At 41.1% G+C, this 57671-nt stretch carries 61 protein-coding genes, 1 other RNA gene and 1 riboswitch (1 of these 63 cut by a window edge); of the genes, 18 read left to right on the top strand and 44 right to left on the bottom strand.

The annotated features are described in order from the left end of the window. Positions 1-56: 56 nt before the first annotated feature. The 7 genes from KFQ09_RS13350 to KFQ09_RS13320 form a co-directional block, all read right to left on the bottom strand. Positions 57-1067, bottom strand: coding sequence for a LacI family DNA-binding transcriptional regulator (locus KFQ09_RS13350; protein WP_255835749.1), 1011 nt, complete (start codon positions 1065-1067; stop codon positions 57-59). 67 nt (positions 1068-1134) lie between these two features. Next, a complete protein-coding gene (gene uxaC / locus KFQ09_RS13345) occupies positions 1135-2571 on the bottom strand; it encodes a glucuronate isomerase (protein WP_099496744.1) in 1437 nt (478 codons plus the stop codon). A 136-nt stretch (positions 2572-2707) separates the two neighbouring features. Beyond that, positions 2708-4462 (bottom strand): HAMP domain-containing sensor histidine kinase, encoded by a 1755-nt coding sequence (locus KFQ09_RS13340; RefSeq protein ID WP_017359251.1) that lies wholly within the window; start codon positions 4460-4462, stop codon positions 2708-2710. 3 nt (positions 4463-4465) lie between these two features. Next, positions 4466-5188 carry a response regulator transcription factor gene (locus KFQ09_RS13335; RefSeq protein WP_072367948.1) on the bottom strand — a complete coding sequence of 241 codons (723 nt, stop codon included), beginning with the start codon at positions 5186-5188 and terminating at the stop codon, positions 4466-4468. Between the two features lie 178 nt (positions 5189-5366). Further along, positions 5367-6182, bottom strand: a complete 816-nt coding sequence (locus tag KFQ09_RS13330; protein ID WP_017359249.1) for an ABC transporter ATP-binding protein — start codon at positions 6180-6182, stop codon at positions 5367-5369. A gap of 21 nt (positions 6183-6203) precedes the next feature. After that, entirely contained in the window at positions 6204-7226 is a 1023-nt protein-coding gene (locus tag KFQ09_RS13325) for a FecCD family ABC transporter permease (RefSeq protein ID WP_255835748.1), read from the bottom strand. Then, positions 7227-8279 (bottom strand): FecCD family ABC transporter permease, encoded by a 1053-nt coding sequence (locus tag KFQ09_RS13320; protein WP_008347113.1) that lies wholly within the window; start codon positions 8277-8279, stop codon positions 7227-7229. It abuts the gene before it with no gap. Positions 8280-8538: 259 nt separating this feature from the next. On the opposite strand from KFQ09_RS13320, the gene KFQ09_RS13315 reads away from it, so the two are divergent. Beyond that, positions 8539-9477: an ABC transporter substrate-binding protein gene (locus KFQ09_RS13315; RefSeq protein ID WP_255835747.1), complete on the top strand. Its 939-nt coding sequence runs from the start codon at positions 8539-8541 to the stop codon at positions 9475-9477. 37 nt (positions 9478-9514) lie between these two features. Here KFQ09_RS13315 and KFQ09_RS13310 read toward each other — a convergent pair whose 3' ends face one another. The 3 genes from KFQ09_RS13310 to KFQ09_RS13300 all read right to left on the bottom strand — a co-directional run bounded on the left by KFQ09_RS13310 (position 9515) and on the right by KFQ09_RS13300 (position 12072). Beyond that, positions 9515-10924, bottom strand: a complete 1410-nt coding sequence (locus KFQ09_RS13310; protein ID WP_058213611.1) for an amino acid permease — start codon at positions 10922-10924, stop codon at positions 9515-9517. Positions 10925-11116: 192 nt separating this feature from the next. Then, positions 11117-11295, bottom strand: a riboswitch (Lysine riboswitch). A 122-nt stretch (positions 11296-11417) separates the two neighbouring features. Beyond that, positions 11418-11561 carry a small acid-soluble spore protein SspJ gene (sspJ, locus tag KFQ09_RS13305; protein WP_008347117.1) on the bottom strand — a complete coding sequence of 48 codons (144 nt, stop codon included), beginning with the start codon at positions 11559-11561 and terminating at the stop codon, positions 11418-11420. Between the two features lie 82 nt (positions 11562-11643). After that, on the bottom strand, positions 11644-12072 hold the full coding sequence (locus KFQ09_RS13300) for a MarR family winged helix-turn-helix transcriptional regulator (RefSeq protein ID WP_007500254.1): 429 nt from the start codon (positions 12070-12072) through the stop codon (positions 11644-11646). A gap of 171 nt (positions 12073-12243) precedes the next feature. Between KFQ09_RS13300 and KFQ09_RS13295 the strand changes: the two genes are divergently transcribed. From KFQ09_RS13295 to modB, 4 genes are all read left to right on the top strand, one after another. Further along, positions 12244-12735, top strand: a complete 492-nt coding sequence (locus KFQ09_RS13295; protein WP_007500253.1) for a metal-dependent hydrolase — start codon at positions 12244-12246, stop codon at positions 12733-12735. A gap of 123 nt (positions 12736-12858) precedes the next feature. Next, complete coding sequence (locus tag KFQ09_RS13290; protein WP_255835746.1) at positions 12859-14709, top strand: LTA synthase family protein; 1851 nt, start codon at positions 12859-12861, stop codon at positions 14707-14709. A gap of 115 nt (positions 14710-14824) precedes the next feature. After that, the gene (gene modA, locus KFQ09_RS13285; protein ID WP_255835745.1) at positions 14825-15601 is read left to right on the top strand and encodes a molybdate ABC transporter substrate-binding protein; all 777 of its coding nucleotides are present in this window, start codon (positions 14825-14827) and stop codon (positions 15599-15601) included. Next, positions 15601-16266 carry a molybdate ABC transporter permease subunit gene (gene modB / locus KFQ09_RS13280; protein ID WP_058213607.1) on the top strand — a complete coding sequence of 222 codons (666 nt, stop codon included), beginning with the start codon at positions 15601-15603 and terminating at the stop codon, positions 16264-16266. The genes modA and modB overlap by 1 nt, the downstream gene beginning before the upstream one ends. A 224-nt stretch (positions 16267-16490) precedes the next feature. Here modB and KFQ09_RS13275 read toward each other — a convergent pair whose 3' ends face one another. The 7 genes from KFQ09_RS13275 to KFQ09_RS13245 form a co-directional block, all read right to left on the bottom strand. Next, positions 16491-17336: an aldo/keto reductase gene (locus KFQ09_RS13275; protein ID WP_008347122.1), complete on the bottom strand. Its 846-nt coding sequence runs from the start codon at positions 17334-17336 to the stop codon at positions 16491-16493. A gap of 68 nt (positions 17337-17404) precedes the next feature. Further along, a complete protein-coding gene (locus KFQ09_RS13270; protein WP_035389396.1) occupies positions 17405-18274 on the bottom strand; it encodes an ROK family protein in 870 nt (289 codons plus the stop codon). A gap of 63 nt (positions 18275-18337) precedes the next feature. Beyond that, positions 18338-20353: a Na+/H+ antiporter gene (locus tag KFQ09_RS13265; protein ID WP_017359242.1), complete on the bottom strand. Its 2016-nt coding sequence runs from the start codon at positions 20351-20353 to the stop codon at positions 18338-18340. 320 nt (positions 20354-20673) lie between these two features. Continuing rightward, on the bottom strand, positions 20674-21285 hold the full coding sequence (locus tag KFQ09_RS13260; protein ID WP_007500242.1) for a trimeric intracellular cation channel family protein: 612 nt from the start codon (positions 21283-21285) through the stop codon (positions 20674-20676). Positions 21286-21626: 341 nt separating this feature from the next. Further along, complete coding sequence (locus KFQ09_RS13255) at positions 21627-22040, bottom strand: disulfide oxidoreductase (RefSeq protein WP_007500241.1); 414 nt, start codon at positions 22038-22040, stop codon at positions 21627-21629. Then, a complete protein-coding gene (locus KFQ09_RS13250) occupies positions 22037-22753 on the bottom strand; it encodes a DsbA family protein (protein ID WP_008347618.1) in 717 nt (238 codons plus the stop codon). The genes KFQ09_RS13255 and KFQ09_RS13250 overlap by 4 nt, the downstream gene beginning before the upstream one ends. Positions 22754-22869: 116 nt before the next feature. Next, positions 22870-24969, bottom strand: coding sequence for a heavy metal translocating P-type ATPase (locus tag KFQ09_RS13245; protein ID WP_050827632.1), 2100 nt, complete (start codon positions 24967-24969; stop codon positions 22870-22872). 422 nt (positions 24970-25391) lie between these two features. Between KFQ09_RS13245 and KFQ09_RS13240 the strand changes: the two genes are divergently transcribed. From KFQ09_RS13240 to KFQ09_RS13230, 3 genes are read left to right on the top strand one after another with little or no spacing between them, the layout of a single operon-like run. After that, on the top strand, positions 25392-26135 hold the full coding sequence (locus KFQ09_RS13240) for a metal ABC transporter ATP-binding protein (protein ID WP_008347622.1): 744 nt from the start codon (positions 25392-25394) through the stop codon (positions 26133-26135). Next, positions 26135-27007 (top strand): metal ABC transporter permease, encoded by an 873-nt coding sequence (locus tag KFQ09_RS13235; RefSeq protein WP_007500236.1) that lies wholly within the window; start codon positions 26135-26137, stop codon positions 27005-27007. Before KFQ09_RS13240 ends, KFQ09_RS13235 begins: the two co-directional genes overlap by 1 nt. Positions 27008-27020: 13 nt before the next feature. Beyond that, positions 27021-27959 (top strand): metal ABC transporter substrate-binding protein, encoded by a 939-nt coding sequence (locus KFQ09_RS13230; protein ID WP_025207974.1) that lies wholly within the window; start codon positions 27021-27023, stop codon positions 27957-27959. A 38-nt stretch (positions 27960-27997) separates the two neighbouring features. On the opposite strand, the gene KFQ09_RS13225 is transcribed toward KFQ09_RS13230, so the two are convergent. Further along, the gene (locus KFQ09_RS13225) at positions 27998-28546 is read right to left on the bottom strand and encodes a hypothetical protein (protein WP_047945414.1); all 549 of its coding nucleotides are present in this window, start codon (positions 28544-28546) and stop codon (positions 27998-28000) included. 88 nt (positions 28547-28634) lie between these two features. Here KFQ09_RS13225 and KFQ09_RS13220 point away from each other — a divergent pair, with 88 nt between their 5' ends. Beyond that, complete coding sequence (locus tag KFQ09_RS13220) at positions 28635-29243, top strand: TetR/AcrR family transcriptional regulator (protein ID WP_050826611.1); 609 nt, start codon at positions 28635-28637, stop codon at positions 29241-29243. A 14-nt stretch (positions 29244-29257) separates the two neighbouring features. Here the strand turns inward: KFQ09_RS13220 and KFQ09_RS13215 are convergent, their stop codons facing one another. The 10 genes from KFQ09_RS13215 to KFQ09_RS13170 all read right to left on the bottom strand — a co-directional run bounded on the left by KFQ09_RS13215 (position 29258) and on the right by KFQ09_RS13170 (position 40336). Continuing rightward, positions 29258-30193, bottom strand: coding sequence for a response regulator (locus tag KFQ09_RS13215; protein WP_050826612.1), 936 nt, complete (start codon positions 30191-30193; stop codon positions 29258-29260). Beyond that, the gene (locus KFQ09_RS13210; RefSeq protein ID WP_017368058.1) at positions 30190-31506 is read right to left on the bottom strand and encodes an ATP-binding protein; all 1317 of its coding nucleotides are present in this window, start codon (positions 31504-31506) and stop codon (positions 30190-30192) included. Before KFQ09_RS13210 ends, KFQ09_RS13215 begins: the two co-directional genes overlap by 4 nt. 117 nt (positions 31507-31623) lie before the next feature. Then, positions 31624-33069 carry an aspartate ammonia-lyase gene (gene aspA, locus KFQ09_RS13205; RefSeq protein WP_007500224.1) on the bottom strand — a complete coding sequence of 482 codons (1446 nt, stop codon included), beginning with the start codon at positions 33067-33069 and terminating at the stop codon, positions 31624-31626. 16 nt (positions 33070-33085) lie between these two features. After that, positions 33086-34363 carry a cation:dicarboxylate symporter family transporter gene (locus KFQ09_RS13200; protein ID WP_007500222.1) on the bottom strand — a complete coding sequence of 426 codons (1278 nt, stop codon included), beginning with the start codon at positions 34361-34363 and terminating at the stop codon, positions 33086-33088. A gap of 256 nt (positions 34364-34619) precedes the next feature. Further along, positions 34620-34817, bottom strand: a complete 198-nt coding sequence (locus KFQ09_RS13195) for a hypothetical protein (protein WP_017359236.1) — start codon at positions 34815-34817, stop codon at positions 34620-34622. Further along, positions 34814-37249 carry a heavy metal translocating P-type ATPase gene (locus KFQ09_RS13190; RefSeq protein ID WP_255835744.1) on the bottom strand — a complete coding sequence of 812 codons (2436 nt, stop codon included), beginning with the start codon at positions 37247-37249 and terminating at the stop codon, positions 34814-34816. Before KFQ09_RS13190 ends, KFQ09_RS13195 begins: the two co-directional genes overlap by 4 nt. A gap of 84 nt (positions 37250-37333) precedes the next feature. Continuing rightward, positions 37334-37540, bottom strand: coding sequence for a copper chaperone CopZ (gene copZ, locus KFQ09_RS13185; RefSeq protein WP_017368060.1), 207 nt, complete (start codon positions 37538-37540; stop codon positions 37334-37336). 83 nt (positions 37541-37623) lie between these two features. After that, entirely contained in the window at positions 37624-37929 is a 306-nt protein-coding gene (locus tag KFQ09_RS13180) for a metal-sensing transcriptional repressor (RefSeq protein WP_255835743.1), read from the bottom strand. Positions 37930-38026: 97 nt separating this feature from the next. Beyond that, a complete protein-coding gene (locus KFQ09_RS13175) occupies positions 38027-38482 on the bottom strand; it encodes a DUF6376 family protein (RefSeq protein ID WP_024719824.1) in 456 nt (151 codons plus the stop codon). A 255-nt stretch (positions 38483-38737) separates the two neighbouring features. Beyond that, complete coding sequence (locus KFQ09_RS13170; protein WP_255835742.1) at positions 38738-40336, bottom strand: histidine kinase N-terminal 7TM domain-containing diguanylate cyclase; 1599 nt, start codon at positions 40334-40336, stop codon at positions 38738-38740. A 64-nt stretch (positions 40337-40400) separates the two neighbouring features. Between KFQ09_RS13170 and KFQ09_RS13165 the strand changes: the two genes are divergently transcribed. Both KFQ09_RS13165 and KFQ09_RS13160 read left to right on the top strand, forming a co-directional pair. After that, positions 40401-40556, top strand: a complete 156-nt coding sequence (locus KFQ09_RS13165; RefSeq protein WP_017359231.1) for a hypothetical protein — start codon at positions 40401-40403, stop codon at positions 40554-40556. A 19-nt stretch (positions 40557-40575) separates the two neighbouring features. After that, on the top strand, positions 40576-40821 hold the full coding sequence (locus KFQ09_RS13160; RefSeq protein WP_017359230.1) for a hypothetical protein: 246 nt from the start codon (positions 40576-40578) through the stop codon (positions 40819-40821). Positions 40822-40923: 102 nt separating this feature from the next. On the opposite strand, the gene KFQ09_RS13155 is transcribed toward KFQ09_RS13160, so the two are convergent. Further along, complete coding sequence (locus tag KFQ09_RS13155; RefSeq protein ID WP_017359229.1) at positions 40924-41490, bottom strand: hypothetical protein; 567 nt, start codon at positions 41488-41490, stop codon at positions 40924-40926. A 427-nt stretch (positions 41491-41917) separates the two neighbouring features. On the opposite strand from KFQ09_RS13155, the gene KFQ09_RS13150 reads away from it, so the two are divergent. After that, positions 41918-42754 (top strand): hypothetical protein, encoded by an 837-nt coding sequence (locus KFQ09_RS13150; protein ID WP_017359228.1) that lies wholly within the window; start codon positions 41918-41920, stop codon positions 42752-42754. A 110-nt stretch (positions 42755-42864) separates the two neighbouring features. On the opposite strand, the gene ssrA is transcribed toward KFQ09_RS13150, so the two are convergent. The 7 genes from ssrA to KFQ09_RS13115 all read right to left on the bottom strand — a co-directional run bounded on the left by ssrA (position 42865) and on the right by KFQ09_RS13115 (position 48230). Further along, positions 42865-43228, bottom strand: a transfer-messenger RNA (tmRNA) gene (gene ssrA / locus KFQ09_RS13145). Between the two features lie 180 nt (positions 43229-43408). Beyond that, entirely contained in the window at positions 43409-43879 is a 471-nt protein-coding gene (smpB, locus tag KFQ09_RS13140) for an SsrA-binding protein SmpB (RefSeq protein ID WP_008347658.1), read from the bottom strand. Between the two features lie 139 nt (positions 43880-44018). Next, on the bottom strand, positions 44019-46358 hold the full coding sequence (gene rnr / locus KFQ09_RS13135) for a ribonuclease R (protein ID WP_017359227.1): 2340 nt from the start codon (positions 46356-46358) through the stop codon (positions 44019-44021). 19 nt (positions 46359-46377) lie between these two features. Beyond that, positions 46378-47124: an alpha/beta hydrolase gene (locus KFQ09_RS13130; protein WP_008347663.1), complete on the bottom strand. Its 747-nt coding sequence runs from the start codon at positions 47122-47124 to the stop codon at positions 46378-46380. A gap of 123 nt (positions 47125-47247) precedes the next feature. Next, positions 47248-47481 (bottom strand): preprotein translocase subunit SecG, encoded by a 234-nt coding sequence (secG, locus tag KFQ09_RS13125; RefSeq protein WP_003212746.1) that lies wholly within the window; start codon positions 47479-47481, stop codon positions 47248-47250. A 187-nt stretch (positions 47482-47668) separates the two neighbouring features. Beyond that, entirely contained in the window at positions 47669-47959 is a 291-nt protein-coding gene (locus tag KFQ09_RS13120) for an AbrB/MazE/SpoVT family DNA-binding domain-containing protein (protein ID WP_008347666.1), read from the bottom strand. 37 nt (positions 47960-47996) lie between these two features. Continuing rightward, on the bottom strand, positions 47997-48230 hold the full coding sequence (locus KFQ09_RS13115) for a helix-turn-helix domain-containing protein (RefSeq protein WP_008347669.1): 234 nt from the start codon (positions 48228-48230) through the stop codon (positions 47997-47999). 154 nt (positions 48231-48384) lie between these two features. Here KFQ09_RS13115 and KFQ09_RS13110 point away from each other — a divergent pair, with 154 nt between their 5' ends. The 3 genes from KFQ09_RS13110 (at position 48385) to KFQ09_RS13100 (ending at position 49724) form a co-directional block, all read left to right on the top strand. Then, positions 48385-48789 carry a helix-turn-helix domain-containing protein gene (locus KFQ09_RS13110; protein ID WP_007500204.1) on the top strand — a complete coding sequence of 135 codons (405 nt, stop codon included), beginning with the start codon at positions 48385-48387 and terminating at the stop codon, positions 48787-48789. 130 nt (positions 48790-48919) lie between these two features. After that, a complete protein-coding gene (locus KFQ09_RS13105; protein WP_008347673.1) occupies positions 48920-49321 on the top strand; it encodes a helix-turn-helix domain-containing protein in 402 nt (133 codons plus the stop codon). Between the two features lie 82 nt (positions 49322-49403). After that, positions 49404-49724 carry a catDE operon transcriptional regulator CatR gene (locus KFQ09_RS13100; protein WP_255835741.1) on the top strand — a complete coding sequence of 107 codons (321 nt, stop codon included), beginning with the start codon at positions 49404-49406 and terminating at the stop codon, positions 49722-49724. An 81-nt stretch (positions 49725-49805) separates the two neighbouring features. Here KFQ09_RS13100 and KFQ09_RS13095 read toward each other — a convergent pair whose 3' ends face one another. Genes KFQ09_RS13095 through KFQ09_RS13080 form a run of 4 tightly spaced genes read right to left on the bottom strand, consistent with a single transcriptional unit; the run spans position 49806 to position 53263 of the window. Next, entirely contained in the window at positions 49806-50495 is a 690-nt protein-coding gene (locus KFQ09_RS13095; protein WP_008347676.1) for an ABC transporter permease, read from the bottom strand. A 21-nt stretch (positions 50496-50516) separates the two neighbouring features. After that, a complete protein-coding gene (locus KFQ09_RS13090; protein ID WP_008347678.1) occupies positions 50517-51434 on the bottom strand; it encodes an osmoprotectant ABC transporter substrate-binding protein in 918 nt (305 codons plus the stop codon). Positions 51435-51447: 13 nt separating this feature from the next. Then, positions 51448-52101: an ABC transporter permease gene (locus KFQ09_RS13085; RefSeq protein ID WP_008347681.1), complete on the bottom strand. Its 654-nt coding sequence runs from the start codon at positions 52099-52101 to the stop codon at positions 51448-51450. Positions 52102-52114: 13 nt separating this feature from the next. Next, positions 52115-53263, bottom strand: a complete 1149-nt coding sequence (locus tag KFQ09_RS13080) for a betaine/proline/choline family ABC transporter ATP-binding protein (RefSeq protein ID WP_017359222.1) — start codon at positions 53261-53263, stop codon at positions 52115-52117. A gap of 269 nt (positions 53264-53532) precedes the next feature. On the opposite strand from KFQ09_RS13080, the gene KFQ09_RS13075 reads away from it, so the two are divergent. Then, positions 53533-54069: a GbsR/MarR family transcriptional regulator gene (locus tag KFQ09_RS13075; RefSeq protein ID WP_017359221.1), complete on the top strand. Its 537-nt coding sequence runs from the start codon at positions 53533-53535 to the stop codon at positions 54067-54069. 54 nt (positions 54070-54123) lie between these two features. Here KFQ09_RS13075 and KFQ09_RS13070 read toward each other — a convergent pair whose 3' ends face one another. Continuing rightward, positions 54124-54759, bottom strand: a complete 636-nt coding sequence (locus KFQ09_RS13070; protein ID WP_206114045.1) for a MarC family protein — start codon at positions 54757-54759, stop codon at positions 54124-54126. 118 nt (positions 54760-54877) lie between these two features. Between KFQ09_RS13070 and KFQ09_RS13065 the strand changes: the two genes are divergently transcribed. Further along, positions 54878-55342 carry a hypothetical protein gene (locus KFQ09_RS13065; RefSeq protein WP_035389416.1) on the top strand — a complete coding sequence of 155 codons (465 nt, stop codon included), beginning with the start codon at positions 54878-54880 and terminating at the stop codon, positions 55340-55342. A 15-nt stretch (positions 55343-55357) separates the two neighbouring features. Next, positions 55358-55822: a GNAT family N-acetyltransferase gene (locus KFQ09_RS13060; RefSeq protein WP_035389418.1), complete on the top strand. Its 465-nt coding sequence runs from the start codon at positions 55358-55360 to the stop codon at positions 55820-55822. 20 nt (positions 55823-55842) lie between these two features. On the opposite strand, the gene KFQ09_RS13055 is transcribed toward KFQ09_RS13060, so the two are convergent. The 3 genes in view from KFQ09_RS13055 to KFQ09_RS13045 are tightly spaced (each overlapping or abutting the next) and all read right to left on the bottom strand, a layout consistent with a single transcriptional unit that may run on beyond the window. Beyond that, positions 55843-56124, bottom strand: a complete 282-nt coding sequence (locus KFQ09_RS13055; RefSeq protein WP_074041889.1) for a hypothetical protein — start codon at positions 56122-56124, stop codon at positions 55843-55845. After that, positions 56125-56490, bottom strand: coding sequence for a hypothetical protein (locus KFQ09_RS13050; protein WP_255835739.1), 366 nt, complete (start codon positions 56488-56490; stop codon positions 56125-56127). Beyond that, positions 56487-57671 carry the 3' portion of a hypothetical protein gene (locus KFQ09_RS13045; RefSeq protein ID WP_255835738.1) on the bottom strand. The gene runs 213 nt beyond the window's last position, so 1185 of the gene's 1398 nt are visible here — the last part of the coding sequence; its start codon lies beyond the right edge, outside the window — the gene reads right to left on this strand; its stop codon occupies positions 56487-56489. The genes KFQ09_RS13050 and KFQ09_RS13045 overlap by 4 nt, the downstream gene beginning before the upstream one ends.

Genomic DNA, 57671 nt, shown 5'->3' with positions numbered 1-57671 from the left:
GCTTTTCCTCCCCGCATTTTTTGCACACGTGAACATTTTCATTTAAAAGATGCTGATTACTGCACCTTTTTGACTGAATCTCTAATCATCAGCTCTGTGTGGACATACACTTTTTCCAGATGATCGTCTTCTTGCGTTTCACTGTTGATGACTGAAAGGATAGCTTCTGCTCCAAGCGCACACATTTTTTCAATTGGCTTTTTGACTGTTGTGAGGGCAGGCGTTGTATAAGATGAAAATGAAATATCATCAAAACCGATAATAGAGAGATCATCAGGACACCTTTTACCTTTTGCAAACAATGCATTCATCGCACCAATCGCCATGTCATCGTTTGAGCAAAAAAGGGCAGTTGGCGGATCATCAAGAGTGAGTAAGGCTTCCATTGATTCATAGCCGCTCTTCATATGATAGTCGCCTGTGATCATGTATTCTTTCTTCATGGGTACATGATGGTCAATGAGTGCTTGCAGAAAACCAGCTTTTCTTTCTTGTGTGGATTTAAATCCCTGTTTCCCTTCAATAATGGCAATTTGTTTATGCCCCTGCTGAATGAAAAAGTGTGCAGCTTGGTATGCCCCTTCACCATCATCCGCTAATATATTCATCACTTGATTACTTTCTACACGGCGATTCAGTACAATAATGGGAATGCCCTGTTTTTTCACATGATGGATAAACGCTTCATCATGCTCGCTTTGGCTCATGAGCAAAATACCATCATACCGCTGTTTATGAATGGTTGTGTAATCATGAAAATCGTCAATTCCTCTTACAACCAAATGATAGTTTTCTGTTATCACACTGTTGACGCCTTTTAAGGCATCAACAAAGAAGCTTGAGGATGTGCCTTCTGTTAAACTCGTAAAAAACAGACCAATTGTAAATGATTTTTGCGAGACAAGGCCTCTGGCATGGACATTCGGTGAGTAATTCAGCTGTTTTGCAATCGACAAGATGTTTTGTTTTGTTTTCTCTTTAATAAAAGGACTGTTATTCAAAGCCCTTGATACTGTGGTATGAGAAACGTTTGCCAATTTTGCTATATCTTTGATTGTGACTGTCATGCTATTCCGCCTTTTATGATTTTTTATCATCTTATCATAAAAACGCTTTCATATTCTTGCTTTTTGTTCATATCATCTTGCTTTTATGCGAAAGCTCATTTGCCCGTTCAAATTGAAAATACTGCTTTGCATTTTCATAGCTGATTCCTTTTACCATTCCCCCTAGCAAATTGAGATCATTAGGCGCTTCACCTTTTTCCACCCAATCTCCAATGATGTCACATAACAGTCTACGAAAATATTCATGTCTTGTGTAAGACAGGAAGCTTCGTGAATCTGTCAGCATCCCAATAAATCGGCTGATCAGTCCGATACTGGAAAGTGCCATCATCTGCTCTGTCATTCCCTGCTTTGTATCATTAAACCACCAAGCTGTTCCATGCTGCATTTTCCCAGGAGTCTTTCCATCTTGAAAACTTCCAGCTATTGTTGAAATCACCACATTGTCCCTTGGATTCAAGGAATAGAGGATGGTTTTTGGCAATGCATGTGCTTGTTCTAACCGATCTAATACGCGGCAAAGAGGCTTTGCAATGTCTTCATCATTCATTGCATCATATCCGGTATCTGGTCCAAGTCGCTTAAACATTTTCGAGTTGTTGTTTCTGAGCGCATTGATATGAAGCTGCATCGCCCATCCCCGCTGAGCATATGCCTGACCTAGTTCAATGAATGTGTGTGTTTTAAATTGAACCTTCTCCTTTTCCGTCAATGGATGTCCAGACATTCTTTTATGAAAAATGATCGTAGCTTCTTCTTCCGTCGTGTCTTCGTAAGTCATTTCATTGATGGCATGATCTGAAATCAAACAGCCCTGTTCATGAAAGAAATCGATTCGCATATGAAGTGCTTTTATGAAGTCTTGATAGGATTCGATCTTGATAGATGAAACCTCCGCCAGCTGATGAACATACTCGATAAACAAGTCATTTGTGATATCTAATGCCTTATCTGGCCGAAACCCTGGCAGTACTTGCACAGAAAAGCCTTCTTCCCGCAGTTGTTGGTGATAAATCAACGAATCAACTGGATCGTCTGTCGTCACAACCGTTTCAACATTTGATTTCACAATGAAATCTCTCGCACCAAATCCATCTCCTTGCAACTTTTCATTTACTTTTTTCCAGATGATGTCTGCGCTTTCTTCATTCAAAAGTTCTTCAACATCAAAATATCGTCTTAGCTCTAGATGGGTCCAGTGATAGAGAGGATTTCCAATCGTCATCGGAACAGTTTTCGCCCAAGCTAAAAACTTCTCATAATCTGAGGCATCTCCTGTGATATGTGTTTCAGGTATCCCATTTGCTCTCATGGCGCGCCATTTGTAATGATCTCCGTAAAGCCATGCTTCGGTTATATTTTGGAACGTTTTATTTTCATAGATTTCTTTTGGACTTAAATGACAATGGTAATCAATAATCGGAAGGTTCTTTGCAAACTCATGGTATAGCTTTTCCGCCGTTTGACTGTTTAATAAAAACTGCTCATCTAAAAAAGCTTTCATCAAACTCCCCCATCTCTTATAATGATGAAAATCAATTTGTTCACGTTAACAATTTTATTGTAATCGTTTACAAAATTGATTTCAATCCTAAAACAAGAAAAAACGATCTCCTTTAGAAAAGAAAATCGTTTTTTGGCTATTTTACAGATGGTGTTTTCTTTAGGATAATCGCAATAGTTGTTCCTTGACCTAATTCACTTTCTACTTGAATATCGCCATCGTGCAGTAAGACAAGCTCTTTTGCAATCGCCAGTCCTAGTCCTGTTCCATTTGTTGGATCATTCGTATTTGTCCCTCTATAGTAACGATTAAATAAATGATCCACTGTTTCTTGCGCCATTCCGCGTCCGTTATCTTTCATTTCGATCCGAACTTCATCATTTGTTTCAGATAGAACAGCTTGAATAAGAGTACCTTTCTGGTTATGCTTCACTGCGTTCGCCAGCAGGTTCTCAATGACTCGTCTAAACCAGGCTTTATCGATCTCAAACATGACACCCTCTGTTTGATCTTCAAAGGATGATAAATAATCTTCTGAAAGCGTGCTTCTTGAAAACTCGTCCATAATGGAGGCTAAAAATTCACCAAGCTCAACAGGTTTTCGATTAATAGGCAATGCACCATTTTTCAATCGATACGTGAGGTTTAAATCCTCAATCAAGGTCGACATGTATTCTGATTTCTCACGAATGACTTGTCCCATTTCCATGACTTCTTCCTTGGACCATTGGTATTGATCTGATTCTAGCATTAATCCATAGCCGTAAATCGTGCTAAGAGGCGTTTTTAGATCATGAGACAGCCCTGCGATCCATTCTTCCCTTGTGGTTTGAATTTTTCTTCGGTTTGCTTCATTCTCTTTTAACGTATTGGTGAGCTGATCCATTGTTTTGAGGATATCCTCAAACAGCCGGTACTCCCGCTTAATACGGCCCTTTTTATTTTTACTTACTGGAATACCTTTTCTATTTGTTGGCTCCTGCAATTTATTTCTTGATAAGAAAATCAGCCAGCGGATAATGTGATAGATCGGTAGCCCATAGCGATACGAGTACCATAATGTCATAACGATAATAATCGTAAGCGCAAGACCTGCAATCAAAAGCGTTGTATATTGGTTTAAAGCCTCTGTCTCTTTATCATAAAGCTCGTCTGGGCTGTATACTTTGTTTGGCACCGAAACAATCATATACAAATCCTTATTCACTTTGATATACGACAGGTCACTTCTAAACTCCCAAGGCTTTGATTGATACTTGAGCAGTTCAACATCCGTTACGTTATTTTTCAAATTATTTTTGGCTCGGATACCTTTTAAGTATTTTCCTTCTTCATTAAACAGATGCACCGATCCATTCATTCTTTTCAAAAATTCTTTTGTTTCAACTGAATATTGAGACAATGCAGCCAGGTTTTTTTCATGCTGCTTGAGATAATTGGCTACCTTTGTGCTGTTCGTTTTAAATCCATATAAGACGATAAAGCTTTCTTGATCAATCTCAATTGGCCAGAAGTACATCTTGTAATCTTTAAATTGTCTTTTTTCAAAGATCTTGATCATTTCATCCTTTTGATAGGATGTTGGAATGTTTTTAGGGAGTTGATAGCTATAGACGTTGCGTTTTTTGGAATCAATCACTTGTAGCCAGCCATCACGTTTTTCCACTGCTTGTTTGAGCTGATCATCGGCTTCCATTTTTCCATCCTCGTTAAAATAAAGCCAGCTCATGAGTGTATCTCCATCTGCCTTCGTTAAACCAGTTTCAGTCATATTCTCATAGCGTTTTTGAAAATAAAGATTTTCAGAGAATGTTTGCCCGATCGTTAGAATAACGATGACAATAAACATTTGTCCGACAAAGTGAAAGAAAAGTTTTGTTCGTAAATTCATAAACTATTGAAGAACCTTCACAGGTTGCGGAATGAACTTATAGCCCATACCACGGATCGTCACAATATATTCAGGCTGACTTGGATCTAACTCTATCTTTTCTCTCAGCTTTCGGATATGAACCATGACGGTGTTGTTGTCACCATATGACGGAACACCCCATACTTTCTCATAGATTTGATCTTTAGAAAGTACCACATTCGGATGATCACAAAAATACTTCAGCAAGGACAAAAGCTGCGCTGAGCAAGCCGTCACTTCTCCCCTTACTTTCAACTCGGCTGCATGAGGATGGTACGAGAAATGAGCATATTCATATTGACTGTGCGCTTCTTCCTGCTCCTCCTGTAAGGAGACATAAGTTCGGTTTAAGTGCGCCTTAATTCTAGCTACTAGCTCTAACGGATTAAATGGCTTTGTGATGTAATCGTCTGCACCTTGTGCAAATCCAGTCAATTTGTCTACATCAGACGTTCTTGCTGTTAAATAGAAAATCGGTGCCTTCGTCATTTTCCTGATGTCAGGCAGAACATCAAAGCCTGACTTACCGGGCATCATCACATCTAGAAGTAAGAGGTGGATGTCCTCGTTTTTGACAATATCTAATGCTTCATCTGCATGATAGGCTTTATAAATATGTTGAAACCCTTCTTTTTTTAATACGCGTTCAACCATTTTTACAATTGCTTCTTCGTCATCTGCAATCAATATTTTTGCTGTTTCCACGCATCTCTTTCCTTTCTAGCTATGATCTCTAACCGTATATTACCATTGTCCAAAGTAAAAAAGTACCTCTTTTCTGCATAAAAGCGAAAAAAGATTAACTGGAGAAAATGGCATAACAAGGTAATACCAGAAGATGCAAAAAAACTCGGTCATACATACCGAGTTTTTTGTCCATCTATTATCCGTTCACAGCTTCAAGCTTTCTTTCATGATTCATTAAGTCATATGTTAAACAGATCGGCTTATTCGTTCTCGGATCAAGCACAATTTCTGCATCGATGTGGAACACCTGACTGAGCACCTCTTTTGTCATGACCTCATGGGGCGTACCCTCTTTAATGACTTTCCCTTGATTGAGGGCAATCATGTAATGTGAAAAGCGTGCAGCATGATTGAGGTCATGAATCACCATCAGCACCGTTCTGCCCTGTTCTCTGTTTAAGCGTTCTAATAGCTGAAGGATCTCCAGCTGATGAGCAAGATCTAAATACGTCGTTGGTTCGTCTAATAAAAGCAGCTCTGTTTCCTGAGCGAGTGCCATCGCAATCCATACCCGCTGACGCTGTCCACCGGAGAGTGCTTCAATTGGCCGGTCATGAAATGCAATCATTCCCGTCTCCTCAAGTGCCCATCTGATGATTCGTTTGTCCTCATTTGATAAACGGCCAAATCCATTTTGATGCGGGAAACGTCCATATGACACAAGCTCATAAACGGTCAGACCACTTGGTGCTTCAGGCGTCTGCGGTAAAATGGCCATTTGTTTTGAAATTTCTTTTGTTGGTGTTTGATGGATCGCCTGGCCATTTAAATAAACAGCACCTTGATGGGACTTCATAATACGAGACATTGTTTTTAAAATCGTTGACTTCCCGCACCCATTCGGCCCAATTAATGTGGTCACCTTGCCTTTTGGGATGCTGATATTTAAATCGTCTACAATCAAACGGTCATGATAGCCAATACAAAGCTTTTCTGTTTCTAGTGATTTCATCTGTTATACTCTCCTTCCTCATTAGTTCGTTTTCATCAATAAGTAAATGAAGTAAGGTGCGCCTAAGGCCGAAACGACAAGTCCAACGGGCACCTCTGATGGAGCAAGTATGACACGCCCAAGTGTATCTGCAAGTAATAACAGCAGTGCACCAATCATAGCGGACGCCGGTATCATTCCTTGATGTTTCGGTCCAACTAGCTTTCTTGCGAGGTGTGGTGCCGCTAACCCTAGGAACGATATACTCCCTGCAACAGCGACACTCGCACCGGCTAATGCAACTGCAATCAGCATGAGAAAACTTCTTTCTTTATGAACTGAAATCCCTAAGCCATAAGATATCTGATCACCCAAATTCATGATATTTAAGTAGCGTGCCCTCACCATCGCTAATACAAGAAAAATCAGCATCCACGGCACGACTGATAAGACATATGTCCAACTTGAGCCCCAAATACTTCCTGACAGCCACACAATGGCTTGGTTAAAATCATTTGGGCTCATCTTTAATTGAATAACCACAATCGCTGCCGAAAATGCAGCATTGATCCCAATACCAGTTAAAATCAATCGAACAGGCGTAATGCCCTTTTTCCACGCTAGCACATAGATGAGGAATGCAGCAAAGGCGGCACCTACGAAAGCGAAAAGCGGCAGTACAAATATTGAAAAATCACCTAAGTTCGACATCGAACCCTGAAAGGCAAAGATAAACAAAACCACCGCAAAGCCTGCACCCGCATTTACACCTAGAATGCCGGGATCAGCTAAACCATTTTGAGAAACACCTTGCCAAATGGCTCCTGATACAGCGATAGAAGCGCCAACAAGTAAAGCGATGACCATCCTTGGAAGTCTGAACTCGAATAATACAAGCTCATCCATTTCACTTCCGAGTCCAAAAAATGTTTTGAATGTTTCCATCGGAGAAATCCGTATCTCTCCGGTATTTAAACTAATCAGGAACACAGCCACGATCGCTAAAAAGATCATGACCATCGTTCGTTTGTATTTCTTTTTCTTTGCCTGCTGCACCATTTCCATTTAAATTCCGCTCCTTTCACGTCTCGCTAAATATAAGAAGAAAGGAACGCCTATAATGGCTGTAATGGCACCCACTGGCGTTTCAAACGGCGCATTGACAAGCCTTGCCGCAATGTCTGCATAAATGAGCAAAATAGCCCCTAAAATAGCTGAGCAAGGGATAATCCAGCGATAGTCAACGCCGACCAAGAAACGCGTAACATGAGGAATCACAAGCCCGATAAAGCCAATAGAACCTGCAACTGACACGGCTGCACCTGTTAAAAGGATCACGACCAATATGCCAAGTACCTTGACTGTTCGTGTATATTGTCCAAGCCCTTTTGCTAATTCATCACCTAAGCTTAAAACCGTGATGGAGCGGGCAAGAATCATTGCGATGATCAGTCCTACAGCCGCAACTGGAATGATGATCTTAATATTGCTCCAATTCACACCAGCCACACCGCCTGCGTACCAAAAACTCATATCTTGCGCGACGTCAAATCGAATGGCAATCGCTGAGGAAATTGAGCTTAAAAGTGCGCCAACAGCCGTACCGGCTAATGCGAGCTTCACAGGAGTAAGTCCCCCTTTTGAAAGGGTTCCAACCCCAAATACAATAGAGGCGCCAAGTGCTGCACCCAAAAATGACCAAAGAATTAATGTAAAAGAAGATTGGCCTGGGAAAAAAGCAAACGCAATGGCAATCGCAAATGCAGAGCCATTTGTCACACCCATGATTTCAGGAGACGCAAGCGCATTTCTTGTCATGCCTTGCATGATGGCACCCGATACTGCTAAAAAGGCACCGACAAGTGCGGCACCAACTGTACGCGGCAGCCTTAGTTCCCTAATGATTTGATGTGAGGTTTGTTGTGAATCAAAATGAAAGACGGCTTCCCATACCGTGTGTAAATGAATGTTTGCCGCTCCTAGCGATACTGATAAAAAAAGACCGAATGCTAAAGCAATGATTCCTATGATGACAACAGCTGCTGTACCAAAAGGCTTTGTCACAATATCTATCGCATCATCTTTAGCTGACAGCTGTTTATTCGATTGTGAGCCCAAAACCAGTCTCTTCCTTTCCGTTCATATCTATTCGTTATTAGTGATAATGATTATCAATCTCGGAGTCTAGTATATCACTTTCTTCACGTTTTGAAATCCTTGTTCTAATAAATTTCTTTATTTTCATCAAAAAACCGGGAGAATTTCACCATTTTCATTTTGGTCATAAAATAGCCGATGCATTTTTTCTTCTATCATGTTAAGATATAATCGCGAATGAGAATCATTATCATAAACAATTGAATAGGAGCGAACTTTAGTGAAAAAACGAACTGGACTTCTTTTGATTTCCTTCATGACCCTTATGATTTTTACTGCTGCTTGCGGCAGCACTTCCAATAAAGAATCGGGAGCCAAAAAAAATGACACGATCACCTATCAAGATGTAAAGGGTGAAGTGAAACTGCCTCAAAACCCACAACGTATTGTGCTTCTGGCGGAAAGCTATTACGGGGATCTCGTCACACTCGGCAAAACCCCAATTGCTGCCACGGCGCCCATCTTTAAAAACCCTTTCTATAAAGGAAAAACAGATGGAGTGAAAAATATTGGAAAATCTCCCTCTGTTGAGAAAGTAGCCTCTTTGAAGCCGGATATGATCATTGCTTGGGGAGAAGATGAGAAATTTGATCAATACAAAAAAATTGCCCCTACAGTTGCCATTCAATACAATCAATATTCGTTTAAAGACCAGCTAAAAGAATTCGGTAAAATGACAGGCACATCAAAAAAAGCAACGGATTGGATCACACAATGGGATGCCAAAATTGCTGAAGTGAAACCAAAAGTAACAAAAGCTGTAGGAAACAAAACCGTTTCGATCGTATCACCATTCGATAAGGGCATTTACATTTTCGGTAACACTTTTGCACGCGGTGGTGAAATCATTTATGACGAGCTGAAATTAAAAGCTCCGAAGGCCGCCCAAAAAGAAGCCATCGACAGTGGTGTCGGTTATGCAAACATTTCTCTTGAAAAGCTTCCAGAATTTGCAGGTGATTATATTTTCACAAGCCCATGGAGCGGTTCAAAAAGTAATGGCGATCAAGTGTATAAAAGCAGCATCTGGGCATCACTTCCTGCTGTCCAAAACAAACGCGTATTTGAAACAGATACAGTCGGTTACTTCTTTAATGACCCTGTGTCACTAGAAGGTCAGCTCGAATTTATTGTGGATCGATTAACACCTGCCTCATAAAAAAATACGTTTCTCCAGCATTGGAGAAACGTATTTTTTAAACTGTACCTTTGGCAAATTTTTTGGACATGAATGGGTAGAGTAAAATGCCAACTAAGAACAATCCAATACCAAGACCAAATGTTTTGAAATCAGCTGTGCCTGAAATAATGACCCAAGCGGAATACCCTATGGCCACAAGCGCAATGATCCCGTCTCTTGTCCGGTTTCCTTTTTGGAGCTCATATGTGTCACCTTGCATGATGACCTTAAAGCTGTAGATCGACGACACGATATACGGAATGAGATACGCAAGTGTCGCTGATGTTGTTAAGAAAGTAAAGGCTTCATTAATCGTACGTGACATGACTGAGAAAATAAACAGCTGTGACATGATATTTGTGACAGTCAAAGCAATAACAGGACTGCCTTTTTTGTTTGTTTTTGCAAACACTGCTGGAAAATCGCCAGCTTTTGCTGCTTGATAAGGGACTTCAGAACCAAGCAAAATCCAGCCAAGCATCGAACCAAATAAACAAACGATCGCAAGAAGTGCCATGACAATGCCGCCAGCCGGTCCGATAATGAGCTGAAGCACGTCTACGAATGGTTTATCAGAACCTTGCAATTGATCATGCGGCAGAACGCCCATTGTAATCAAGGTAATAATCATATAAATAGACAGTGCAATTAAAAGTCCTGTAATCGTCGCACGTTTGACATCACGCTGCGAGGAAGCTCTTCCTGATAAAATGACAGCAGATTCGATGCCGATAAATGCCCATAGTGTGGAAATGGCCGCATGATGAATTTGGCCTCCAAGTCCGAGCACTCCTTCACCACTTGCTGCTTCAACAGGGAAGTAATAATGTTCAAATAATGCGGTTTGGAATGCAAATAAGCCTGCGACAATAAAAAGGACGAATCCAAGCACCTTTGAAAAGGTCGTAATAAAGTTCAGCTTACTTGCTGCGCTTAAGCTTGTAATTAAAATCGTATGAGTCCCCCATAGAAGGATTGTACATACGATAAACGTTGTGAGCTGACCAAGTGTGATCGCTTCTTTTCCAAAAGTAAAGACCTCCGTTTTCACGGTTAAAATTGGGAAAAAGGTTGTTAAATAACCAGCTAGGCTTGTGATAATGGCGACATTACTAATCCAGCTTGCCACCCAATATCCCCAAACCATTGTAAAACCGGCTGCTTTTCCTTTTTTCGGATCTTTAAAAAGCGCTCTTGCATAGCTTTGTGGTCCAGCTGTTAGCTGCGGTTTATGAATGGACAAATGTCCAAACACAAAGGCAATCATCAGTACGCCGCCACCTGTGACAAGCCATGCCATCGTCACACCTAAAGGACTTGCATGCTGGGCAAGTGTACTAGGCAGCATAAAGATGCCTGAACCTACCATATTTCCGACGACAAAAGCCGTCAATAACCAAAAACCCCATTTTTTTGTCTGTTCCATTTTCGTACCTCCGTTATATTCACTTTGGACCAGACCCGGCAGTATCTTCATTGATATATTTGTGAAGCAATGACTTGCATTCTTTATGTTCATGTTGGGTCACTTTCTTACCAGCATACCCTTTTCTTAGGCAATCAGAACATAAAAAAAAGCCTGAACAAAAGTCCATGCTTTTCAAAACATACACCTTGATCTCCGGATAGCCCTCCACGCTTCAAAGACGTGGCAGTCCTGCATTTGTTCAATGCAGACCCAGCATAAAGAAAGTTGGAGCTCTCTCTACACTTCGGCGCTGATGCCTTTTTTCTCATGATCAACGATTCCATCTCTCCCATGAGTGACTCATCATCCGCGCAACCTCTACCTCACTGAGACATAGCGTGAGGATTTCTATTCATTTTTACTACACGAAGGTTATCAAACATTCTCATATCTGTCAAAGGGAAAAACATAGAAAAAAGGCAGAGAAATGATTCTCCGCCTTTTTGTCAGCTTATTGATGGTTGTTTTTCTTCTTTTGGACAGCTTCTTGAAGCGGATCGCCTGCTAGTTCTTTACTTGCTTCTTCTAACAGCTGATCGACCTGCTGATGGTCTTTCTCGCTTTTCGCCTTTTTATCCTTTTGGAAAAATGACATCGCTATTTCCCCCCTTTTCTTAAAATGCCTTTGCCTGTTTAATTTGTGCTACAGCGCTCAGCATTATACAAAGAGGAGCGGTTCATTCATCGTGAAAGGTCTGTCTCATTTTTTGCAAATACGTTAGAAAGGTCTTTAAGTCTTCCTCTGTGAAGTCTGACATCATATGCTGAATCACCTTTCCAAAAAGACGTGTATGCTTTTCGTAAATAGCCAGCCCTTTTTCCGTAGCTTCTAGCCGGACAAGGGAATGATCGTCCTTGTCCCTTTCTCTCTGAATATAGCCTTGCTCACATAATTTATTGAGGGCAATGGAAGCGGCACCTGGGTTGAGCGAGAGTCTTTGTTTAAGCTCTTCAGCATGTGATACTTTTCCTTGTATCAATATAGAAAGAGCATATATCTGTGGAGGCGTGATGTCTTTTTCTAACTCAAGTAACTTGCGGTTTAATTTACGGCTGACTTCATAATGTACAAGAACAATTTCTTTTAAAATGTCTGCATTACTCATCCGAATCGCATCCTTATCGTTAGTGTCAACATGACTTCCTTCTTATTATAGAATGTTTTTCCAAACAGCCAACTATTTTATCCCATTTTTCTTTAGAAATAAGCCTTGCTGAATGGATTCACCCTTGATATAGTGAGTACTTGAACAAAAAACAGAACAGGAGTACGCATCATGACAGGAAAAACACATATTATGGGCGGAATTGCCGCCTCCACAGCCGTCGCCTATTATTACGGATTCGAACCAGTGACGATGGCTGCTGCAGGATCAGTAGGTGCCCTCATCCCAGATCTATGTCATACGAAAAGCAAAATCGGCAGGAAATTCCCGCTCCTTTCCACACTGATCAGTAGTGTGTTCGGGCACCGCACCTTTACACATAGTTTATTATTTCTGCTGATCATTTATTTTATTGCGACAACATACATTCCAAATGACAGCCTCAGTACCGGGTTACTAGTTGGGATGGCAAGCCACCTCATCCTTGATGCAGGCACAGTGAACGGTATTAAATTTTTGTTCCCCGCGACCATAAAAGTACGTCTCCCCTTTTATGTCAAAACAGGCAGCACAGGAGAACAAGTCGTACTAGCTGCTCTGACCATTGTCACCTGCTATTACATGGCTGTCATTTGCGGAATATCCATCCCATTGCCGTTTTAGAAAAAGAAAAAAGAGTTTTGCAAAAAAGCAGGATATGAATTGATCATTCCTCATTTTTTTAGTAGTTTTAAGATAAGTGTTTTTGCCTTGCAGCTGAATACAGAATGGTGAGGAGCTACATAAATGAAAGCGTTTTTCAAAAATCACTGGTTTTTAGTGTACTCCATCCTCTTTATGTGGATGAAAACATACATCATTTATCAATTCGGATTTCATATACGAACGGCCAATCTGTTTCTCGAGTGGCTGCTTTTGATCAATCCACTTAGCTTTTTGCTCCCTTTGTTTGGGATTGCTCTTTTCTTAAATGAAACGAAACAAAAGGTCTTTTTATTGACCACAAATTTTATTTTGACAGCCATTTTGATATCGAATACGATCTTTTACGGTTTTTATATTGATTTCATTACCATTCCTGTCTTATTTCAAGCAAAGAACATGGGAGATATGGGCAGCAGTATGACTGAATTGTTTCATCCGCTATTTATACTCATGCTGATTGATTTTGTGGTGCTGGCATGGCTCTTAAAACGGAAACCGTTATCACCAAAAGCGTCTTTTAAGACGATCAAAACATACTATGTGGTTTGCTGCAGTTTTCTATTGTTCCATGTCAGCTCAGCCATGATGGATCACCCTCGATTTTTGACAAGCTCATATGATCGAGAAGTCATTGTACGCAACCTTGGGCTGTTTCAATTCCATTTGTATGACGGTGCCGCTCAAACAGCACGTATTGGACAAAAAGCCTTTGCTGACGAAGATACACTTTCAACAGTGGCAAACTACACAAAAGCTGATTACAGTGCACCGAATGAAGACTATTTTGGACTTGCTAAAGGCAAAAATGTCGTGTTCATTTCACTTGAATCAACACAGCAATTTGTCATGAATCAAAAGGTGAATGGACAATACATCACCCCATTTTTAAATCAACTTGCCAAAAAAAGCTTCTATTTCGATGAATTTTATCAGCAGACAGAGCAAGGCAAAACGTCGGACTCAGAGTTTATCGTCGCAAACTCCCTCTATCCATCTAGCAGTGGCGCTGTCTTTTTCACAGCGAGTGACAACGAATATGACACACTGTACAAGCAATTGAAAAAAGAGAATTATCAATCCGTCCAATTTCATGCGAATAATAAAACGTTCTGGAATCGTGATGTGATGTATGAATCTCTTGGGATTGACCGCTTTTATGATGTCGATTCATTTGATGTCAATGAACAGAATTCGACTGGCTGGGGCTTAAAAGATATCGACTTTTTTGACCAATCCATTGATTATTTAAAAAAGCTGAAGGCGCCTTATTACAGCACGTTTATTACCTTAACCAATCACTTCCCATTTGAAATTGATCCAAAGGATCAGTTCATTGATGAATATGATTCGACTAGCACCATTTTAAACCGCTATGTGACCACCGTCCGCTATCAAGATGAAGCCATCAAAAGGTTCTTTGAACGAATGAAAGAAGAAGGACTATATGAAAATACAATGTTTGTCCTGATGGGAGACCACTATGGCATTTCAGAAGCACATCATGAGGCAATGGCAGAGCTGCTGAAGCAGGATGAAATCACACCGTTTGATGCGGTTAAACTGCAGCGGGTCCCTTTTTTGATTTACATTCCTGGGGTGACAGACGAGGCCCCTCAAACCATTTCTGAAACAGCCGGTCAAATGGATGTCAAACCGACACTTCTTCATTTACTCGGCATTGAATCAAAAGATGCCATTCAATTTGGAAATGACCTTTTCTCCAATGAGCGTACACCGTTTGCTGTGCTAAGAAATGGAAACTTTATTACGGATGATTATCTTTATACAAAGAACACGTGCTATGATCAAAAAACAAAACAACCTGTTGAACAAGACGAAGTATGCCAGCCTTATATAGAAAAAGCCAATAAAGAGCTGTCTCTATCAGATAAAGTGATCAACGGGAACTTACTACGTTTTTATCAGCATTAAAAGCTGCCCTCTGGCGGCTTTTTCTTTTCTCTTTTCCTGAAAACCTATGAATGGTCAAATAAGTTTGATTATAATAAAGGATACACATGATGTTGAATGATAAAGAGGTGTGATCATGAAATATTTATTCTTAACCTACGTCACCATCTGTTTGCTCCTGAATGGGTGTCAAACGGAGTCGACGTCATCAGATCAAAGCAAAAAGACAGAACTTGTGATTTCAGCGGCGGCAAGCCTGCAGGATGCTTTGAAAGAGATTGAATCTGCCTATGAAGATGATCATCCAAACGTGACACTCACGAATAATTTCGGGTCATCAGGTGCATTGAAGCAGCAAATCGCTCAAGGAGCAAAAGCGGATCTCTTCTTCTCAGCAGCTGAAGAGCCTTTTGATAACCTTGTTCAATCTGGCGACATCGATCAGGATCATACAAAGGATGCCATACAAAATGAGCTTGTTCTCATCGTGCCAAAAGAAGGTTCCTCTTCTATCAAAACCTTCCGCGATGTTCAGCACATAAAAGGAAAGATAGCGCTTGGCACACCTGAATCTGTTCCTGCTGGTACATATGCAAAAGAGATTTTCACAAAACTGAATATATGGGACCAAGTGAAACAGAACGCTGTCTATGGCAAGGATGTTCGTCAAGTATTAAACTATGTCGAAACAGGAAATGTGGAAGCTGGTGTCGTGTATAAGACGGACGCGCTCGTTTCTCGCAAAGTAAAGATAGTAGATGAGGCAAATCAGGACATGCATTCCCCCATCATTTATCCAGTTGGCATTGTCAAACAGACCGAACATATGAAGGAAGCGAAAGCATTTTTTCAATATCTCCAATCAGATCCAGCCGCAGCGATTTTTAAAAAGTACGGCTTTCAAGTGAAATAATGCCGATGCTGACCGAAGATTTTCTTTCACCTATCTGGCTGTCCGTACAAGTGGCTGCTTTCAGCGGGTTATTGGCTGTCGTTTTAGGAACGTCCATTGGTTTTTGGATGGCGCGTACATCTTTCAAAGGAAAAATGATCGTGGAAACGCTCCTCATGATGCCGCTTGTCCTGCCGCCAACGGTCGTAGGATTTCTGCTGCTCGTCGTGTTCGGGAAGCACAGTGTGATTGGACAAGCCATTGAATGGATCTTCCATCAGCCTGTCATCTTCACTTATTGGGCAGCGGTCATTGCATCGACGGTTGTCGCATTCCCACTCATGTATCAATCAGCGAAAGCTGGTTTTTCTACGATTGAGTCAGACATTGAAGGTGCTGCAAAAGTTGATGGTGCGCATTCTTTCCAGGTCTTTGCCTATATTACCGTCCCACTCGCACTGCCATCTCTTCTCTCTGGTGCAGTTTTAAGTTTCGCAAGAGCCTTAGGAGAATTTGGAGCGACTTTAATGTTCGCTGGCAACATTCCTGGGAAAACGCAAACCCTCCCAACAGCCATCTATGTGGCGATTGATTCTGGACGAATGGAACTTGCGTGGGCTTGGACGATTTGTATTGTGATCCTGTCTTTCCTCATGCTGTTGGCTGTGCGCCGAAGCAGGAATTAAAAAATCCCCTTCTCAAAAAGAGAAAGGGGATTCAGATTGTTGACAAAGGGCTAAAATGAACTTGATTTTAGCCCAGCCCTTTGTCTTCTTTTCAGCGTGATAGAAAACCTTTGCAGTCTAGGCATGACGAGTACTGACGCGGAGCGAATTTGACATTCGTGAGCAACAGCACGCACTGACAAAATATGCGAGGGTTTGTCTACACGCTGAGGGGATAATTTTATTTATTCAAACCCAACCGTCATCGTTTCTGGATTAGACCCGACACGTTCGTTATTATTAAGTGCATTGATTTTTTCCATGTCTTCTTGTGAAAGCTCGAAGTCAAAAATGTCGGCATTTTGTTTAATGCGATCTTCATTGATTGATTTTGGAATGGTGACAACGCCGCTTTGCAGATCCCAACGCAAGATCACTTGAGCCACAGATTTGTTGTATTGTGCTGCAATTTCCTTTAATACGTCATGATCCAAAAGCTTTCCTTGCATCAGCGGAGACCATGCTTCAATTTGAATGCCTTTTTCTTTCGCATATTGTCGTAATTCGACAAGTGTCAGTTTTGGATGAAACTCCACTTGGTTCACCGCTGGAACAACCTCCGCATCTTTTAACAGCTCTTCTAAATGCTGCACGTAGAAGTTGCTGACACCAATCGCTCTTACTTTTCCATCTTTATAAAGCTTCTCAAGCGCACGCCATGTCTCTTTAAATGTATCTGCATTTGGTCCAGGCCAATGAATCAAATAGAGGTCTAAGTAATCAAGACCGAGCCGGTTTAAGCTTGCATCGAATGCAGCGAGTGCTTTGTCATATCCTTGATCTGTGTTCCATACTTTTGACGTAATGAACAATTCTTCTCTTTTTACGCCAGATTCTTTAATGGCTTTCCCTACGCCTGTCTCGTTTTTATAAACGGCAGCCGTATCAATGCTGCGATAACCGTTTCGTATGGCTGCTTTGACGGCATCAACCACTTGGTTGCCGTCCTCCACTTTGAATACACCTAAACCAAACCATGGCATTTCTACTCCGTTATTTAGTGTTACGGTATCATTCAAGCTTTTGACCATGTTAACAACCACCTTTTCATAGATTCCATCTTTTTCATTATCTCATGTTGCGTTTGAAAACTCTATTATCAGGCGTTTCTCTTCGCTTCAATCGCTAGCAGCAAAGCACCTGTCATACCTGCCTTGTCCTCAAGTCCAGGAGAGACAATGTATGTATCAAGCGGCGGCATGTCGACATAATCATTGACATACGCAGCCAGCTTCTCTCGAATGAGCGGAAATAGCTGTTTTTGCTTCATGACGCCTCCACCCATTATAATGCGTTCTGGGCTTAATATCAGCGTGTATTGCATTAATGCCTGTGCTAAATAATCTGCTTCAAGAGACCAAACTTCTTCTTCTTCGGTAAGCTCTTTAGCCGGCTTTCCCCACCTTGCCTCAATAGCTGGACCTGCCGCCAGTCCTTCTAAGCAAGTACCATGCGCTGGGCAGACACCTGCAAACTGATCTGATTCATGCTGCCTGACCAGGATGTGCCCCATTTCTGGATGTGAGTGACCGTGGAGAAGTTCATTTTTCACAACAGCCCCGGCACCAATCCCCGTACCGACCGTGATATACAGACAGCTGCTTAGCCCTTTGGCGGCCCCTTTTGTCAGTTCACCTAATGCTGCGGCATTGACATCTGTCGTAAAGGACACCGGTACGCCTAATTGTTTCTCCAGCTCAGGTATCAACGGGTAATGCTTCCATTCAACTTTCGGCGTATTCATGATGTAACCGTAAGAAGGATCGTCTTTCTGGACACAAATCGGTCCAAAGGAACCGACCCCTAATGCTGCAATTTCATGTTGCTGAAAAAATGGAATAAGTGATTGGATGGTTTTTTCCGGGTGCTCTGTTGGAATGGTTAATTCCTCTATGATATCCCCATGCTCATTACCAATGGCACAGCAGAACTTTGTTCCCCCAGCTTCAATCGCTCCGTAATATGTCATCCTGCCTCTCCCCCTGCTCGTCTCTTTTTTTCATCATAAAACATAGGGGAGAAGATGACAACATCATGTATTGGTCAGTAAGACTGCTTCCATGTCGTTGATATACTCCCTTAAATGATGGGCAATATCACGATTGATTTCGCCATTTTCATATAAGGTTTGGATTTCATTACGAATCGTCTGTACGGCTTGGAAGTTAAGCTCTTTCTTCTTCCGGTCAAACGTACGATCCTTTTGCTGAAAGAAAGAAGGACCATGTTCACAGCGGAATATCACTTGATTGTAAAACCCAATGACTTGATGACACGTTTGTTGATTGTCTTCGGTCATATGGTGCTTAATAGAATCCACCGCAGCTTCAGCCGTTTTCTTACGGATTTGTTTATACGATTCCTCGTTTTCTAATATGCCGCTTGAAATACGCTGATTCGGACGCCATAGTTGAAGCCATTGTAGTAAGCGCAGAAACTTCACTTTTGAGAAACGAATTTTAAAGGAGTTGGAATAGAGCATTTCCAACTCATGAAATCTCTCTTGCAGCTCATACGCTTCTTCTTTGTCGATTTTCTCTTCCTCGATCAACTGCTGAAGTTTCATCTGTTCTGCTTTAATGCCGTGCAGTCTGATTTTTCTCTCTTGTTTTCTCATACCAAACTGGTACGGTTCCCGCTGAATATTTCTCAGCTTCATTCGGTAATCATTGATGAGTGCAAGGGAGACTTCTCGATTGTCTTCATTCATTCCTTCTTTTAGAGTTTTAATGGCACTTCTCAGCAGCTTCCGTTTCGCGTGCTGAATCTTTGTATCTAAGTCCACATCCACTTGCTTATCTTTTTTCTCCGATAAAATAGGCAGCAGCACACTCGCTAAAATGAGTGTACATAAAATGACGCCTGCTGCGAGGAAAATAATTAAATGACGCTCAGGAAATGGTGATCCGTCTGCAAGCGTAAATGGGATGGAGAAAGCACCTGCTAATGTAACAGCACCACGAACACCAGAGAATGTCATCAGCATGGAAGCACGCAGCTTCGGTTTTTTCGCGTTCTTCTTTTTCGATACACTCCAGTTTCCTGCCCAGAACAGCCATACCCATAGGAATCTGAGAATCATCAGACAGAATGTAATGATTAAAATGTAACTGATGACCTGCATATTATTAAAGGCTTCATCTTGGAAAATGACGGTCGATACATCAGGAATTTGTAACCCAAGTAAAACGAAAACAAGGCCATTTAAAATAAATAAAATAATATTCCACGTGTTTGAAGAAGCAATTTGCAGTTTTGCTAAATTCGCTTCCATTCGGTCTTGCTCGATGGCATGTGTCACACCACCGGCAACAACGGCTAAAATGCCGGATACGCCAATTTCTTCCGCTGCTAAATAAATCACAAACGGCGTGAGGATTTGCAGGATGATGTGCATTGTGACATCGTCCATGCCTAAACGGCGGAGAAAGTAGCGAAAACGAATGATAAAAAACGACAGAATAAATCCAGTCAATAATCCGCCAGCAGCAATAAGAACAAAGCTAAAGGATGCCTCTGCAATGGAAAATGCCCCTGTAACCGTTGCTGCAATAGCAAATTTAAAGGCAACAAGTCCTGACGCATCGTTCATCAGCCCTTCGCCTTCCAGCAGTCTCATGATCCCCTTTGGCATATTCACACGGCTGGAAAGTGCACTTACAGCAACCACATCTGTCGGTGATAAAATCGCTGCAAGCGCAAATGCAGCTGGAAGTGGTATGCTTGGAATCATCCAATGGATGGTATATCCCGCGACAATGACTGTCGCAAATACGAGCCCTAAAGCTAATAGAAGAATGGGCGCTCTTAATTTCCACAGCTCGTCCCTTGGGGTACGCTTCCCATCATTAAATAACAGTGGTGCAATGAATAAAACGAAGAATAGCTCAGGATTTAAAGAAATATGTAAACCTGAAGGAAAAGCTGCGACCAATATCCCTAAACCCACTTGGATTAATGGAACTGGAATAAAGGGCAGAAAACGATTGATAATATTAGATGATGCAATGAGTGCTAGTAGTACGAGCACTGCCAAAAAAATCTCCACTAGTACATGTCCCTCCCATTTCATTTTTTCCGTCATGTTTTGCTTACATGCAAAGATGTGTTCATTTCTTTCTGATCCATCCGTTCGATCACGAGCGTTTTTTTAGTATCCCGCAAAAAGTGAAACCAACACATAACAATCCATCTAGGCAAAAAAAGACTGAATCTACATATTCAGTCAAATGACAACATTTTCATCTCGTGTATTGTTCCAATGATGAATAAAGAACCTACTTTTATTTTACACGAAAACAGCTTGACCTGCTGACATCAAGCTCGAATAACAAATAAAAAAAAGAGCGACATCGCCCTTTTTTCGTTTTACCCTTTATTTAAAAAATAAGACCTTGCGGGAAGCCGCCATTTGAATAAGTAGGAACAAACCCTGCATATGACAAGGATGACAAACAGCAGATATAAAGCAAGCTCTCCTTGCGCTAAGCCGAGTCCGACGAGTAAGCCGCCTAGGGCTGCCCATACTGCGTAAATCTCTGCTTTTAGCACAAGTGGCTTTCGTCCTGCTAATAAATCACGCACAATGCCGCCGCCGCTTCCAGTCAAAATGGCTGCCACAATGACCGCACTGAGCGGGAGCTCTCTTTGTACAGCAAATAATGCACCTTGAATCGCAAACGCTGCTAAACCGATCGCATCTGAGAAATTCCCCCACGTGCTCCAGTGCTTGAGCAAAAGCTTTGGAAATAGAAACACGATCGTAATGGATACAAGGGCAATGGTAAACATTTTGCCCTGCGACCATAAAGCAGACACCGGAAGACCAATTAATAGATTCCGAATCGCTCCACCGCCAAATGCTGTGACAATCCCTAAAATGTACACACCAAGAATATCGTACTCTTCCTCCATTGCGACAATCGCACCACTAATGGCGAATGCCACAATGCCTATAATACTTAAGACTTCCCATGCCATTTTCCGCTTATCTCCTTACCATTGTCTGATCATCTAACACTCTCCCTTAATGTATATCTGACACAAATGAAAAGCAATACAAATTTTCTTTAAATTTTATCTTTTTGCAAAAATAAAAAATAGCCTGCTTAAAAGCAGGCTCAGATTGTTGACAAAGGGCTAAAATGAACTTGATTTTAGCCCTTTGTTTTTTTCAGCGTGATAGAAAACCTTTGCAGTCTAGGAAGGACGAGTACTGGCGCGGAGCGAATTTGACATTCGTGAGCACCAGCACGCAGGACTGACAAAGAATGCGAGGGTTTGTCTACACGCTGCAGCCTGCTTAAAAGCAGGCTATCTCCTCAATCTTCTTTTGCATTTAAAAGTAGCATACTAATGATGATCAGAATAAATGCAATGAGAGCTAAGAGTGGAATGGTGATAAAACCAAACCAGTTCAGATAATCAACGGAACAAGGAATACCGCTTAGACAAGGGCGAATCGATGCAAAGCCTGGAATCTTTTGTTCCATATAATGATAGATGGAAAAGCAAGCACCAATCCCGGCCAAAGGGAGAACGTAGTACTTCACTTTGACATCGCCACGGAATGTAGCAATTCCAAGTAAAAGCACAAGCGGATACATGAAAATGCGCTGAAACCAGCACATATCACATGGAATAAACTTCTTTACTTCACTTAAATACAGGCTGCTCATCGTCGCCACAATCGAGACGATCCAAGCGCTGTATAAGTAAATCAGTTTATTCTTCATGATTTTTTCCCTTTCAGCTCTTGATCAATTAATTCTTTGATTTCATCATAGTCATAAAAGTTTTGGACTTGTTTATTGTTAATGAAAATAGTTGGTGTTGCATTTACTTTGTATTGATTCACCAGCTGATCATCTGTGTTCAACTGTGGCTGATATGTTTTCTTTGATAGGTTATCTTTCAGCTTGTCCGTATCAATTTTCGTTGTCTTCTTCGCCAATTCGGTGAGCTTTGCTGGCGTTACCCATTCTGCTTCACTATCTGGTTGTGCGTTGTAGACCGCTTCATGAAATGCCCAGAAGTTTTTCGGATCTTCTTTCCACACTTCTTCAGAAGCCAGTGCTGCTAATACCGCACCGTCCCCATGAACAGGCAGTGGTAAATTAATAAATGAGAAGGATACATCGCCATTATCTATGTAGTCTGCTTTCAATTTTGGGAAAATGTCTGTCTCAAATGATTTACATGATGGACATTTGTAGTCCCCAAACTCGACAACTTGCACTTTTGCCTTTTGATCTCCCATGACAGGCTGTCCTTTAATAGACGGCTTACTGTCGACTGTTTGTGCTTCTTGGCTGTTGTTGTTACCGATCACAACGAAAATACCGATGAGAAGAGCTGCAATGATGGTTAATATAACTGCAAACTTGATGGATGAAGATTGATTATTTTTTTTACTCACAAAAGCACCTACCTTATCTTTTTCATTCATTCCTTCACAAAGAAAAAGGATAACAGCTCAGGAAAATGCCATTATCCAACTTCTTCTATTTTAACAAGAGGGGGTCTATTATGAAAGACGCTATTCATGAATTTTTCCTTACAATTTTATTTCATGACCCTCATCGCATTTAAAACAGCCAGTACAGTGACACCAACATCCGAGAAGACGGCTTCCCACATCGTTGCAATACCGAATGCACCAAGTATGAGAAAGACGGCCTTCACCCCAAGAGCAAACGCAATATTCTGCCATACGATGGCTCTCGTTCTTTTAGCGACAGCAATGGCTTCCGCTACCTTTGATGGCTGATCTGTCATAATCACAATATCAGCCGCTTCAACTGCTGCATCCGAACCAAGCCCACCCATGGCAATACCTATATCCGCTCTTGCCAAAACCGGCGTATCGTTTATGCCATCACCAACAAACAATAATTTGTCTTGAGATGCTTTTTTCTGATACATGTCTTCGATTTTGGCGACTTTATCCTGTGGCAATAATTCAGTGTGAACTTCGTCAATGCCGATCTGCTGTGCGACTGCATTTCCTACTTGCGCAGCATCCCCTGTAAGCATCACGGTTTGAATGCCCGCAGCTTTTAGAGAAGATATCGCTTCAACTGCATCGTCTTTTACTTCATCTGCAATCAAGATAGATCCCGCAAACTCACCGTCTATTGCTAAATACACAACCGTTCCGCTTCGTTTTTCTTTTTCAAAAGAAATGCCTTCTCGTTCCATCAGGCGATGGTTACCTGCCAATACATGGGCTCCGCGAATTGTCGCTTTGATCCCATGACCCGCAATATCCTCGTAAGATTCGATCTGGCTCTCATCAAGAGACGCTCCGTAAGCCGCTTTAATCGATTCTGCAATCGGATGCGAAGAATGTGCTTCTGCCAGTGCCGCAAAAGAAAGCAATTCCTCTTCTGACCATTTCTCATTCGCTGCTTCGATATGAGTGACTGTAAAGTTTCCTTTTGTCAAAGTACCTGTTTTATCAAACACCGCATAGCGCACAGAGTTTAAGGCTTCCAAGTAGTTACTGCCTTTCACTAAAATGCCTCGTTTTGATGCGGCACCAATCCCGCCAAAGAAACCTAATGGAATGGATACAACGAGAGCACATGGACACGAAATGACAAGGAAGACAAGTGCCCGGTACACCCAATCAGACAATTGAGCTGATGGGATGAGAAGCGGTGGTACAAAGGCAAGCAATAAAGCTAGCACGACCACAGCAGGTGTATAATATTTAGCGAACTTTGTGATAAAGTTTTCTGTCTGCGCTTTACGGCTGCTTGCATTTTCGACTAAATCTAAAATCTTCGTAACCGCTGACTCACTGAGCTCTTTTTGCACTTCAATTTCAAGAATGCCGTTTTGGTTCACAAATCCAGCAAGCACTTCTTTTCCTGCTTCCACATCTCTTGGAACAGACTCCCCAGTTAGTGCAGAGGTATCCACAAGAGAATAACCGTCTATCACGCGTCCATCCAAAGGAATTTTTTCACCTGGTTTGACAACAATACGGTCACCCGCTTTGACTTCTTCCGGCTTTACCTTTTTTGTTTCTTGCCCCACTTTGAGGTTTGCGTATTCTGGACGGATATTCATTAATTCGCTAATTGATTTTCTAGAGCGGTTCACAGCTGCCCCTTGGAACAGTTCTCCAATTTGGTAAAACAGCATGACTGCCAATGCCTCAGGATACTGCTGAATCACAAAAGCACCAACTGTAGCTATGGTCATTAAGAAGTTCTCATCAAATACTTGACCGCGCACAATATTTTTCAGCGCTTTCAGGACAACATCTCCGCCAACGAGTAAATACGCGGCGAAAAACATGATGAACTTCAGTAAGCCATTGTCAGGTATAAAATAAGCCGCCGTTCCAATGACTGCACCACCAATTAATTTCAGTACAATCGTTTTTAAATTCTTTGTTCCATGATCGTGATCGTGGTGATGTCCTTCTTCTTTTGGTGATACACTCACATGAGGTTCAATGGACTGAACGGTTTTTTCAATACGCTTTGACATCGTTTCTTGTGCATCAGCATGTGTCACAGTTAATGTACCCGTCGCAAAATTAATTGAGCAGGCTTCAACCCCTTCGAGTTTGCTGACACCTGTTTCAATTTTACGTGCACAGTTTCCACAATCGAGACCGCTTAATACGTATTCATCCTTCATCTTTTTCATGTTCTCACCTTTTTCTATATAAGTAGCCTTCCCTGATTCAATCAAACCTATCAGCTGCTGTAGATATTATATATGAGCACATATTCATATATTGAATTACCCTTATTATATGAAGAGTTCTTACAAACTGTCAATCATTTATAAGCAAATGTTTGAGATTTTTCGTATTCAAGGATGTCACGTGAATTTTCAATAATCCATGCTCATGTCCCCTCTTCGTTGCATAACATAAAAACGATCGCTTGATGGGAATATTCAGCATTTCTCTTTACAAAAGAAGGACATACGATTAGAATAAGATAAAAGTTTCCTTAAGGAAACAAATTAGCGTTAGAGAATCATTTCATCCTTTAGTCAAAATTATTAAATGTATGCATATATTTTTAGGAAACGCAATTGATGATCGAAAGGGGCCGCAAGAGATGTCAAACGCTTTAACAATCGACCGCCTGTATGTCTCATACCACGGACAGGATGCACTAGAAAACGTCTCTCTTTCCATACAGGAAGGAACGATGACTGGAATCATTGGTCCAAATGGTGCTGGTAAATCGACTTTATTGAAAGCATGTTTAGATTTAATTGAAAAGGATCAAGGGGATATTCGTTTTTTTGAACAACCCTTTAAACAAGTGAGAAAACAGATCGCCTATGTACCGCAAAGAAATGATCTAGACTGGACGTTTCCTATCCATGTGCTGGATACCGTACTGCTTGGCACATACCCAAAGCTCGGATTGATCAAACGACCGAAAAAAGAAGACCGTGCCTATGCGTACCATTGCTTAGAAAAGGTCGGGATGCAGGACTTTGCCAAAAGACAGATTGGGGAATTATCTGGCGGTCAGCAGCAGCGTGTCTTCCTTGCGCGAGCACTCGCTCAAAACGCACAGCTCTTTTGTTTAGATGAACCATTTGTCGGAATTGATATGGCAAGTGAAGAAACGATGATCGGCATTTTGAAGGAATTACGAGATGAAGGAAAAACCATTCTGGTCGTCCACCATGACTTAAGTAAAGCCGATGATTACTTCAGCCATCTCGTTCTTCTAAATAAAAAGCTGGTCAAAGCAGGGCCTGTACATGATATTCTTCGTCCTGAGGTCATGCTCCAAGCATACGAAACACAACTGCCATTTTTAAAATCAGCAGGAGGAGACGCGTAATGGAATTCTTAACCGGACTTTTTGAATATGCGTTTTTACAAAAAGCGTTATTTACATCCGTTATGGTAGGGATCATCTGCGGCGTCATTGGCTGCTTTATCATTTTACGGGGAATGGCTTTGATGGGAGATGCGATTTCACACGCTGTACTTCCAGGTGTCGCCATCTCTTATATGCTCGGCATTAACTTTTTCTTTGGTGCGGTTCTAACTGGTGTACTGACAGCCATCGGCATCGGATATGTCAGTCAAAACAGCCGCATTAAAAATGATTCTGCCATCGGCATCGTATTCACTGCTTTTTTTTCCATTGGGATCATTTTGATTACATTTTTGAAAAGTTCCAGCGATTTATATCATATCTTGTTTGGAAACGTACTAGCCGTTCGTTCATCTGATATGTGGATCACGCTTGGCATTGGCATTTTCATTTTGCTGGCTGTCATTGTTTTCTACAAAGAACTGCTCATTAGTTCATTTGATCCAGTGATTTCTTCGGTTTACGGTTTACCGAATCGCATGATCCATTATTTCCTCATGACCTTATTGACCTTAGTGACCGTGGCATCTCTGCAAACTGTAGGTATTATTCTTGTTGTTGCAATGCTTATTACACCAGCTGCCACCGCTTATTTACTGACAGACCGGCTATGGATCATGATTTATTTATCTGCTTTTTTTGGAGCAGTTTCAGCCGTCGTAGGACTTGGGCTCAGCTTTACGTATAACTTATCGTCTGGTGCTTCCATTGTGCTGGTCGCGACCATATTATTCGGCAGTGCCTTTATCTTTTCACCGAAACAAGGGATATTGTGGAGATCCTTAAAATCGAAGCGAAAACGAACACAGTTAAAAAAGGAAGCGTCTATGTAAAAGGAGGACATATATGAAGAAGGTATTAGCAATCCGTTTGACCGCAGTATGTATTGCCCTTTTGGTCATCGCAGGCTGTTCTACTCAGCAAAAGAGTTCCGGAAAAGATGACGGTACATTAAAAGTTGTCACGACCTACTCCATTCTTTATGACATTGTGAAGGAAGTAGGCGGACAGCATGTCTCTATTCACAGCATTGTTCCCATTGGTACAGACCCACATGAATTTGACCCACTACCAAAGGATGTTCAGTATACGACGGATGCAGACCTTGTTCTATCTAATGGCTTGAACCTTGAAACAGGGAATGGCTGGTTTCAAAAACTGCTTGAATCGAGCGGCAAGGACGGAGATGATGCACCTGTAGCCGAGCTGAGTAAAGGCGTCAAAGTGAAGCATTTGTCTTCAAAAGGGCTTGAAAGCCAGCAGGACCCACACGCATGGCTGAATGTCGAGAATGGGATTCTTTATGCGCAAAATGCCAGAGATGCGCTCATTCAAGCAGATCCTGAGCATAAAGAGGATTACGAGAAAAATGCTGAAACCTATATCAAAAAACTTCAAACGCTTCACGATGAAGCAAAAGACAAGTTTGATCAACTCCCAAAAGACAAAAAACTCCTTGTCACAAGCGAAGGGGCATTCAAATATTTTGCGGATGCGTATGGACTGAAAGCCGGCTACATTTGGGAGATCAACACAGAAAGTGAAGGAACTCCTGGACAAATGAAGCGCATCATTCATTTTGTTAAAGACCATCAAGTTCCTGCCCTTTTTCTTGAAACAAGTGTAGATAAGCGCAGCCTTGAAAGCCTATCTGAGGAAACCGGAGTTCCGATTAAGGGGAAAGTATTTACGGACTCTATTGGCAAAGAAGGTGAAGATGGGGACAGCTACTATAAGATGATGAAATGGAATATTGACACCATTTACAAAGGATTGTCCTCATAGCAAAAAGACAGGTGGAATGAGTCCGCCTGTCTTTTTTGTCAACCTGCTATATTTTCCGGGTGTTTTTTCGGCCAAATGACGTAGCTGATGCTAATGATGAAATCAATGGTTAAGACCATCCCCCACACACTGACAAGCTGCATCAGAGATTCCGTTCGTTCTGGTGCTTGGATGAGATAGGTCAATCCATATAACAGCCCCGCTCCGATGACATAAGAGATGAAATGACGCGTCCAGCCCACCATCTCATACAAAGACCGCTCCTTCCCGTACTTTGGTTTTCCCTTCGGCTTAGGGCCTCCTGCAAAACGATAAGCAAACTTAGCATCCGCCCATTTCACCATTTGATGTCCAAAGGCCAGACTCACACCAATATAAACAGCCGCAAGCCCGTGAATGACGCTCGCCACAGCCCCTTGCTTTAAATCTATATAAGTAGCCGCAAGAAGGATGAGATCTAAAACCGGCGTACAGACAAGAAAGAAAGCACCCCATTTTTTCTGTTTAAACACATAACGCAGTGTTAAGCCCATAAGAATAAACAGCCAAAAACCAATTTCACATGCCACAATCAATAAACCGACCAATTTCCCCACATCCTTTTTAACACGATTGTATTAAATAAAAAATAACACAACTGTGTTAAAAAAACAATAGCTGTGCTAAAATCAAGGTATGCCAAAAATCGTCGATCACCATAAACAAAAACAAAAGGTCGCTCAAGCTGCTATGAGAGTGATTAAACAAGAGGGATTGGAAAGCGCTTCTGTACGAAAAATAGCCGTTGAAGCTGGCATTTCAGCCGGCTCTATGCGTCATTATTTTTCCACACAGCAAGAATTATTTCTATTCTCCATGAATTTAATTCAGGAAAGAGTGAAGGAGCGAATTGCTAAGCTTCCATTAAACGGTTCAACAGAGGAAAATGTATTCACTTTATTGGAGCAGGTTCTTCCACTAGACGAAGAACGAATATTTGAAATGGAGGTGTGGCAGGCTTTTACAGTCAAGGCACTGACTGAACCAGATTTACAGCCGCTCAATGCAAAGATGTATGACGAGCTTTTTCAAACCGTTCAATTTTGCTTAATGAAATTGAAAGAGGATGAGCTACTGCTAGATCATCTCGATCTTTTATTAGAAACTGAGCGGCTTTATGCGGTCATCAATGGGCTTGCATTGAATGGAATCGTACAGCCCCATCGTTTACCGCCACAGCTCATGCGCTCCGTGCTACAGATGCATCTTCAATCCATCACAAAAAAAGACATGCTCTCCTTATAGAGAGCATGTCTTATTTAATCTTCCATGAAAATACGTTTCGCCTCGTAATAGAGCACCTGTACAAATTTCTTCACATTGATACGTGTGTGCTCTTCTCTTCCACTTTTCTCTTTTGTGAGTTCACTCATTTTCTTACGCACAATGGTAAAATCGAAAAATTTTGATGCATAGTTTTCAAAGGTTGGGTGAGAAAAATCGGTTAACCCGAGCGAGGCGATGTGTTTCAATGATTGGTTGATCGCACGTCTTACCCGCTGTTCCGCTGCTTTTGCTTCTCTTGCGATGTCTGCTGATGTAAAAGGTTCGTTTAATTTATCCTCTGTGATGCCAGTGAAAATTACTTTTAATGAAGGAAAAGAGTCGTGCTGATCGGCATGTAACGCTAAATACTGATCTGTGAAAAGAATCATATCTAGTAAATCCTTAGACCCTTTTTCGCCGACAATCCCAAGCTCCGCCAGCAAAAACTGACCTGCCTCTGCAAGACTTTTCCCGCGCTGCTTCGTTTTCGTGGTCTGTCCGCGCTGCTGGAACTGCATGACCGATTTGAGCGAATGCTGAATATTTTCAATTGAGTGCTCTAAATGCAGACGTTCAATCATGAGGTGGAGCACACTTAAGACCTCTACCCGATTGATCGGCTTTGTCACATAATACTCGACACCGAGCGTATATGCCTGGCCGATGAGTTCCTTTGTTTCTACCTGTGACAGCATTAAATATTTCCCATGAAATTCATCCTTGATCGCTCGAATCGTCTCAAGACCGTCCCTTTCCGGCATCAGAAGATCAATACACAAGATATCAATATGCAAATCATTTAAGTAGCTCGCTGTTACTTCAGCACCATCCTCTGCTTCCCCTGCCACAATGCCAAGCTCTTCATCTTCAATGAGCTGTGCCAGTGAAGAACGAACGGCTTCATCATCATCAACAATAAAAAATCTCATCTCCCATTCCCCTCTTTTCTGCTGACTTGATCAATTGGTATCGTTAAAGTGAACATCGTTTGTTGATTTGGGATACTCTTCATTTCAACACTTCCGCCAAGCTTCTCGGCTGTGTCTTTCACATAGGAAAGACCGATGCCGCTTGATGGGTTCCCGGCTTGGTCGTATTTTAAAGTGAAGCCCGGTTTAAAGATCACATGATGGTTACGCTCTTTAATGCCTGGACCGTTGTCACTGATTTGAAAAATTACATCATTCTCTTTCCGCGAAATGGATAGTGATACCTCTCCATTTACTGGAATCGCTTCAACGGCATTGGATACAATGTTATTTAATAAAGATAGAATGGTATACACATGATAAGCAGGGTGCTGTCCTTCTTCATCATAATGAAAAACGATGTGTTTTTTAAGAGATTCCGCGTAATTTTCATGGATACGAATCACAAGTCCAGCGATATGAGCAGGACTTGCATACTCCTGAAAGTTTTCCTCATGAATCAGTTTTGATAAGGCAGAAAAAATCCGCTGATTATCCTTTTTGATTTCGTGTACCTCACCTGCAATTTGCAGGGCTGTTTTTCCGAGTTTTTTTAAATCTAATGATTCCGTATCCTTTGCATGATGCAGAGATTGATACAATTGATATGAAGTAGCTGTAATGTGCTCAGCATGTGCAAGGGTTTTATAAAAATATGTAGATTCCGTATAAAGATTCGACAGCAGCATCAACAGGTGTTCCTTTTCCTTCTTCATTTGGCGCTCTCTCGCCTGTTCTTCGTATAATCGAATCATCGTATAACAAGCCAATACGAAAAAGCTTCTGAAAATCGCCAATACAAATAGTTGAAACAGCGTTCTCACTGTTAAAATTTCATCAATGGCTCCCCTGAGTGCAATCATTTCGACTACACTTGCACATAGTTCCATGATAATCCCTGTCGCCCCAATGAGCCAAGGCTTATCACGGAAACGTCTGACCTGTAATACATAAAAAAGCGTACCATAGACGACGTAATACAGCAGGGAAGGAAATCTTAAAGAAACGGCCTCTTCCAGCGCTAAGTGGCCTGACACAGCGGTATCAAGAAGCACCCGGAATGCAAACACTGATCCCCCCGCAATGATGCCGCTTGCCCATGCCGGGAATTTTTTCATTTGAAGCAGGATAAAGAAAAAGACAACGGTTCCAAAGCTGACCCGAAAGCTATCCTCAAATGGATAAAATTTCAGCTCTCCCCCAATCGGAGTCAGAACAATGAGCATGATAATTAAATAAGGCTCTGTATTCAACCATTTTTTCAGTAGATTCAAACGCAGTCACATCCCTAATAATTGACGATAGTATACTATGTGAGCTTCAGAAAAACAAACAGTCCATGAAAAAACGCACACCGGACATTTGTCGGTGTGCGCTTCTCATGATGCCGCTTAATCTTCTAAACGATCCTTTTCTAAAAGTGATGCGCCAGCAATACCTGGTTTTGTCATTTCAAAAGGATTTAAGATGATATCAAGCTCTTCCTCTGATAACACATCATTTTGCAGACAAAGCTCACGTACAGATACGCCTGTAAGAATCGCTTCTCTCGCAATTCGTGCAGCAGCTTCATAACCAATATGCGGATTGACCGCCGTCATGACACCAGCACTCTTTTCTACATATTCTTTTAATCTAGATTCATCTGCTTTTAGGTCACGCAAGCAGTTATCGACAAAGGATTCAAATACATTTTTCATCATACTGAGAGACTGTAGTAAGTTGAATATTAAAACTGGCTCCATGACGTTCAGTTCAAGCTGACCAGCCTCTGATGCAAGGCAGATCGTGTGGTCATTTCCAATGACTTGGAATGCCACTTGGTTCATGACCTCAGGCATCACTGGGTTGACTTTCCCTGGCATGATAGATGAACCTGGCTGTCTCGGCGGCAAGTGCAGCTCACCAAAGCCTGCTCTAGGACCTGAAGCCATCAAACGAATATCGTTTGCCATTTTGGACATATTCATCATACATACTTTCAGTGCAGCTGATACTTCTGTATAAGCATCTGTATTTTGCGTAGCATCGACTAAATCTTCTGCTCCAACTAACGGCAATCCGCTAATGTCAGCTAGATAACCAACGACCTGGCGAATATATTTAGGATCAGCATTCAGTCCTGTTCCAACTGCTGTTGCGCCCATATTGACTTCATATAAATGCTGTCTAGACTGCTTGATTCGTTTAATATCACGAGCAAGAACCTTTGCATATGCACTAAACTCTTGACCAAGTCTGATTGGAACAGCGTCCTGAAGATGCGTACGTCCCATTTTGATGACATGATCGAATTCTTGCGCTTTTTCTGTCATGACTTGATGCATGTTTTCCATCGTATAAAGTAGTTTTTCAATCATATTCAATGTTGAAATATGAATCGCTGTTGGGAAAACGTCGTTTGTTGACTGCGACATGTTCACATGCGTGTTTGGACTTAGCTCAGTATAAGCGCCTTTTTCCTTTCCTAGTAGTTCAAGCGCTCTGTTTGCAATGACTTCATTGGCATTCATATTCATTGAAGTGCCAGCTCCGCCTTGAATTGGATCGACAATAAATTGATTGTTCCATTTTCCTTCAATCACTTCATCTGCGGCTTGAACAATTTTTTCTCCAAGACCAGCATATAGTCGCTTTGTATCCATATTTGCAAGTGCGGCTGCCTTTTTGACAATCCCTAATGCTTTGATGAGTTCCTCATGAACATGGTAGCCAGTAATTGGAAAGTTCTCTACTGCACGTAATGTTTGAATTCCATAATACGCTTGAGTGTCTACTTCCTTTTCACCTAGAAAGTCTCGTTCGATACGAACTTGCTTGTCCTGTAGCTTCGTCATTTGAAAAGATCTCCTTTTACGCTGCTTTTGTTTGTTGTTTTAATTCCTCAATATACTTCTTCGATTTCTCTTGATCAAACACTTTTTCCCACTTAGACATGACAATGGCTGCAAGTGAGTTACCAAATACGTTAACAGTTGTACGAACCATGTCAAGGATACGGTCGATCCCAACGATGAAGGCAAGTCCTTCAAGTGGAAGTCCCATTGCTCCAAGTGTTGTGATGACAACAACGATCGATGCACCTGGTACACCAGCCATTCCTTTTGATGTGAGCATTAAGATTAATAGTAACGTAATTTGCTCATAGATGGAAAGAGGCATGCCGTACATTTGTGCAACAAATATGGCGGCAATGGATTGATAGATGGCACTTCCATCTAAGTTAAAGGTATAGCCTGTTGGGATAACGAACGACGTGATCGCTTTCGGGCAGCCGAACTTCTCCATTTTGTCCATTAGTCTAGGCAGTACAGCTTCTGAACTTGCTGTTGAGAATGCAAGAATGATTTCTTCTTTTAACACTCTAAATAGTGTAAAGACGCTTGTTCCAGCTAATTTTGCGATAATGCCAAGTACGACAATCACGAAGAATGCCATTGTGCCGTAAACGACAAGTACCAGTTTACCTAGCGGGAGAAGCGCTCCGACCCCGAATTTGATCACCGTCACACTGATGAGCGCGAATACACCAAATGGTGCAAACTTCATCACTTTATTGGTCACCCAGAACATTGCTTCGAGTATCCCCTCAAAGAATCCTAACACTGGTTTTCCTTTGTCTCCAACTGCTGCAATTCCTAATCCGAATAACACTGTAAAGAAGATTGTTGGTAATAGATCACCTTCTGCAATGGATTGGAACACGTTTGTTGGCACAAGATGCACAATCGTTTCAGAGAAACTAGCTTTTTCGGCAGAAGACTTAGATGTCTCTTCATATTTAGAGATATCGCCTTTCTCCATGTTACTCATATCAATTCCTGTACCAGGATGGAAAACGTTTGCTGCAAGCAGTCCAACTGCTAATGCAATCGTTGTCACAATTTCGAAGTAAAGAATCGTTTTCCCACCGAGTCTTCCGATGGTTTTCATATCGCCTACACCTGCAACGGCTACAATCAATGCAGCAATAACAATTGGAAGAACGATCATTTTAATTAAGTGGATGAATATATCGCCAATCGGCGTTAACACATTAATAACGGTTTCATTTTGATAAAATAGTGCTCCTACGACAACACCCAAAACAAGTGCGATGAGTATTTGAGAAGCTAACCCTAACTTTTTCATACGTGGACCCCCTTTTTTTGATAACGCTTTCTTTGTTGCCTAATCGCATCTTAACGATGAACCTACAAAAAACGACAAAAAGGAACAAAAAGAAGTGAATTTTTTATGAAAAATCTTTTAAAAGGTGGGTTTTTCCACAAAATTGTTAAAAAAAGACTTCGCTTTTGGCGAAGTCTCAGATTATTGACAAAGGGCTAAAATGAACTTTATTTTAGCCCTTTGTCTTCTTTTCAGTGTGATAGAAAACCTTTGAAGTCTAGAAAGGACGAGCACCGAAGTGCAGGACTGACACCGAATGCGAGGACTTCGCTTCTGATGAAGTCTCATGTTGCATATGATCAGCTGGCGGCTCTTGAAGAGGAGAAAGTTCGACATAAATCGCATAACCTATCAGTACAAAGGCTACATAAATCACAGCACTCAACGTCCACACCCATTTGACATTCAGCTTCATTTTGCCACACCCTCTCTGACAGGTTTCAATCGCTGTAATCTTAGTGCGTTCAGCACAACCGATACAGAACTAAAGGCCATTGCCGCTCCTGCAAGCCATGGTGCCAGGAACCCAAATGCGGCGACTGGTATGCCAATACAATTGTAAGCAAGTGCCCAAAATAGATTCTGTTTAATGTTTCTCATCGTTTTTCTGCTAAATTCAAGTGCATCTGCAATGGCATGGAGATCTCCAGTCATGAGCGTAATATCTGCCGCTTCCATGGCAACATCTGTACCTGTTCCGACAGCCATCCCGATATTTGCTGTTGCAAGGGCAGGGGCATCATTGATGCCGTCTCCAACCATCGCCACTTTTTTTCCTTGTTTCTGAAGCGCTACAATATGAGCCGCTTTTTCCTCTGGAAGAACTTCAGCGATGACATGATCTATGCCTGCCTCACTCGCAATCGCTTCTGCTGTGCGTTTGTTATCTCCTGTCATCATCACGACGTGAATCCCTTGCTCTTTGAGACGAGCGACCGCTTGAGAAGAAGACGATTTGATTGTATCAGCAACGGCGACAATACCTGCTGGCTCGCGGTCAATGGCAATGAGCATCGCCGTTTTTCCTTGTTCTTCAAGCTCAGTCACAACTGCTTCTAGTGCTTCGCAGCTGATATGATGTTTCTTTAAGAGCTTCCGTGTGCCAATCAAAAGCTCATGTCCCGCAGCCCTTGCTTCAATTCCATGACCAGGATCTGCTTGAAAAGCTTCTACCTCGACCGCTTGGAGACCCCGGTTCTTCATGCCTTCTGTAATCGCTCTGGCAAGTGGATGCTCTGACTGCTGTTCTGCCGATCCTGCTAACTGAAGCAGCTTATCTTCTGTCCAATTGGCAGACGCAATCACATCTGTAAGACTCGGCTCCCCTTTTGTCACAGTCCCTGTTTTATCTAGCACTACTGTATCTAGTGATTGGGTTATCTCTAAATGCTCTCCGCCTTTAAACAGAATCCCTGATTCAGCTGCACGGCCGCTGCCTGCCATAATAGAGGTCGGTGTAGCAAGGCCAAGAGCACAAGGACATGCGATGACGATGACCGCTATAAAGGTTTCAAGGGCTGCTGTCACATTTCCTGGATCAACAAAGATATACCAAATCAGAAAAGTGAGCACAGCCAATCCTACAACAATGGGGACAAATATCCCTGAAATTTGATCTGCCATTCTTTGAATTGGTGCTTTTGAGCCTTGCGCTTGTTCGACGACTCGAATGATTTGTGAAAGAGCCGTTTCTTTTCCTACTTTTGTTGCTTTCACTTTCACAAATCCATTTTTATTGATGGTTGCCCCGATGACTGTATCTCCTGTGGTTTTATCAACTGGCAGACTTTCTCCTGTAATCATCGATTCGTCGATCGCTGTTGTTCCTTCGATGATTTCTCCGTCTACCGGGACTTTTTCACCTGGCTTGACGAACACAAGATCATTCACTTTCACTTCAGAAATAGGAACAGTCATTTCTTTCCCATCTCGCTCTATCACAGCTTCTTTCGCTTGTAAGCCCATCAGTTTTTGAATCGCTTCTGATGATCTCCCTTTCGCTCTTGCTTCCATTAACTTTCCGAGCACAATTAGCGTAATGAGCACAGCACTCGTTTCATAATAGAGGGCCGCTTCATGTGTGCCTTGAACCGCTGATTGAATACTTTCATATAAACTATAGAAAAAAGCAGCCGATGTCCCTAGTGCCACAAGGACATCCATATTGGCACTTTTATTTTTCAACGCTTTATAAGCACCTACATAAAAAGGCCAGCCGACAATGAACTGGACGGGCGCTGCTAATGCGAGCTGAACCCATGGATTCATAAACGCTTCTGGCAGCCAAATAAACGATGTGAAAGAAAAATGACTGACCATTGCCCAAAGAAGAGGCAATGACAAGATCATTGAGAACAAAAAGCGTGCCGTTTGTTTCTCAATCGCTGCTTGACGATGGTCTTTTTTCCCTTCCTCCGCATGCTCTTCGGCTGGTTCGGTTAATGAATACCCAATGGATTTCACAGCCTCTTTTATGTCACTTGGAGATATTTTCCCTGGATGATATGTCACCTGAAGTGACTCAAGCGCAAAGTTCACTGATCCTTGATCAATACCATCCATCCGGTTGACTTTTTTCTCAATTCGGTTTGCACAAGCCGCACATGTCATTCCCTCTATATCAAATTCAGCTTGCTCCATCACCACATCATAGCCAAGAGATTGAATTTTTTGTTTTAGATCCTCTGCTGTGAGTTGTTCTGTTTCATACACAATGTGGGATGTTTCAAGCGCAAAGTTCACACTGGCGTCGTCCACACCTTCCAACCTGTTCAAGCCCTTTTCAATGCGGCCTGCACAGGCGGCGCAAGTCATTCCCGTAATTTGAAAATCAATTTCTTTTTTCATTTATCTCACCTCTCCATATACTCCATGGGGGTATTGTTATTTTTAAAAAAATACGTGCTGTCTTATGCAGCACGTATGCTCATTTTATACGACATCATATCCCTGTTCTTCAATGACATCAGAGATCTGGTGTAACGTGATTTGATCTGGGTGAAAGGAAACCTCCACCTGCCCCTTATCTAAATGGACTTTTACAGATTCAACACCTGCTAATTCTCCTACATTTCCTTCGACTGCTTTCACACAATGTCCGCAAGACATGCCTTGCACTTGTAGTGTTGCTTGTTCCACTTCTCATCGCCTCCATCAATCATTTTCTATTTTTACTATACCCTAGTAGGGTATCATTGTAAACATAAATGATCCTCTGTTTGCTACGATTTTGTCAGCTTCGTGAAGACATTCATTAACTCCTCAATCGCTTCATCCCCATTACCGCTCTTAATGGCATCCGCTACGCAGTGGTGTGTATGCTTTTCCATTAATTGAAGACTCACTTTTTTTAAAGCTGCATTGATAGCAGAAATTTGATTCACGACATCTATGCAGTAGCGATCGTTTTCAATCATTTGCTGAATCCCTCGCACTTGGCCTTCCACTCGTTTTAAGCGATTGATTAATTGCTCTTTTTCCTTCTCAGCTCTAGGCGAAGCGATATGTCTTTCTTCTTGTTCTGTCATCTGATCACCTTTTTTCTATCATACTTGTGTTACATTCAATTAAAGCATATCTTCACCTGAAAAGGCAAAGATATGCTGTGATCACCGTTTGCTTATCCTAGTTTGTTAGTTGTTCAATATCTTGCAAAAGGCTGACCGATTGCTGAAGCTGCTTCATGAGCCCTTGCTGATCCTCTAAAATAGCTGCAGCATCGAAGTTGTCCATTTTCAATTGCTGTAAATAGGTTTGAATCTCCTCTGACAGCACTTTATTTTTCTCTATGATTTGTGCATGCAGGTCTTCTGCTATTGATGGGGCTGTGAGTTCATTAAATTCTTGAATGTCTGCTTTCAATGATTCCAGTTGCTGCGTCAAATCTGCTCTTTTGGCAGCATCTTGTACAGCTTCTTCCGCAAGCTGTGGAAAATCCTCTGTGAATTGCTGAATATCTGTCACATACTCATTTGCCTCTGTGACATATGTCGTTGTATCGTTTACTTGGTCTAACAGTCCTGAACATCCACTTAACAAAAACGTACCGGTAAATAGAAACGCCATCACATATTGTTTCAAGATCCATCATCCTTTCATCTGCTATGTTGAAACCCCTCATTTGTCCAGCTTCCACCCACACAGATGCAAAAAGATCTTAAAAAAAGCCAGACCTTTGCCTCATGTGTGATAGGCAAAGGTCTGGCTAACATGTTCATGCCGGAATGGCCGAGAAACAACGGATGTTTCTGTAATGACGACCAAACCGTAAAAGCTACTCCCCTTTAGGAAACCGTTCAAATGTTATGTTTATCATATCTAAATGAAGGACAACAGTCAATGAGAAGCAGGCGGGAGATCCTGCTTTTGGTATAGCATATAGTCCGAACCAGTTGATGCATAAATCCGATTACGTCCTTGGCGTTTTGACATATACAAGGCTTGATCTGCCTCAAATAGAAGCGTTTCTAATATAGAGGGATCATTCGCTGTATGGGCGACGCCAAAGCTTGCTGTCACTCTTACTTTTTTCTCATCTGTCTGAAAGAAACTCACTTCAAATGAATGTCTCATCTGTTCCGCAACATGACATGCCTCTTCAAATGAATGATGTGGGAGACAAATGGCGAACTCTTCTCCACCATATCGGCCAAATAAATCATCCATCTTCAAATGCTGCTGACAAATGGACACAACATGACGCAACGCCTCGTCTCCTATATGATGTCCGTGCGTATCATTGATTTGTTTAAAGAAATCAATATCAAATAGCAATATCGCAGTATCCTGCGCATCCTCTTCCAATAACATCTGCGTTCGTTCAATAAAAGAAGATCGATTGAAGATATTCGTCAAACCATCAATATATGCTCGGCGCTCCAGCTCTTCCTGCAATAGTCGCTGCTCCGTAACATCGCTGATTACAATTTGCCTGCCCTCGACTTCGCCTCTTCTATTAAAAAGAGAAGAAGCAGTGAGATGATAATAGAAGGGCTGCTCTTTTTCCCACATTAAATCATACTGTGAATGATCCTGCGGAGAACGTAGCCACTGTATAAACGCTGGTTCTTTGATGATCCCTGAGAATATATCATCGATTTTATAGCCGATTCCCTTTTTAGCGAGCACAGGAATGATCAATGCAGCCGCAGGGTTATAATCAATCAGTGTTCGGTATCGATCCAATAGGAGAACACCTTCTGACATATGTTCAAACACACGCTCCATCGCAATGGGAGAGAGCTTAAAGAGATGAAAAGACATAATCGCCCATAAGTAGAGTGCGTTGGTTAAAAACATCACCACTGGTACTGGGTCAATGTGAAAAGGCGTGACACCTAATAAATAGATAAAAGAGGTCGTGATCGGCAATAATATTCCAACGAGCAAGATCAGAACCTGTTTCAAATATTCTCTCTTCACACGTAAAAACCAAAGCAGCATAAAAATAGCGAGCATAGAACAGCCAAATGTATAGACCCCATGAATGATATACCAATAACCAATGGTAAAATCAGCTAATAAAAAACCGTCTACTGTATTCATCGTGATGCTTCGGTAAAAGAGTGAATGAAAAGAGTTGGTGAACACCAGAATGGTGGTTAAAATTGGAATCAGCAAGAAGAGAATCACGCGGCGCTTTGTTACATATTGATGGAAACCAGTAAACTGCAGCACAATCATCAGGCTGAACGGTGCAATAAACGGAAGACCTATGTATTGAAAACTAACCCAGAATGTAATTTCTTGAGGGGTGCGCGCCAATAATTCAAATGTATGTCCAAAAATATAAATCGCAGTTGCTCCAGACATATACATAAACAATTGACAGCCAATATACCGATGGCGATTTGCATGAGCAATGATTGATAATATTACGGACAGAATGCCAGAAACACTCATGATCACAATAAAATGTAAAACAATCGAATCCATGTAAACGCCCCAATTTCAGTTATTTAGAACTAGTCTAATCTTACTATATATGAGGACGTCTCAAATGGGAAGATGTGATTTTGATTTGGTTGGCGGTTTTTTGGAAAGCGTTCGTCATTTTACTAGTCGTGGCGCCTTATCTGTTCATTACTTTTTACTTATTTTATGGATAAAGCATATTGTAGCAAGTGAAATATCTGTACAATGTGGAGATGAATGAAAAGGAGGCTTGATAGGAGATGACTTTTTTGATCATCATGGCAGGTTTGTTCATGCTGATTCTTTTAGAGAAGCCATTTCAGAAGAAACGATCTGAGCTGTTATTTTTGATGAGTTATTTGCTGCTGATTGCGGTTTATGTGATTCAGACAACATTTGTGGAGATTATGCCTGATGGGCTTTTGTTGATGATGGCGGTGATTGTGGTTTGTCCTTTGTTTATTCGGTTGGTTCGGTTTTCTTCAAGGAACTTACATGAAAAGTAAGAAGGATGACAGTATGTAGCATCCTTCTTACGTTGTGAACTAAACTCGTTATTCTTAAGACCCTCTGAGCTTTGTAAAGCAGACGTCTTTTTCTTTACTTAATTATGAATTTGATTTATCTTTTTGTTTTTCATTTGATTTATTGTCTTTCATTTTACTCATCTCTTTTTTAGCATTATCCACTTCTTCTAAAGCTTTTTTCATTCTAGAATTCATGAAACTTAAATCATCATCACTGACTTTATCTCGCTTGATTACTTTTAAGATATCTTTGAAAAGTGATTCAAATTTGTCATCCGCTTTCACCAAGTACTCGTTTACTTTTTTATACGTATCAGGAACTTTAACTTCTTTGTCTTTGGCTTCGCTGAGTAATTCTCTCATGCTATCAATCTTTGTCTCAACATCACTAGCCCATTCTTTATCGTAAACCTCGTCTAAAGGAACCAACGATAAAACAAAAGACATAATTCTTTCTTCAAACCGTTTTAGATATCCCTTATACCATGATGCATATTCGCTATCAGTCATTTTTTCTATTTTTTCTTGTTTTGCTGCTGCTTTGTTTGATGAACCGTTTTCTGATTCATTTTTACCGCATGCTGTACCCATCATCAATGTAAATACTAAAAGAAATACTGAAATGATTGTCTTTTTGTTTGTTTTCATTTTTATGAATTACTCCTTATCCTTTGAGACTTTTTCTAATTCGTCAACTACTTTAGCTGTTTCATCATATGCTTTGTAGGGTCTATTCGAACTTTTTTCTTTTAACTAAAATGTCCCCCTGTCATTATCTGGTGATATTTCCCTACAAATTATCATCGGTTAAAAAATAGGTATATTTAGGTATTCTCCCTAACTTTCTAATAAAAAATTCTATAAGAAACAACCTAAGCATCTATCTTCCAGACACTAGATACGACGGCTTCTGAAAGTTTAGAAACAAGCTACATTGCCGAATCGCTTCTTAATTTTTGAATTTCAAGTGTGAAATGAATTACATGAAGTATATTAAAGTATAATAAAGAGGTTAAAAAATGAAGTTAGATAATCTTCTAATAAATAAAGAGTGGACATAAAGGAGAACTTACGAATGACTTTTGATGAATTAATGGAACTTTCAGAAGAAGAATTTATAAATTATGATTTCAAAAGAGAGGTTTTTGATTTAAGAAATTTAATATATGATGAAAAAAACCCTATTGCAAATATTATTCTATATAAAGGTAATATTTATGGTTCCCAATCTGATTGTGATAGATTACCTTTGACCCTCGAAATATACAAACGCTTATGGGGAAATCAATTTGAATTCTGGAATACTAAACAAACAGATTTTGTTGAGGCAAATGGAGAAACAATGAATTCATTTGTAACTCCTTACAAAGCCTTTTATAAGGAGACATATGATTTATCTAATCCTATATTTAAAGATTATGCAAAATTAACACACACAGTAGGTAATTTTATACCTGTATACGCCATCAAAAATAATAAAAATTGGTTTTCTCCTTTTAATAGCAAACGTTATAAATCTACCTATGATTATTGGGATCTAACTTTGAACCATATTAAAGTCATTTTAAATGATTTTATGAATAGTAATGATTCTATTGAGATTTTTTTAGAAAACACAATGAACAATAACACTTTTAAGTATAAAAAATATATTATTGAATCCGCTAAGTGGATTTTAAGTTTTAAAACTTGGCCTAATTTTGTGGAGAAGAATTTTTTGCAGAGCTTTTTAGAAAACCCAAAAGATTTAACCAGTGAACCAAAAGAATTTTGGCGCAATCACTTTAAAGGAACAGTTAGTACCAAAGATGAAAATAATCTGAGTGAATTTTTAACTTTTGTTAATCAAGCTATTCTTGAACGAAGTTCACTTATATATAAACAACTGAAACTAAATTATGAATTCCTATAATATTTGTAACAGCAACATATAGCAAAAGTTCATTGCAACTATAAAATTTCACGTATTTAAAAAGTGTCAAAACCCTTATCTAACATGGGTTTTGACACTTTTTTAAAATCATATGGAGACGGTGGGAGTCGAACCCACGTCCAGAGACATCGATTACTTAAGCGTCTACGAGCGTAGTCAACATATTTACGTGTTCACTCATCCTCATGCCTGCTGACGGGCGCTTGGAGAGCTAGTCTGATGGATCTCTTCTTACGTCCTCAGACGAAAACGTAAGCGTAGCCTACTTCATTGGGCTCCTCACAGACACATAGGCGATGTCAGGAAGAGCTCGCTGCGCTTATTAGGCAGCTAGTGCTAAGTTTTGGTTAAAACTTTTAGTTTTGCCAGTTACATTTAGGTGCGTGTTAACGAGATCGCCTCTCGGCTCGCAGCCTAAGCTCGAACCATCCCTGTCGAATCCGTAACGTCCCCTTGTAAAAGGGATATACGGGATGGAAACGTTCTTTAGCTTAACTGCTTCCGTATATGACTATTATAACAATCTCATCGCTCGAAACAACTGGTGGTTTCTGTAAAAAACGACGATGATTGTTTACTGCATAACATATTGTAGCATAATGCTTCCGCTCTCAGCAAGCCATCTGCATGCGTCTAGAATTGCTTTTGCCGGTCACGGAAAGCACGCTCGATTTCACGTTTCGCATCTTTTTTCTTCAGATCTTCACGTTTATCATATTTCTTCTTCCCTTTACCGACTCCAATTAGCACTTTGGCAAAGCCATTTTTCAAATAGAGTTTAATGGGAACAAGTGAGTAGCCCTCTTCCTTTGTCGCACCAATCAATTTGCTGATTTGCTTGCGATGAAGAAGCAGCTTTCTCGTTCTGAGCGGATCATGGTTATAACGGTTCCCCTGCTCGTATGGGCTCACGTGCATATTGTGAAGAAACACTTCTCCTCGTTCGATTTTGGCAAAGGAATCTTTTAAATTCACTTTTCCTGCTCGAATGGATTTGATTTCAGTTCCTTGTAATACAAGGCCGGCTTCGTATGTTTCTTCTATAAAATAATCATGATTGGCTTTTTTGTTTTGGGAAACAACCTTTCCCTCTCCCTTTGGCATTGGCGTACACCCTCCTTTTGACACAGACACGGTCCAAATCGTACGGATTATTTTATCAAACAATCCAGCTTTCGACAATGCTGCTGCCACGTGGTCAAAAAGCAAATAGAGCATGGTGCCCTATTTGCTTTTTGTCACGTTACTTTTTCTTTTTGCGCTTTTGTTTCGGTGCGTTATCAAAAACGCGTTTTTTCTTTTTCTTCTTTTTACGACCTGTAAACCAGTCGCCGCCTTTATCCTCTTTGCCTTTTTCCCCAGAGGCCTTTTGACCTCCGCGTCCTTTTTTGGCTGGTGGATCTGTCCGTTTTTTGAACTTGAAGTCTTTTGGTGATTTACGGCGAGTGCCTTTCATCCCGACGATTTCAAAATCAATGGAATGCTCATCTTTATTCACACTCACCACTTTGACAGTGATTTCGTCACCGATACGGTAGACATTCCCTGTACGTTCACCGATCATGGCAAAGTGCTGTTCATCAAAACGATAGTAATCGTCTGTCATGTAGCTCACATGGACAAGACCTTCTATCGTATTCGGCAGTTCAACGAATAGTCCGAAATTCGTAACGGAACTAATCATACCATCAAACTCTTCACCGATTTTATCAAGCATAAACTCTGCCTTTTTCAGGTCATCTGTTTCGCGCTCAGCATCAACAGAGCGGCGCTCCATTGTAGATGCATGATCTGCGATTTCTGGCAGCAATTGACCCCATTTTTCAAGGGTCGCTTCGTCTGTCTTTTTCTCTATTAAATAGGTTCTGATCAGCCTATGCACGATTAAATCCGGGTAACGGCGGATCGGCGACGTGAAGTGTGTATAGAATTCGGTAGATAATCCAAAATGGCCAATGCTTTCTGGATCATACTTCGCCTGTTTCATAGAGCGAAGCATCACAGTTTGAATGACGACTTCTTCTGGTTGATCCCTGACAGCATCGAGGACACTTTGAAGTGCGCGCGGGTGAATGTTCGTTGACGTTCCTTTCACAATGTAACCAAACGTCGTCACGAACTCTAAAAAGCGCTGAAGCTTCTCAGGATTTGGTTCTTCGTGAATTCGGTAAATGAACGGAACATTCATCCAGTGGAAATGCTCGGCAACTGTTTCGTTTGCCACCAGCATGAATTCTTCAATTAATTTCTCTGCAACTGAACGCTCACGAATGACTACGTCTTTCGCTGCGCCTTCATCATCTACAAGCACCTTTGCTTCCTTGAAATCAAAGTCGACTGCTCCGCGCTCCATTCGCTTGTCACGCAGAATTTCTGCAAGCTTCTCCATCTCTTGGAACATTGGTACTAACGGCTCGTATTTGTCTAAAAGCTCTTCATCTTGGTCAACTAAAATCTTATTCACATCGGAATAGGTCATTCTTTCCGTCGTTTTGATCACACTTTGGAAAATTTCGTGTTTGACGACTTTCCCACTTCGATCAATGATCATTTCACAAGAGAGTGTGAGACGATCAACCTTCGGATTCAATGAGCAAATGCCATTTGACAGGCGATGAGGAATCATTGGAATAACGCGGTCTACAAGATACACACTCGTTCCGCGCTCATAGGCTTCCTGATCAATTGGAGAGTTTTCCGTTACATAATGAGAGACATCCGCAATATGCACACCTAGTTTGTATTTACCATCATCCAGCTTTTGCACAGTAACCGCATCGTCCAAGTCCTTTGCATCTGCACCATCAATGGTCACAATCGTTTCGTTGCGCAGATCACGCCTGCCCTCTAAGTCTTTTTCATCGATCGTTTCAGGTGTGTCTACTGCCTGCTGGAGCGCTTCTTCCGGAAACTCACCTGGTAGCCCGTGTTTATGAATAATCGACAAAATATCGATGCCAGGGTCATTTTTGTGACCAAGGATTTCAGTCACTTCACCCTCTGCGCTCATTCTTCCTTCTGGATAGCTTGTCAGCGTGACAACGACTTTATGACCTTCAACCGCTCCGTTTTTAGCGGATTTCGGAATGAAGATATCGTTTGTGATTTTTTTATCATCAGGAATGACAAAACCAAAGCTTTTCGTTTCTGTATAGGTACCGACAACTGTCTGAGTATTACGTTCCAGAATACGGATGACCGTTCCTTCTTTTTTGGTGCCATTTGATTTGTGGCTGACACGAACCATCACGGTGTCACCATTCATTGCTGTGCCTAGCTCATTTGGCGGAATGAAAATATCATCCTGTCCAAACTCTTCTGGTGTCACAAATGCAAATCCTTTTGCATGCGCAGACAGCTTCCCTTTGACCAAGTTCATTTTTTCCGGTACACCATAGCGGTCGCTGCGGGTACGGACGATCAGTCCCTGATCCTCTAATATCACAAGTGCTTTGACGAGCTCTTTATAATCATCTGGATTGGTAATTTCCATCATGACTTCTAATTCCTGTACCGTTAATGGTTTGTACGCCTCTTCTTGCATAAACGCAAGTAATTCATCCATAAATTCTTCTTTTTGCACACTCTAACCCCCTATATATTTAAATTGACCAATCGAGTGATTCTAAGAATGCATATACATCCTGATGAACCTTCTCCCGCTCTTTATCAAGCGTGATAACATGGCCCGATTCTTCATACCACTTTAAATGTTTTTCATCAGTCTCTACTTCGTTATAAATAATGTTTGCACTGTCTGTATTAATCATATGATCATGACGTGCCTGAACAACAAAAGTAGGTGAATAAATCATGTCAACATTGTTTCTGACATCAGCAATGAGTTCTTGAAGAGCCTTGAGTGTACCCATTGGTGTTTTCTTGAACTCTTCCATCTCTTGCTCAATTTGATCCTCTGACTTACCCTCGAATTTTTTATAGTTACGGGCATAATCTAGTACACCCTGGTACATGACTTCTTCACTTTTTATGTACATAGGTGCACACATAGGTACAATTCCCTTTACAGGTACAGTGTAACCTAATTTCAATGAAAAAACTCCTCCGAGGGATAGTCCGCAAACCGCAATTTCCTCATAACCTTCGTCTTTTAAAAATTGATAGCCTTCTTCTACATCTTTCCACCAATCTGTAGGACCTGTATGAACAAGCTCCTCTGGTGGTACACCGTGTCCTTTGTATTGAGGTGCATGGCATGTATAGCCTCTTTCATTCAAATAACGCCCAAGCATACGAACATCGGCTGTATTCCCAGTAAAACCGTGAAGAAGAAGCACCGCCTTTTCTCCACCTTTAAACGTAAATGGTTTTGGTGTAACAACTTTCATGATGTGACTTCCTTTCCTTCTGATATGGTTTATATTTTCCACTTGTATGTATGAAACAAACACAAAAGAGTGCTGATAATAAAAAAAGGTCTGAAAAAAGATCAGACCTTCTGTTACTCGCGCCTACACGCCTAAATATGCCAATGCAAGTGTTAAGATGAAGAAAAGCACTGACAAAATGACAGTTAATCGGTGAAGAATCAAGTCAAGACCTCTCGCTTTTTGCTTACCGAAAAGCTGCTCGGCTCCACCTGAAATAGCGCCTGACAGTCCTGCACTTTTACTTGATTGTAATAATACAACGATGATAAGTGCGATACTGACAATTACGAGTAATGTGATAACAAATGCGTGCATGAAAACACCTCCAGACAAACTGGTACACATAACTTTATTTTACATGAAAACAAGGTGCATGTCACGAAACATCAAAATAAAGATTTCCTATATATTGTCGACTTTATTTGTCATTTTGATTCAATTTCGCTCCAATGGATTGTATGCAGCATTTTTTATATGCAATTTTTGAGGTTAAAAAGCGTTTTTAGCGAGTTGCTTCTTCTTTTAAGAGCTGTTTTAATTCTACTAACAACCGTTCAGCTCCTTCAGGACTCAGCACGACGTTACCATTTCCATAGCTTTTGTTGTATTTCGTTATTTGGCCAGTTAATAAGCAGCTCTTATCTGCATCATATTTTTTCAGCATAATGGTTTGATCTTCGATGAAAATTTCTAACAGCTGCTCTTCCTTTATATTGAGTACCTTTCGCATTTCTGAAGGCAGAACAATTCTGCCAAGCGAATCGATGTGTCTTACCATTCCAGTTCTTTTCAATGAAGCCGCCTCCTTTATGATCATAAGATGATTTCGTTCATTGACTTTTGTCAACATCTTCATAGTAAAATAAATCTTCAAATTTTTTATCAAAGTAATGAATCATTTTGCCAATGACAAGCTGTCCTGGCTTCCGGTGACCATTCAATACCCTGCTGAGTGTGGCAGGAGAGATGCCAATTTCATCTGCGAGCTGATTTAAAGACATATCGTTTTCAATCATATACTGCATCACAAAAGCCCGCCTGATCTGAATCTTTTCGACCATCATTACAACCTCCTATAGGATCAATATGTACAACATGTAGGATTCTCACATCTCCCGGATTCATTAACTTATGTCAACACTTTTATGCCCTTTCTATTTCCTTTGGTCAATGATCATACTAAAATAAGTCATATACTGAAATGTGAGGTTCGATGACATGAATCACTTTGGTGAACAATTACGCATTTTAAGAGAGAATAGAAAGATGTCTGTCAATCAACTCGCCATGTATTCAGGCGTAAGCGCTGCCGGTATTTCTCGGATTGAGAATGGAAAGCGTGGTGTGCCAAAGCCTTTAACCATAAAAAAATTAGCACGCGCTTTGAAGGTGCCTTATGAGGATTTAATGCTGCTTGCCGGTTATATTGAACAGGAAAAAGTGCATGAAATGAAACCGAAATATGAATCCATATTAAAAATCTATCAAACGGCGCTTCAAAAGGATGTAGAACATCTCCCTATTTTCGATGGAGACCAATGGGAAACACTCACCGCACAAGACATCAGCCAGCTGAATCAATACTTTCTCACGCTCATTAACCAAAAAAAGGCGAACAAATAGCGGGGCATAAACATAAGATACATCCACCATTAACTAATGTCAATATTTTCATGGTACACTTATTGCCAATAGTCAACAAATCGAGTACACTAGAGATAACTAATCTTTAACCATGTGAGGTTTTGAGTTGATGAACTTCGGTGCATATTTAAGAGCATTACGTGAGAAAAGGAAACTATCGGTGAACCAATTAGCGATGTATTCAGAGGTCAGCGCTGCTGGTATTTCTCGGATTGAAAACGGGAAACGCGGCATTCCGAAACCTCCTACAATTAAAAAACTAGCAGGTGCATTAAAAGTACCTTATGAGGACATGATGCAGGCTGCAGGGTATATTGAAGAAGCATCTTCTGCCTATGTCATAAAGGAAGAAGAAACGGCTTTTACCCAAATAAAAGAAGCAGCAGAGCAATATGAACTTGATGATCTTGAAATATTTAATGGCGACATATGGTCCACCCTTTCTAAACATGAAATAGAGGATTTAAACCGCTATTTGTTATTTCTACTAAACAGCCGTTCGTCATCGTAAAATGTTTTGATCATTGACAAGCTTTTTGCGCCGATTTTTGACAGAATTACGGTATAATGGGTTCAGATTGGAGTGAAGAAAGATGAATCAATCTGATATGTGCCCACGGTTTGAAAAAGCAGTTGAGTTATTAAGTAAACGCTGGGTGGCACTGATTGTTTTTCAGCTTCTCTCAGGTTCACAGCGCTTTAGTGAAATCGAAGCAACTCTGACCAATTTAAGCGGAAGGGTTTTATCTGAGAGATTAAAAGAGCTGGAAGCAGCAGGCATTGTAAAACGGGAGGTTTTTGCTGAAACACCCGTGCGTATTGAGTATTCATTAACTGATATGGGGCGCTCACTTGCACCCGTTTTTGAGGAAATTGCGAAATGGTCCTCTGAATGGATCACACTTGAATCATAAATGTCTCCTGATGTGAGCCGCCTAATCATGATAAAAAAACCTCCCCTACAGATGTAGAGGAGGTTTTGTCTTTTCAAGCATTTATGCGGACGTCATGTTTTTTTCAGCTAACGCCTTGCTTTCTTTTTTCTTGTTGGTTGGGCTTAAATAGCGTTCAAGCCAGCCCATGACAAGGTCGGCAATAATGGCCATGAGCGCAGTTGGAATAGCACCTGCTAAAATAATGGCTGTTCCGTTTGTCGCGTTTGATCCTCTGATGATGATATCACCAAGTCCTCCTGCACCAACAAATGTCCCAATCGCTGTAATACCGATTGCGATCACAAGTGCGGTTCTTAAACCAGCCATAATGACAGATAAAGCAAGCGGTAATTCAACCATTCTCAGCACTTGCCATTTCGTCATACCCATCGCTTTCCCCGATTCTAAATAGGCATGCTCAATGCTGACAATACCTGTGTACGTGTTACGGATAATCGGCAGAAGCGAATACAAAAAGAGTGATAAGATGACTGTATTTGCGCCAAGTCCTAATACAAGCATCAACACAGAAAGCATCGCTAACGCTGGAATGGTTTGAATGACATTGGTTATTGCGAACACCCAATTGCTCAGTTTGCGGTAATGCGCCACAAAGATGCCGACTGGTATTCCGACAATTGCCGCAAATAATACCCCATACGCTGACATGAGGAAATGCCGGTAAAATTCTTCTAACACATATGAACCGTTCTGTTGATAATACGCCCATAATTGCTGCAGTGTGTCCATCAGCTCTGACACCTCCCAATCTTACTCAAAGTAATTGTGTTTCTTTAAAAAATCTCTCGCAACAGTCGCTGGTTCTTTTAGTTCTCCATCGACTTGATAATTGAGCTCTTGCATTTGTTCGGTATCGATTTTTCCAATCAACCTGTTGATCACCTTGTCCAGTCCTGGATTTTCTTTTAATACCTTCTCAGGGACAACTGGTGATGCATCGTATGGTGGGAAGAATCGTTTATCATCTTTTAAGATTTTGAGATTATACGCTTTGATCCGGCCATCTGTTGAATAGGCAAGCACAATATCCATTTTTTCATTTTTCAATGCGTCATAGACTAGACCGATCTGCATCGGAAAAGTGCTTCCAAATTCAATTCCGTATGTTTTCACAAACCCTTCGTAACCGTCACCTTTCTTTTTCAGCCAAATATTATCCACACCGAAGCGATAATTTTTGGCATTCTTTTTTAAATCAGAGACTGTTTCTAGGTTGTTTTCCTTCGCCATCTTCTGCGTCACAGCAAAGGCATACGTATTATCAAACCCATAGGAATCAAACCATTTGTAATCATAGCGTTTTTTGAATTCTTTCTGGACGATTTCCATTGCACGCTTTGGATCTTTTTCTGCATCCATTCCTAGCGTACTTGTTAAATCCGTGCCTGTATATCGTGTTGCCGAAATGTCGACATCACCGTTTTCCATTGCTTTCTGCTGCACCGTATTTGAGCCTAAATTCTTCACAATGGTTGTCTTTTTATCTGTGTAATGCTCAATGATGTCTCCCACCATATAGGCCATAATTTCTGATTCTGTAAAGTTTTGTGCACCGATTCGCAGCGTGCTCCCTGAAGAGCCGGCTAGTCCAGGAAGTGAACAGCCACTTATGAATAGCAAGCATCCGGCAAGCAGTGCACTGATCCATTTTGTTTTTCGATTCTTCACATGAGCCAACTCCTTATGAAACTTCCTTCAATCCTTTTAAGCCTTCTGGTGTTACTTTTTTCTCAAGCTTCATCAATGTAAGGTCAATGATGACTGCTAAAATAGTGACAGGGATCGCACCCGCAATAATGTATTCCGGCTGGTAAAGCTGAAGCCCAATTAAAATGTAGTCACCAAGACCGCCTCCACCGATAAAAGCAGCCAGTGTTGTCCACCCAATTAAATAAATCGTTGAGGTTCTGACCCCTGCCATAATGACCGGAACAGCAAGCGGCAGTTCCACAAGACGAATTTGTTCCCATGTCGTCATGCCAATCCCTTTACCAGATTCAAGCAAGTTTTTGTTCACACCTTGAACACCGGCATACGTATTTCTTAAAATAGGCAAAACGGAATAGAAAAATAGCGCAACGATCGCAGGTATTTTTCCAACTCCCAAAATAGGAATAAAAAATGCAAGAATCGCTAAACTAGGGAGTGTTTGAAAGATATTCACGACGCCGATGACAAAACCGGCGCCTCTTTTCATTCGTGTAAGAATGACGCCTAAAGGAACGGCCACGATAATGCCTAACACAACGGCAATTAAAGAAATGTATAAATGCTCCCACATTTTTGTGAGGAGTTCCCCACCATTTTTCTCAAGAAAATCGATGATTTGATCCATGTGTACACCTCCCTTAGTTCATTTCAGTGACAGCCTCCGGGGTATCTTCTCCCCAAATAGAGTCATATACGACATCTACAAGACTTGCACGTGTGACGATGCCTTTTAAGTGCCCTTTTGCATCGACAACCGGTACATATTTAATGCCGCGTATTAAGATCTTTCGGACAGTATCTCTAAGAAGTGCACCTTCTTGTACTGTATAAAATTCTGTATTTAAAATATCGCCAACGAAGGCTGCTTTTCTACGGTTTGCATCGATGGTTTCAATGTCGATATAGCCTTTCAGCACATGATTTTCATCAACGACAAGCAGGGAATCAACCCGCTTTTCTCTCATAATAAAGATGGCATCTGTCAATGTTTTTTCGACGGTAATTGTGACTGGAGATGTGTTCATCATTTGTTCCACACGTTCCATATTCGGATTTGACTGAAGCAGACGTTCTTTCCCGATGAATTCTTCTACGAATTCGTTCACAGGGTTACGTAAAATATCATCTGGTGTGCCCACTTGGACAATCTCTCCATCTTTTAAAATGACAATGCGGTCTGCAAGTTTGATCGCTTCATCCATGTCATGTGTGACGAATACGATTGTTTTATTTAACGTTTTTTGCAGTTTCTTAAATTCTTCCTGCAATGAATCTCTTGTGATCGGGTCAAGTGCTCCAAATGGTTCATCCATCAGGATTAAAGGGGGTTCTGCTGCGAGTGCGCGAAGAACGCCGATACGCTGCTGCTGTCCTCCACTGAGTTCATGCGGGTAACGCTCTAAGTATTCCGGCCCCATGTCGACGAGTTTGAGCAATTCACGCGCTCGTTCTTTTCGTTTTTCTTCCGGCCACTTCAGCAGCTTCGGCACAAGGGAAATGTTTTGTGCGATGGTCATATGAGGGAAAAGTCCAATTTGCTGAATCACATAACCAATTTCTCTTCTTAATTGGACTGGATCTTTTTTCATAATGTTTTCTCCCTCGATCAATATGTTTCCTGAGGAAGGTTCAATCAGTCGGTTAATCATCTTCATGGTTGTCGTTTTTCCACAGCCACTCGGTCCAATAAAACAAATAAATTCTCCTTTTGCTATTTCTAAATCAATATTTTTGACAGCTTTTTTTCCGCCTTTATACGTCTTAGATACATTCTCTAGTTTCAGCAAATGAGACACCTCCAATTAGTCGGATATATATTTTCAGAAAATTTACACCTTATTTATTATAGTGCAAACTTTATAAAATAAAAAGTTTACAATGTGTTTGTATTGCATAAGATTTATTTAAAATTTTCAGTTAACGGCCTGATATGTACCGATCCCTCCTTTTTCCTCCAACTTACGAGCAAATACTCAATATTTATTGTTTTCATCAACAAACAGGTATATGATATATTGTGTTACAAATTGTCAGTCGTGAAGGGATGAAGCGGGGAATGGACAAGCAAGCGTTAGGCGCCATTCAAAAAGCACAGGATCATTATATTGAAAAAGCTGCCGAAAACATGAATGCCTTTGGTCTTTCTGCCACAGTGGGTAGAGTGCTTGGTATCATTCATATGAACCGTAAACCAATGACGCTCGGTGAGCTCTCAGAGGCGACCGGCATGAGCAAAACAAGAATGAGTCAAGTCGTTCGAGAAATGCTTGATCTGAATATTGCTGAAAAGGTTTATGAAAAAGGAATACGCAAAGATTTATATGACGTTGAGCAAGATCAATATCAAACCTTTATTTCATTGTTTGCAGCCAATTGGTCACGTGTTGTCAGCAAAAATCGCAAGGCACATAAGAAGACATGCAAGGAATTGCTGGAGCTGCTTGAACAAGATGACCTGCCAGAAGAAACAGTAGATAAAATCAATCTTCTTCTTTCAGAAATCAAGGAAAGTCTCGATTATTATGACTGGATTAGCCGTTTAATTGAGTTCTTTGAAAGTGAAGAAGTATTTCAACATGTGCCAAAACCTTAAAAAAGCTGTTTTATTTTACAATTTTGTAGAAAAAAACAGCTTTTTTATATACACTTATGACATCAGCATTGGGAACATCCCTTTGATCCCTGCGCCAATCATCTCTACTGCCACAACAGCTAAAATCAATCCCATTAATCGTGTCACGACATTCATCTCTGTTTTCCCCATTTTTCGCATAATGAAACTTGAATAATGAAATGCATAATAGGTCATGGCAAGTACAACCACAATGCCAATAAGAATCGCAAGCAGATGAAGCGTTACTTGGTGGCTTCCTGGCGTTAAGCTCATGACGGTCGCAATTGTACCAGGTCCGGCAATGATCGGAATGGCGAGCGGGGTCACCGAAACATCATCCTTCTCTTTGCTTTCTGCCTTTTCATCCGAATGAGGGTTTTGAACATGTGACTCTTTTGCATTCAGTAAATTGTAAGCGATACCAAAAATAAAAATACCTCCAGCGATACGGAGTGCATGGATATCAATGCCAAACAATTTAAAAATGAGCCTGCCTGCCAAAAGAAAGGCAATCAAAATTATAAAAGACACAACAATCGCTTTTTTGGCCGTCTGGGCGCGTTCTTTTTCTGAGTAGCCTTCTGTTAAAGTGATGAAAAGAGGCACGTTTCCAATGGGGTTTGAGACAGCAAATAGTGACACAATGACATGAATCATAAAGGAAATCAACAGACACCCTCCTTTTTTCATAGTGTCTGCTAATCTGATGCGAATATTCCCTTGTTCTGTTAAAACCTGGTTTGTTTTAACCGATGATAATAGAGGTTTAACGAAAGGGGAATAGAACATGAAAAAAAACATCACGATCATTGTCTTGTCTGTGATCATCCTAGGTGCAACTGGCTGGATTGTGTGGCAGCAGCAGTCGCTCACCGCGGCAGAGAAAAAACACCAGCAAGAAATGAGAAAGAATGATGAGCAGCTGACACAATTAAAGTCAGAAGGAACGGATATGAAAGATGAAATGGATGGTCAAAAAAAGGAATTGTCCACCGTCACAAACAAGCTGAAGAAAGAAAAGAAGGCGCATCAAAAAGAAACCAAACAGCGTAAAGCGCTTGAGTTAAAAATAGATCAGCTTCAAAAAGAACTGGCATCAGCGAAAGCAACGGCTCAAGCGAATAAGCAGGCAGCACAAACGACTAGGAAAACAACTGTTAAGAAAGACCCAAATGTCACCCATCATCCTCCTTCTCAATGGGTGCAGGATCAATATGATTGGGGTGTTAAACAAGGGTATATCAAAGAATAGAGAGGATGAAATGATTTGATACAGATTCGGCCATTGTCTCATGATCAATCTGTTCCTATGGATCTTTTACTATTAGCTGACCCTTCAACTGAAAAAGTCATTGCCTATGTACAATCTGGTTCTTGTTATGTTGCTTTTCATAAACAGGACATGATTGGTGTGTATGTTCTGACGCCTCTGTCTCAGCAGACAGTGGAAATCATGAATGTCGCCGTGAAAGAGTCATGGCAAGGTAGAGGAATTGGGAAGCAGCTGATCCGCCATGCTATTTCAGAAGCCAAGGCAGCTGGCTTTCATACAATTGAAATTGGCACAGGCAACTCTAGTATTCAGCAGCTCGCCCTTTATCAAAAATGCGGTTTTCGCATGGCGTCTATCGATCACGATTTCTTTCTGAAGCACTATGATGAACCGATTTATGAGAACGGTATTCAGTGTATGGATATGGTGCGGTTGTCACTCGTTCTTCAAGCAGACTGACTTCATTCAGCCTGCTTTTTTTATGTTCTTCTCTTTTTCACTGCATGAATCATATATTGAATCAAGAAGTAGAGAGCGGCACCCGCTAAAAAACAGACCACGCACCCAAAGAGCGTTGCCTCTGAGCTGAATTGATACTGTTCAATTTTCATGATATAAAATGGCATACCAAATAGAGTTGGACTTGATTCAACATGATGAACCTCTAGCAGCATTAAAAATACTGGTGTCATAAACACAGCAAACACATAAAGCATCGCAAGCGTTAAGCCGCTAGAAAACGAATGAAATACTTTAACCATTTAGTTCTCTCCTTTCATCTCTTTTAAACTGGCGATGATATTTTTCCCGTCTGGGCAAGCTGGATGCAGCATTACTGTATTTAATAAAGAAAATAGCAGCAATGGATGCGTCAATGGATGCCACCACATGAAGAAAAGCACACCCGAGCAGATCACTGGAAACACAGGACCTGCAAGTGCGACCATCATATTAAAACCCGGCCGTGAAAATTTCTCATGGACAATCGACACGTGCTTCCAATCGATCATCACCACATAATCAAAGATGGGTTTTTTTTCGATTTTGTTGCACACCATCACCATCAGGATATGTCCGAGTTCATGAATGAGCACAACGGCTATTAAGCAAAATAAAAGCGTCATCATCGCACAATCGGCCTCTTTAGCATGGCAGCATATATGAAGATGAAGAATGCGGCTGAACAAGCCATATAGGCAGTTGAGAGCAGCTGGATATTTGCTGAAAGCCACTGGACTAAAAGCATATCCAACATACTGAACACAGCAATCATCATCACGATCACAAACAGTTTATTAAAATCACTAATCTTCACGACAAACCCGACACATGCCGCCATGACAGTAATCAATAAAATGGACAAGCTTGCCAAACCGTGCCCTTCACTTTCAACCCCAATCATGAAATAAGCAAGCCCGATATAGACAAAATAAATCAATATATTCATTGTGTAATAAAATAAAATTCTTGATAATAAATAGGCACCCTTTGATGTATTTAACATAAAAATGGCTCGCTGATGGAGATGATATTCCCTGCCAATCATCAGAGGAAGCATAATAAGGATCTCCTTTAAGGCAAACTGCACAATAAAAGCAAACAGCCAGCCAATCTCTTCCGGAGTAAAGATGAATGGGAGACCTATCGTGAAACAGACAAGAAACAGGAACAAAATACCTTGTTCTTTAAACACAGCTGATCGGCTAAAATAAACAAGCTCCTGCCGCAGATGTGTGAAAAATGAAGAATCCGATCTGATTTTTTGGTAAGAAAACGACTTCACCTCTACCTTTAGCTGCAAAAACATCCGATTGACATAACAAGCCGCCAAGCCTTTCAGCCAAAACCACCCTGCACATAGAAAGATCATCAGAAATACAAGATAGATAGACGGCCATACGTGAATCATCTCAACCGCTTTTTGAAAAAGGAGAAACACGAAAGCACCGAGCGTCACAAATCCAATCGTTTGCAGCAGTAAATGCTCTTTTGTTTTTGATATAAAATGGCTCACACCAATGCGTATCAGCATCCAAGAAGCAAGCGTACAGAGCGCCAATCCACAGCAAGTGATCCCTACCACAATGATCCAATACAAAGATAGTGTAACGCCGCTAATGATCAGCCCTAATAGAATGGGTAAAAAAAGCAGACCAAGCATGATGAAACAAAACAGCACCGGAAAGAAATACACACAAAGGACAAATGAGACACTTTGCATCGCACTATTCAAAAAGAAGAACTGATACTCTTGACGCTTCATTTTATGACGGGAAAAGACAATACCTGCTCCCAAAAGCAGCAGGGT

The organism is Bacillus sp. FS02, from assembly GCF_024398395.1.
Lineage (GTDB): Bacteria > Bacillota > Bacilli > Bacillales > Bacillaceae > Bacillus > Bacillus altitudinis.
The sequence above is the reverse complement of the archived record's forward strand: the minus strand, read 5'-3'. Positions and strand labels throughout refer to the sequence as shown.

Excerpts from the sequence above, each read along its gene's own strand:
- KFQ09_RS13155 (WP_017359229.1), bottom strand. The coding sequence starts at position 41,490 with ATGAAAACAAACAAAAAGACAATCATTTCAGTATTTCTTTTAGTATTT.
- KFQ09_RS13110 (WP_007500204.1), top strand. The coding sequence starts at position 48,385 with ATGAATCACTTTGGTGAACAATTACGCATTTTAAGAGAGAATAGAAAG.
- KFQ09_RS13170 (WP_255835742.1), bottom strand. The coding sequence starts at position 40,336 with ATGGATTCGATTGTTTTACATTTTATTGTGATCATGAGTGTTTCTGGC.
- KFQ09_RS13250 (WP_008347618.1), bottom strand. The coding sequence starts at position 22,753 with ATGAATGAAAAAGATAAGGTAGGTGCTTTTGTGAGTAAAAAAAATAAT.
- KFQ09_RS13190 (WP_255835744.1), bottom strand. The coding sequence starts at position 37,249 with ATGAAAAAAGAAATTGATTTTCAAATTACGGGAATGACTTGCGCCGCC.
- KFQ09_RS13050 (WP_255835739.1), bottom strand. The coding sequence starts at position 56,490 with ATGATGACGCTTTTATTTTGCTTAATAGCCGTTGTGCTCATTCATGAA.
- uxaC (WP_099496744.1), bottom strand. The coding sequence starts at position 2,571 with ATGAAAGCTTTTTTAGATGAGCAGTTTTTATTAAACAGTCAAACGGCG.
- KFQ09_RS13350 (WP_255835749.1), bottom strand. The coding sequence starts at position 1,067 with ATGACAGTCACAATCAAAGATATAGCAAAATTGGCAAACGTTTCTCAT.
- KFQ09_RS13095 (WP_008347676.1), bottom strand. The coding sequence starts at position 50,495 with ATGGACACACTGCAGCAATTATGGGCGTATTATCAACAGAACGGTTCA.
- KFQ09_RS13260 (WP_007500242.1), bottom strand. The coding sequence starts at position 21,285 with ATGGCATGGGAAGTCTTAAGTATTATAGGCATTGTGGCATTCGCCATT.
- KFQ09_RS13100 (WP_255835741.1), top strand. The coding sequence starts at position 49,404 with ATGAATCAATCTGATATGTGCCCACGGTTTGAAAAAGCAGTTGAGTTA.
- KFQ09_RS13075 (WP_017359221.1), top strand. The coding sequence starts at position 53,533 with ATGGACAAGCAAGCGTTAGGCGCCATTCAAAAAGCACAGGATCATTAT.
- KFQ09_RS13245 (WP_050827632.1), bottom strand. The coding sequence starts at position 24,969 with ATGAAAAAGATGAAGGATGAATACGTATTAAGCGGTCTCGATTGTGGA.
- KFQ09_RS13220 (WP_050826611.1), top strand. The coding sequence starts at position 28,635 with ATGCCAAAAATCGTCGATCACCATAAACAAAAACAAAAGGTCGCTCAA.
- KFQ09_RS13065 (WP_035389416.1), top strand. The coding sequence starts at position 54,878 with ATGAAAAAAAACATCACGATCATTGTCTTGTCTGTGATCATCCTAGGT.
- KFQ09_RS13160 (WP_017359230.1), top strand. The coding sequence starts at position 40,576 with ATGACTTTTTTGATCATCATGGCAGGTTTGTTCATGCTGATTCTTTTA.
- KFQ09_RS13085 (WP_008347681.1), bottom strand. The coding sequence starts at position 52,101 with ATGGATCAAATCATCGATTTTCTTGAGAAAAATGGTGGGGAACTCCTC.
- KFQ09_RS13295 (WP_007500253.1), top strand. The coding sequence starts at position 12,244 with ATGACAGGAAAAACACATATTATGGGCGGAATTGCCGCCTCCACAGCC.
- KFQ09_RS13325 (WP_255835748.1), bottom strand. The coding sequence starts at position 7,226 with ATGGAAATGGTGCAGCAGGCAAAGAAAAAGAAATACAAACGAACGATG.
- smpB (WP_008347658.1), bottom strand. The coding sequence starts at position 43,879 with ATGCCAAAGGGAGAGGGAAAGGTTGTTTCCCAAAACAAAAAAGCCAAT.
- KFQ09_RS13195 (WP_017359236.1), bottom strand. The coding sequence starts at position 34,817 with ATGAAGCTGAATGTCAAATGGGTGTGGACGTTGAGTGCTGTGATTTAT.
- KFQ09_RS13230 (WP_025207974.1), top strand. The coding sequence starts at position 27,021 with ATGAAGAAGGTATTAGCAATCCGTTTGACCGCAGTATGTATTGCCCTT.
- KFQ09_RS13240 (WP_008347622.1), top strand. The coding sequence starts at position 25,392 with ATGTCAAACGCTTTAACAATCGACCGCCTGTATGTCTCATACCACGGA.
- aspA (WP_007500224.1), bottom strand. The coding sequence starts at position 33,069 with ATGACGAAGCTACAGGACAAGCAAGTTCGTATCGAACGAGACTTTCTA.
- KFQ09_RS13165 (WP_017359231.1), top strand. The coding sequence starts at position 40,401 with ATGGGAAGATGTGATTTTGATTTGGTTGGCGGTTTTTTGGAAAGCGTT.
- KFQ09_RS13290 (WP_255835746.1), top strand. The coding sequence starts at position 12,859 with ATGAAAGCGTTTTTCAAAAATCACTGGTTTTTAGTGTACTCCATCCTC.
- KFQ09_RS13330 (WP_017359249.1), bottom strand. The coding sequence starts at position 6,182 with ATGAAATCACTAGAAACAGAAAAGCTTTGTATTGGCTATCATGACCGT.
- KFQ09_RS13300 (WP_007500254.1), bottom strand. The coding sequence starts at position 12,072 with ATGAGTAATGCAGACATTTTAAAAGAAATTGTTCTTGTACATTATGAA.
- KFQ09_RS13105 (WP_008347673.1), top strand. The coding sequence starts at position 48,920 with ATGAACTTCGGTGCATATTTAAGAGCATTACGTGAGAAAAGGAAACTA.
- KFQ09_RS13310 (WP_058213611.1), bottom strand. The coding sequence starts at position 10,924 with ATGGAACAGACAAAAAAATGGGGTTTTTGGTTATTGACGGCTTTTGTC.
- KFQ09_RS13255 (WP_007500241.1), bottom strand. The coding sequence starts at position 22,040 with ATGAAGAATAAACTGATTTACTTATACAGCGCTTGGATCGTCTCGATT.
- KFQ09_RS13150 (WP_017359228.1), top strand. The coding sequence starts at position 41,918 with ATGACTTTTGATGAATTAATGGAACTTTCAGAAGAAGAATTTATAAAT.
- modA (WP_255835745.1), top strand. The coding sequence starts at position 14,825 with ATGAAATATTTATTCTTAACCTACGTCACCATCTGTTTGCTCCTGAAT.
- KFQ09_RS13340 (WP_017359251.1), bottom strand. The coding sequence starts at position 4,462 with ATGAATTTACGAACAAAACTTTTCTTTCACTTTGTCGGACAAATGTTT.
- KFQ09_RS13055 (WP_074041889.1), bottom strand. The coding sequence starts at position 56,124 with ATGGTTAAAGTATTTCATTCGTTTTCTAGCGGCTTAACGCTTGCGATG.
- KFQ09_RS13130 (WP_008347663.1), bottom strand. The coding sequence starts at position 47,124 with ATGAAAGTTGTTACACCAAAACCATTTACGTTTAAAGGTGGAGAAAAG.
- KFQ09_RS13200 (WP_007500222.1), bottom strand. The coding sequence starts at position 34,363 with ATGAAAAAGTTAGGGTTAGCTTCTCAAATACTCATCGCACTTGTTTTG.
- KFQ09_RS13115 (WP_008347669.1), bottom strand. The coding sequence starts at position 48,230 with ATGATGGTCGAAAAGATTCAGATCAGGCGGGCTTTTGTGATGCAGTAT.
- KFQ09_RS13275 (WP_008347122.1), bottom strand. The coding sequence starts at position 17,336 with ATGGTCAAAAGCTTGAATGATACCGTAACACTAAATAACGGAGTAGAA.
- sspJ (WP_008347117.1), bottom strand. The coding sequence starts at position 11,561 with ATGTCATTTTTCCAAAAGGATAAAAAGGCGAAAAGCGAGAAAGACCAT.
- modB (WP_058213607.1), top strand. The coding sequence starts at position 15,601 with ATGCCGATGCTGACCGAAGATTTTCTTTCACCTATCTGGCTGTCCGTA.
- KFQ09_RS13180 (WP_255835743.1), bottom strand. The coding sequence starts at position 37,929 with ATGACAGAACAAGAAGAAAGACATATCGCTTCGCCTAGAGCTGAGAAG.
- KFQ09_RS13235 (WP_007500236.1), top strand. The coding sequence starts at position 26,135 with ATGGAATTCTTAACCGGACTTTTTGAATATGCGTTTTTACAAAAAGCG.
- KFQ09_RS13270 (WP_035389396.1), bottom strand. The coding sequence starts at position 18,274 with ATGACATATTACGGAGCGATTGAAGCTGGGGGAACAAAGTTCTGCTGT.
- KFQ09_RS13215 (WP_050826612.1), bottom strand. The coding sequence starts at position 30,193 with ATGAGATTTTTTATTGTTGATGATGATGAAGCCGTTCGTTCTTCACTG.
- secG (WP_003212746.1), bottom strand. The coding sequence starts at position 47,481 with ATGCACGCATTTGTTATCACATTACTCGTAATTGTCAGTATCGCACTT.